Source organism: Flavobacterium sp. ABG (assembly GCF_001027725.1).
Taxonomy (GTDB): Bacteria; Bacteroidota; Bacteroidia; order Flavobacteriales; family Flavobacteriaceae; genus Flavobacterium; species Flavobacterium cupriresistens.
On record NZ_LEKS01000016.1, the window covers coordinates 57672 to 115342 of the forward strand.

42 protein-coding genes and 1 tRNA gene (2 of these 43 cut by a window edge) are annotated in these 57671 nt (G+C 35.2%); 13 read left to right on the forward strand and 30 right to left on the reverse strand.

From position 1 onward, the window contains the following. Positions 1–907, forward strand: partial view of a protein rep gene (locus AB674_RS15900; protein WP_047778193.1) — the 3' portion only. The gene continues 152 nt to the left of window position 1, outside the view; the window shows 907 of its 1059 coding nt (coding positions 153–1059); its start codon lies beyond the left edge, outside the window; its stop codon occupies positions 905–907. Between the two features lie 12 nt (positions 908–919). Here AB674_RS15900 and AB674_RS15905 read toward each other — a convergent pair whose 3' ends face one another. The 26 genes from AB674_RS15905 to AB674_RS16030 all read right to left on the reverse strand — a co-directional run bounded on the left by AB674_RS15905 (position 920) and on the right by AB674_RS16030 (position 33135). Continuing rightward, positions 920–3619, reverse strand: a complete 2700-nt coding sequence (locus AB674_RS15905) for a DEAD/DEAH box helicase family protein (protein WP_047778194.1) — start codon at positions 3617–3619, stop codon at positions 920–922. After that, positions 3616–4410, reverse strand: a complete 795-nt coding sequence (locus AB674_RS15910; RefSeq protein WP_047778196.1) for a hypothetical protein — start codon at positions 4408–4410, stop codon at positions 3616–3618. The genes AB674_RS15905 and AB674_RS15910 overlap by 4 nt, the downstream gene beginning before the upstream one ends. After that, the gene (locus tag AB674_RS15915; protein WP_165579387.1) at positions 4407–6248 is read right to left on the reverse strand and encodes a site-specific DNA-methyltransferase; all 1842 of its coding nucleotides are present in this window, start codon (positions 6246–6248) and stop codon (positions 4407–4409) included. Before AB674_RS15915 ends, AB674_RS15910 begins: the two co-directional genes overlap by 4 nt. 205 nt (positions 6249–6453) lie before the next feature. Continuing rightward, positions 6454–6538: transfer RNA gene (locus tag AB674_RS15920), tRNA-Ser, on the reverse strand. 151 nt (positions 6539–6689) lie between these two features. Continuing rightward, positions 6690–7088: an acyl-CoA thioesterase gene (locus AB674_RS15925; RefSeq protein WP_047778199.1), complete on the reverse strand. Its 399-nt coding sequence runs from the start codon at positions 7086–7088 to the stop codon at positions 6690–6692. 1 nt (position 7089) lies between these two features. Then, on the reverse strand, positions 7090–8223 hold the full coding sequence (gene ribB / locus AB674_RS15930; protein ID WP_047778201.1) for a 3,4-dihydroxy-2-butanone-4-phosphate synthase: 1134 nt from the start codon (positions 8221–8223) through the stop codon (positions 7090–7092). Between the two features lie 2 nt (positions 8224–8225). Next, positions 8226–9680, reverse strand: a complete 1455-nt coding sequence (locus AB674_RS15935; RefSeq protein WP_047778203.1) for an LptF/LptG family permease — start codon at positions 9678–9680, stop codon at positions 8226–8228. An 8-nt stretch (positions 9681–9688) separates the two neighbouring features. Next, positions 9689–10381 carry a LolA family protein gene (locus AB674_RS15940; protein WP_047778305.1) on the reverse strand — a complete coding sequence of 231 codons (693 nt, stop codon included), beginning with the start codon at positions 10379–10381 and terminating at the stop codon, positions 9689–9691. 7 nt (positions 10382–10388) lie between these two features. Beyond that, positions 10389–12833: a DNA translocase FtsK gene (locus AB674_RS15945; protein ID WP_047778205.1), complete on the reverse strand. Its 2445-nt coding sequence runs from the start codon at positions 12831–12833 to the stop codon at positions 10389–10391. 18 nt (positions 12834–12851) lie between these two features. Beyond that, positions 12852–13226 (reverse strand): diacylglycerol kinase family protein, encoded by a 375-nt coding sequence (locus tag AB674_RS15950; protein ID WP_047778207.1) that lies wholly within the window; start codon positions 13224–13226, stop codon positions 12852–12854. Positions 13227–13234: 8 nt separating this feature from the next. Next, complete coding sequence (gene tpx / locus AB674_RS15955; RefSeq protein ID WP_047778209.1) at positions 13235–13732, reverse strand: thiol peroxidase; 498 nt, start codon at positions 13730–13732, stop codon at positions 13235–13237. A gap of 747 nt (positions 13733–14479) precedes the next feature. Further along, entirely contained in the window at positions 14480–14737 is a 258-nt protein-coding gene (locus AB674_RS15960) for a DUF6952 family protein (protein WP_017495510.1), read from the reverse strand. 43 nt (positions 14738–14780) lie between these two features. Then, complete coding sequence (locus tag AB674_RS15965; protein WP_047778212.1) at positions 14781–15089, reverse strand: thioredoxin family protein; 309 nt, start codon at positions 15087–15089, stop codon at positions 14781–14783. A gap of 200 nt (positions 15090–15289) precedes the next feature. Next, on the reverse strand, positions 15290–15928 hold the full coding sequence (locus AB674_RS15970) for a peroxiredoxin (RefSeq protein WP_047778213.1): 639 nt from the start codon (positions 15926–15928) through the stop codon (positions 15290–15292). Between the two features lie 135 nt (positions 15929–16063). After that, positions 16064–17677 carry a glycoside hydrolase family 3 protein gene (locus AB674_RS15975; RefSeq protein WP_047778215.1) on the reverse strand — a complete coding sequence of 538 codons (1614 nt, stop codon included), beginning with the start codon at positions 17675–17677 and terminating at the stop codon, positions 16064–16066. Continuing rightward, positions 17677–18129 (reverse strand): GNAT family N-acetyltransferase, encoded by a 453-nt coding sequence (locus tag AB674_RS15980; RefSeq protein ID WP_047778217.1) that lies wholly within the window; start codon positions 18127–18129, stop codon positions 17677–17679. The genes AB674_RS15975 and AB674_RS15980 overlap by 1 nt, the downstream gene beginning before the upstream one ends. A gap of 25 nt (positions 18130–18154) precedes the next feature. Then, entirely contained in the window at positions 18155–18496 is a 342-nt protein-coding gene (locus AB674_RS15985; RefSeq protein ID WP_047778307.1) for a hypothetical protein, read from the reverse strand. Positions 18497–18518: 22 nt separating this feature from the next. Further along, the gene (locus tag AB674_RS15990; protein WP_047778218.1) at positions 18519–19841 is read right to left on the reverse strand and encodes an MFS transporter; all 1323 of its coding nucleotides are present in this window, start codon (positions 19839–19841) and stop codon (positions 18519–18521) included. Continuing rightward, positions 19828–21399 carry a glycoside hydrolase family 10 protein gene (locus AB674_RS15995; RefSeq protein WP_047778220.1) on the reverse strand — a complete coding sequence of 524 codons (1572 nt, stop codon included), beginning with the start codon at positions 21397–21399 and terminating at the stop codon, positions 19828–19830. The genes AB674_RS15990 and AB674_RS15995 overlap by 14 nt, the downstream gene beginning before the upstream one ends. Positions 21400–21601: 202 nt before the next feature. Then, on the reverse strand, positions 21602–23131 hold the full coding sequence (locus AB674_RS16000; protein WP_047778222.1) for a glycoside hydrolase family 10 protein: 1530 nt from the start codon (positions 23129–23131) through the stop codon (positions 21602–21604). 69 nt (positions 23132–23200) lie between these two features. Then, complete coding sequence (locus AB674_RS16005; RefSeq protein ID WP_047778223.1) at positions 23201–24469, reverse strand: acyltransferase family protein; 1269 nt, start codon at positions 24467–24469, stop codon at positions 23201–23203. A 603-nt stretch (positions 24470–25072) separates the two neighbouring features. Continuing rightward, positions 25073–26281, reverse strand: a complete 1209-nt coding sequence (locus AB674_RS16010) for an anhydro-N-acetylmuramic acid kinase (protein WP_047778309.1) — start codon at positions 26279–26281, stop codon at positions 25073–25075. A 76-nt stretch (positions 26282–26357) separates the two neighbouring features. Next, complete coding sequence (locus AB674_RS16015) at positions 26358–27863, reverse strand: sodium:solute symporter (RefSeq protein ID WP_047778225.1); 1506 nt, start codon at positions 27861–27863, stop codon at positions 26358–26360. 26 nt (positions 27864–27889) lie between these two features. Next, on the reverse strand, positions 27890–28708 hold the full coding sequence (murQ, locus tag AB674_RS16020; protein WP_047778227.1) for an N-acetylmuramic acid 6-phosphate etherase: 819 nt from the start codon (positions 28706–28708) through the stop codon (positions 27890–27892). A 69-nt stretch (positions 28709–28777) separates the two neighbouring features. After that, positions 28778–30055 (reverse strand): RagB/SusD family nutrient uptake outer membrane protein, encoded by a 1278-nt coding sequence (locus AB674_RS16025; protein ID WP_047778228.1) that lies wholly within the window; start codon positions 30053–30055, stop codon positions 28778–28780. A 17-nt stretch (positions 30056–30072) separates the two neighbouring features. Next, positions 30073–33135, reverse strand: coding sequence for a SusC/RagA family TonB-linked outer membrane protein (locus AB674_RS16030; RefSeq protein ID WP_047778230.1), 3063 nt, complete (start codon positions 33133–33135; stop codon positions 30073–30075). A gap of 223 nt (positions 33136–33358) precedes the next feature. Here AB674_RS16030 and AB674_RS16035 point away from each other — a divergent pair, with 223 nt between their 5' ends. From AB674_RS16035 to AB674_RS16045, 3 genes are all read left to right on the forward strand, one after another. Next, entirely contained in the window at positions 33359–34108 is a 750-nt protein-coding gene (locus tag AB674_RS16035) for a DeoR/GlpR family DNA-binding transcription regulator (RefSeq protein ID WP_047778231.1), read from the forward strand. Positions 34109–34281: 173 nt separating this feature from the next. Further along, entirely contained in the window at positions 34282–37188 is a 2907-nt protein-coding gene (locus tag AB674_RS16040) for an FAD-binding and (Fe-S)-binding domain-containing protein (protein ID WP_047778233.1), read from the forward strand. 716 nt (positions 37189–37904) lie between these two features. Then, positions 37905–39842 carry an amino acid permease gene (locus AB674_RS16045; RefSeq protein WP_047778234.1) on the forward strand — a complete coding sequence of 646 codons (1938 nt, stop codon included), beginning with the start codon at positions 37905–37907 and terminating at the stop codon, positions 39840–39842. Positions 39843–40466: 624 nt separating this feature from the next. Here the strand turns inward: AB674_RS16045 and AB674_RS16055 are convergent. After that, on the reverse strand, positions 40467–41669 hold the full coding sequence (locus tag AB674_RS16055) for an aminotransferase class I/II-fold pyridoxal phosphate-dependent enzyme (protein ID WP_047778238.1): 1203 nt from the start codon (positions 41667–41669) through the stop codon (positions 40467–40469). Between the two features lie 248 nt (positions 41670–41917). Between AB674_RS16055 and AB674_RS16060 the strand changes: the two genes are divergently transcribed. The 4 genes from AB674_RS16060 (at position 41918) to lpdA (ending at position 45192) form a co-directional block, all read left to right on the forward strand. Further along, entirely contained in the window at positions 41918–42376 is a 459-nt protein-coding gene (locus tag AB674_RS16060) for an Lrp/AsnC family transcriptional regulator (RefSeq protein WP_047778239.1), read from the forward strand. A 261-nt stretch (positions 42377–42637) separates the two neighbouring features. Next, complete coding sequence (locus AB674_RS16065; protein ID WP_047778243.1) at positions 42638–42991, forward strand: hypothetical protein; 354 nt, start codon at positions 42638–42640, stop codon at positions 42989–42991. A 236-nt stretch (positions 42992–43227) separates the two neighbouring features. Then, positions 43228–43476 (forward strand): hypothetical protein, encoded by a 249-nt coding sequence (locus tag AB674_RS16070; RefSeq protein ID WP_047778245.1) that lies wholly within the window; start codon positions 43228–43230, stop codon positions 43474–43476. Between the two features lie 312 nt (positions 43477–43788). Then, positions 43789–45192: a dihydrolipoyl dehydrogenase gene (gene lpdA / locus AB674_RS16075; protein ID WP_047778247.1), complete on the forward strand. Its 1404-nt coding sequence runs from the start codon at positions 43789–43791 to the stop codon at positions 45190–45192. Positions 45193–45642: 450 nt separating this feature from the next. On the opposite strand, the gene AB674_RS16080 is transcribed toward lpdA, so the two are convergent. Both AB674_RS16080 and AB674_RS16085 read right to left on the reverse strand, forming a co-directional pair. After that, positions 45643–46017, reverse strand: a complete 375-nt coding sequence (locus tag AB674_RS16080) for a DoxX family membrane protein (protein WP_047778248.1) — start codon at positions 46015–46017, stop codon at positions 45643–45645. A 205-nt stretch (positions 46018–46222) separates the two neighbouring features. Further along, positions 46223–47125, reverse strand: a complete 903-nt coding sequence (locus AB674_RS16085; RefSeq protein ID WP_047778250.1) for a DUF4349 domain-containing protein — start codon at positions 47123–47125, stop codon at positions 46223–46225. Between the two features lie 188 nt (positions 47126–47313). Between AB674_RS16085 and AB674_RS16090 the strand changes: the two genes are divergently transcribed. From AB674_RS16090 to AB674_RS16100, 3 genes are all read left to right on the forward strand, one after another. Continuing rightward, positions 47314–48600 (forward strand): anthranilate synthase component I family protein, encoded by a 1287-nt coding sequence (locus AB674_RS16090; protein ID WP_047778251.1) that lies wholly within the window; start codon positions 47314–47316, stop codon positions 48598–48600. Positions 48601–49239: 639 nt separating this feature from the next. After that, positions 49240–50550: a tRNA lysidine(34) synthetase TilS gene (gene tilS / locus AB674_RS16095; protein ID WP_047778253.1), complete on the forward strand. Its 1311-nt coding sequence runs from the start codon at positions 49240–49242 to the stop codon at positions 50548–50550. Next, positions 50550–52643 (forward strand): protein-disulfide reductase DsbD family protein, encoded by a 2094-nt coding sequence (locus AB674_RS16100; protein WP_047778255.1) that lies wholly within the window; start codon positions 50550–50552, stop codon positions 52641–52643. The genes tilS and AB674_RS16100 overlap by 1 nt, the downstream gene beginning before the upstream one ends. A gap of 120 nt (positions 52644–52763) precedes the next feature. Here AB674_RS16100 and AB674_RS16105 read toward each other — a convergent pair whose 3' ends face one another. After that, the gene (locus tag AB674_RS16105; RefSeq protein WP_047778257.1) at positions 52764–54080 is read right to left on the reverse strand and encodes an ammonium transporter; all 1317 of its coding nucleotides are present in this window, start codon (positions 54078–54080) and stop codon (positions 52764–52766) included. 762 nt (positions 54081–54842) lie between these two features. On the opposite strand from AB674_RS16105, the gene AB674_RS16110 reads away from it, so the two are divergent. Together AB674_RS16110 and AB674_RS16115 are read left to right on the forward strand one after the other, a co-directional pair. Then, complete coding sequence (locus AB674_RS16110; RefSeq protein ID WP_047778259.1) at positions 54843–55853, forward strand: YhcG family protein; 1011 nt, start codon at positions 54843–54845, stop codon at positions 55851–55853. A gap of 221 nt (positions 55854–56074) precedes the next feature. Continuing rightward, positions 56075–57671 carry the 5' portion of a DEAD/DEAH box helicase gene (locus tag AB674_RS16115; protein WP_240478099.1) on the forward strand. It continues 1412 nt past the right edge of the window, so the window shows 1597 of its 3009 coding nt (coding positions 1–1597); it begins with the start codon at positions 56075–56077; the stop codon falls past the right edge of the window.

Here is a 57671-nt window from a genome sequence, read left to right on the forward strand (position 1 = left end):
AAGGGCAAAGCGCAAATTTATCACCCAAAATATGATGTTAAACCTTATGGATGTCGCAAAAGAAAAAGGTGATAATGAAAAGCAAAAGGCATATTGGAATACCTACTATTGCCAAAATCGGGTTACAAGTGTTGAAGGACGTTTGTATGGCAACTACTGTAAAAACAGATTTTGTACACTTTGTTGCAGTATAAGGAAAGCTGAAATCATAAATAGATATTATCCGATTATTGAGCAATGGGAAGAACCGTATTTTGTCACATTGACTGTCAAAGCCTGTTCGGCAGGAAGATTAAGAGTAATAGTCAAAAAAGTTATGCAGGGATTCCAAATGATAAAGGAAAGACACAAAAAGAATTATCAAAGAGGAAAAGGAATCAAGCTAATTGGCGTTAAATCACTGGAGTGTAATTTCAATCCGGTAAAAAAGACTTATAACCCCCATTTACACATCATAGTTGCCAATAAGGAAATGGCTGAAATATTGATTAAGGATTGGCTGAAACTGTGGACACCAAAATTTGCACAAAGACAGGCGCAGGATATGAGGGAAATATTCAACGCTGAAACCGGATTGATAGAGATTATAAAATACGGTAGCAAAATTTTTACTGAGCCAGATATGAAGAAAAAAGGAATAAATGCTTCTTACCAAATCTATATTTCCGCTTTGGATAACATCCTGTCAGCTATGAAAGGAATCCGCATTTTTGAACGGTTTGGATTCAATGCAGAGAAAAAAGAAAAAGTCATAATCAAAGAACCTCAACAAGTTTTTAGCTATGAAGAATATGAATTTAATCCGCATCTTTTTGATTGGCAAAATACAGCTTCAGATAAGGTTTTGACCGGATATAAACCAAAACCTCAACTTGCAGCTATTTTAAGTAGTTGTATAGACCTATAAATCTCAGTAGAGCTAATGTAAGTCTTGTGTAGTAACGGCTAATTTATATTCAACGTTTGATTTAGAAAACAAAGCAAAATGTTTTTCACCACATTCAATTTTCATTTTTTCAACATCCCTTAATAATTGTTTATTCAGCGTACCTTTAGTTTCGGCTACAAAATAGATTCTATTATCGTTGTCAAAAACAATTGCCCAATCTGGAACATAATTGCCTATTGGAGTTGGTATTTTAAATTTTTTAGGAAGCTTAAAGAAGAACTTGACATTTTCATCAGCTTCACAATCTCTCGCAAAATCACTTTCAATATTGCTGTCCACAGCTACATAATCAAAGACTGTTTTATTAGTTTGAGAAGCTTTGAAAAGGTTAGAGAGGTAGGTTTCAATTTCTTCAAACTTGAATAAAGTCATTTCATATTTTTGTCCGTTAATTTCTTCATACTTAATCCCCTCAACAAGCAGTGTATTTAAAGTTTGTTGTATGCAATTCAAAATATTATCCAAATACATTTGAGGATTTATTTCTAACTCCGCATATCTATCAGATTGAGTAAGAATTTCATAAATCGTTTTTCTTGTAATATCAACTTTACTTTGAATATATCCATAAACATCAGGAATTTGATAGCGTAATTCTTCAGTTCTTTTTACACTTATGTCAGTTAATTTACTTTCAATGCCATCAGTAGAATAATTCAAATGGGCAGTTTTGCTTTCTAAAATAGGACGCTTTGTAACTGGCATTTTTTGTATTTTTTCAACAGAAAGCCTAATTAATTCATTTGTATTATAGTCAACAGAATAACGAGTTTTTTGAGATATGCGCTCCCAAATCTCAAACAATAAAGGATAGTTTTCAATCGTCAATTCTTTATTCAATTGAATTTGCACTTTATCTCTCGTATTTTTAATACGGTCTTTAAATTCTATACTTGTTTCTTCCTGTATCTCATTTTGCAATGCTTTTGAGAAATCTTCATAAGTTTCGTTTGCGATTACAGTCAGAATATTTATTGTTTTGTCATGGATTCGTTGTCCGTCATTATCGACAGGCAAACGTAAACCACGACCTATTTCTTGCCTTTTTTTAAGCTCCGATTTACTTTCATTAAGCGTACATATTTGAAAGACATTCGGATTGTCCCAACCTTCTCTTAATGCACTATGAGAGAAAATAAATTGTAAAGGTTCATCTATACTCAATAGCCTTTCCTTTTCCCTCATAATTAACGAATAAGTGCCATCGTCTTTTTGAGTGTTTTTTTCTTTGCTATCTATCCAAATTTCTTTTTTGTCTTTCCCTTTACCAGTTTTGTCACTTGAGAAATAACCGTTATGAACTTCATTACATGAAAAAGGAATAATTTCAGGGTTAAGTTTTTGATATTTATTGAAGGCTTCTTCAAACCATATTGCAAACTTTCCATTCGAGGTGTTTCCATCAATATCATATTCTCTATAATTAACTACCTTGTCAATAAAAAATAAAGAAAGAACTTTTAATTTTAAATGTTTAAACTTCTTGACTTTTTCAAAATGCCATTTAACAGTTCTTTCAATTTGAAATTTCATTACCTCATCATTTAAGCCGCCTTGAGTTTCACCTTCTTTTAAAAGTAAGCCATTTGAAAACTCTATATAGCCTTCAGAAGCATTTATACTATTTAAAATAAAGCCGTCTTTGTAGGTTTCTCTTTTATTAGATAAATCGAAAAGGTCTTCGCCAATATTTACACTTATTTCTTTTTGTTTTATACCTCCATTTTCATTTACATAAATGCTTAATTTGGCTTTTAAATTCTTTTTTCCTAACTGTACTCCCTTATAATGTATAAAAGCTGAATTATAGCTGTTATCGCTTGTTATACCATCAACTTCGATTTGTTTGACTAATCCTAAATCATAAGCTTGAACAGGATTAAGAGAATATACTAAATTGTAAAGATTTTTATGCGTTGCACTGTAACGCAAGGTACACATAGGGTTGAGGTTTCCAATTGCTTGTCTTCTAATATCCGTTTCAAAATTTTGTGGTTCATCAATTATTACTATTGGATTAGTATATTGAATATATTCAATCGGCTTCACACCAGTTTCTCTTAGAGTATTAATTACATTGTTGTCTTTTGTGAAGCTATCAATGTTAATTACCAATATTTGAAGTGCATTTGAAGTAGCAAAATTTCTTAATCCAGTCAAATTATTCCTTTCATACATAATAAAGTTAATCGGTGGATTATCATATATGCTTTGGAAGTGGTCGTGAGTAATTTGTAGGTTTTTTAAAGTACCTTCTCTAATTGCAACACTGGGAACAACAATAACAAATTTCTTGAAATTATATACATTGTTAAGTTCATAAATAGTTTTCAAAAATGTATAAGTCTTACCAGTGCCTGTTTCCATCTCAATAGTAAAATTGAGAGGATTGAATAATGTTTTTTGATCATCTGAGAGGGATTCGATTAACCCTTCAGATTCTTCTATATCATTTTCAATTTGAATCTTCTGAACATTTTGTAAAATCTGGTTTTTTTCTAAAAGTAAATTATTTGCAACTCCTTTTTCAGTAAAAGCCAAACTCGCTCCTTCCATAGCAAATGAAAACTCAAAATCACTTTTTGCTAACGGTTGACCTTCAAAAATATTAATTATAGAATTTACGGCTTTTGACTGATAATCTTGTGTGCTATCAAATTGTATTTTCATTTTTCAGAGGTTATCATGTCAAAAATTTTTTTAGTATCTAAAGCCTTGCTAAATGGCACAACTCTATAAGACGTTGCAGTATTAAGCCTACCAATACTTTTTTCGTCATGAGGGATAAAATTCTTAGCTTTTCCAATGTTATCATTAATCATCATTTCCCAAGTAGCGCCGCCTGTTAAAAATGCTTCAAAACCATCAGTTTTCATTTTTACCAAAAGCTTCTCAACAATTGGAATCCTTGTATTTGCATCTTTTTGCCAGTATCTTTCTAATGCTAAATGGAATAATGCTCGGACATAATAGTTTTTTTGAATTTCAGCCGGTTTATAACTATTTGAATACATACCTATTACATCAAATTCGTCAGTGCTGCTACATAGTGAAAAAACAATCCCGTTTCGAGGGAAAGATGATCTTACTTCAATTTTTTTGTTATTTGCAATAACTTCTAAATCTATTTGCGTACTTGCTCCTTCATATTTCGTTTCCCTTACAACTGGTGTATCGCTTTTTGAATTTAAAAAATGTTTCCAAAGATATTCTGATAGAATACCTGCTATGCAATTATTTAGAATTTTCTCATATTCCCTTTTTTGACTTCCGTTATTTGCAGCTCCAGGATTGACTTTGTTCGCTAAAACAGTTCCTTCAGCAATAATTTTATCTAATAGAGCTTTATCTGCTGCATCACTTTGATAATTAAACGTATATTTTGCAATGTGAAAGGGTGTTTTCCTTTTAGTTGCTCTATCATAATCTTTACATTCAATAATGGTTCTTTCTAACTTCATATCAAAATCAGTTTTATTTTATGTTCCTTTAGTTGTAATTGAAAATTAGAGAGTTGCTTATCTTCTGTAAAACATGAATTAAGGAAAATTGCCTTTTGGATGTTAGCAGAAATGATTTCTTCTTTCATTCCTTTTTCAAAAGGCTCAAAACATATCCAAATATTTTCTGTCTTAAAAAAATGCCCTTCTTTTGAATATTTCGCATTAAGACCTAATCCTGTTTTGAGTAAAAGTTCGGTCAACATATTTTCATGCTCACTTTCACCTTTTTCGGATTGCTGAAATACAGTTAGTTGTTCTAAAATTGCATTTTTCCCTTCTAAATCAGATTGCCAAATTTTAAAGTTACTATCAGATAATTTGTAAAATGAAAAGGAAAGTTTTTGATTTGCTTCAAAAGAAAGCTTCTCTTGTCGAACTTTTTTTAGCTTTTTTATAACCTTAGATATTCTCAATTTAGTAATATCAGCAATTGTTTTATGCCCTGCCTTATAAGCATTACTTTTCTCATCCAATAACTCAGGCATTTGCACACAAATAAATCTGCGTTCACCACCAAAAGTTTCATTCAATTCTAAAACAGCTTGAGCGGTTGTCCCGCTTCCTGAGAAGAAATCTAATATCAAGTCATCGTCATCACAGCTCCCAACTATCAAGTTTTTTATGACATCCACGTTTTTTGGAAAATCAAAAAATCCTTCAATTAGTTTTTCGCTTTTTGAAGCAAATAAGTCCGTCCAATTTGTGTTCCTCAAAGCTCCATTTGAAGGAGCAATCCAATGTTCTACACCCTTGTTTCTTCCTTGCCCATTTAGATTTCTTCTTATAAATGACTTCTTTTTATCTGTTTTAATCCAATAGTCTTCCAATGACATTTCGGAAGAATATTTATTTTGATATTCGCTGTAATTATCAACAGCCTCATTTGCTTTTTCTTTACTCCATTTCCATTGTCCACCTTCAGGTGTAAAACCTAAAATGTCAAATCTCATTGTCGGTCTGTCAGCATCATTCCAAAAACCTTTCCAATATCCAAAATTCATTCTGTCTTCATTACCTTCTTTTAATATAGGGTTGAATGAAAACTCATCTGATTTAGCATAACAAAAAATATATTCGTAGCCAACATTGAAGGTCTTTAATCCGTTTTCAATAAATTGTGTATTAAGGTTTTTGTCATATCGTCTAATTGCCAAAGTATTTCTAAAGTTTTCACTTCCAAAAACTTCATCACATAGCAATTTCAGATTTGCAGCCTCATTTTCATCGATTGAAATAAAAATAACACCATCTTCTCTTAGAAGGTTTCGGCTTAAATAAAGACGTGGGTACATCATTGAGAGCCAAACCGAATGAAATTGTCCGTTCTCTTTGATATTTTTATTCCAAGAATTTTGCTTATTCAAAAAGCCTTCTAAATCTTTAGCTCCTGTTCTTTTTTGATATTCCTCTCTTGTTTCTGTATAATCGTCAGGATAAACAAAGCTATCACTTCCGGTATTATATGGCGGGTCTATATAAATCATTTTAACCTTGCCGAAATATGATTTTTGAAGTAATCGCAATACGTCTAAATTTTCACCTTCGATTAAAATATTTTGATGAGAATCAAAATCAATGCTTTCGTCCTTGACTGGTTTGAGAGTTGAAGTTGTTTGACGTTGAATTTCTTTTCGTGCCTGAATTTTTCCAGCCCAAGAAAGTTCGTAATGTTCACCTTCAGAGAAAGCATCATCATCTAAAATTTGTTTTAAACGCTGCAAATCAATTTTGTCTTCAGAGAATATCTCAGGGAATATATTCTTTAGTTGGATAATTTTATAATCAACAAGATTCAAGGATTTGCCGTCCATAATTTAGATTGGTTTAGTTTGATTCAAATATACTAATTCATATATGATATTTATATATTAAGATATTAAGATATAATAATGAATAAGATTAATAGGATAATTTTTGATATGTAAAAAGAGAGGAATTGTCAACTACATTGTCAACTAAAAAACAAAAGCCCCGAATAACGGAGCTTTTTAATTGTTTTTGCGGAGAAAGAGGGATTCGAACCCCCGGACCTGTTACAGTCAACAGTTTTCAAGACTGCCGCATTCGACCGCTCTGCCATTTCTCCAGTATGTCGCTTTCATTAGCTGATTGCGAGTGCAAATATAGTGCGCTTTTTCGATTATAAAAACTTTTGAAGCACTTTTTTTGAACTTTTTTTTGCTGTTATTTTAAGTGTTTAAGTATCAGTATTTACGAAAAGATAATTTTTGCTTTTTTTATGCCAGGTGGTCTAAAATAGCTACCGGTTTCTTGTTTTCATCAACCGCAACAAACGAAAATGTTCCTGAAACAACACTTTCGCGGAGTTCTGAATACATTTGCTCCATGAAAATATCCACGTGAATTTTACAACTTGTTGTTCCAACACTAATTACTTTAGCAACCAATTCGATTAAAGTTCCGGCCGGGATTGCTTTTTTGAAGTCAATTTGGCCTGTAGAGATCGTTACTACTTTTTTTCGGCTGAAACGAGTGGCACAAATAAATGAAACTTCATCCATGAGCTGTAGGGCAGTACCCCCAAATAAAGTATCATAATGATTCGTTGTACTAGGAAAAACGGCTTTAAAAATATGAGTTTCCGATTTTGCAATTCTTTCTTCTAATGTTCCCATATTAATAGCTTACGTATTCAGTGATTTCAAGACCATAGCCGATCATTCCGACACGTTTGGTTTGTTCGGTATTCGATACCAATCTAATTTTAGAAATGTCAATATCATGAAGAATTTGAGCTCCAATTCCGTAATCTTTACTGTCGATAATTACTTTTGGCGCTTTCATTGTTCCTTCAGCCTGTAGTGTTTTAAGCTCTTGAATTCTGTTCAATAAATTTACGGCCTGCATATCCTGATTGATAAAGATAACCGCACCTTTTTCGTTTTCATTGATCACTTTAAACATATCGTCTAACTGTTGTTCCGCATTGTTAGTCAGCGTACCAAGTAAGTCATTGTTTACTTGTGAAGAATTTATTCTGGTCAGAATCGTTTCTCCAAGATTCCAGGTTCCTTTGGTTAAAGCAATATGAATTTGTTTGTTTGTGGTCTGTTCGTAAGCTCTTAATCTAAAAGTTCCGAAGCGAGTCTCAATGTCAAAATCTTCTTTTTTAACGATCAGACTGTCGTGTTGCATTCTGTAGGCGACTAAATCTTCAATCGAAACTAATTTCAAATCGAATTTTTTAGCCACTTTTATTAGTTGAGGTAAACGGGCCATTGTTCCGTCCTCGTTTAAGATTTCGCAGATAACACCGGCAGATTTAAAACCCGCAAGTCTTGCAAAGTCAATTGCAGCTTCCGTATGTCCGGTTCTTCTTAAAACACCACCTTGTTTGGCTACTAATGGAAAAATATGTCCAGGGCGCGCAAGTTCGTGTGGTTTTGTGTTAGGGTCAACCAAAGCCTGAACGGTTTTAGATCGGTCGGCCGCAGAAATTCCTGTGGTAACGCCATTTCCTTTTAAATCGACAGAAACCGTAAAAGCTGTTTCCATATGATCGGTATTGTTGCTAACCATGGCGCGTAAATCAAGTTCTTTGCAACGGCTTTCCGTAAGAGGCGTACAAATTAATCCACGTCCGTGAGTTGCCATAAAATTGATCATTTCCGGAGTTACTTTTTCGGCTGCAGCCAAAAAATCACCTTCGTTCTCACGATCTTCATCATCGACTACAATGATTACTTTACCTTGACGAATATCTTCTATAGCTTCTTCAATGGTATTCAATTGTATTTTAGTTGTTGACATAGTTATTGTTTATTTTGAACAGGGAAAAATCGTTCAGAAATTTTTTGAAATAGTTGTGAAATAGGAGTTGTAATTGCGTCAAAATTGATTAATCCATTGTCGTTTGTCGCACGGTAGGTAAGCAGTACGGCCAACGGCAATAAGATGAATGATGACATCCATGAACCAACAAACGGAGTCATTCCGCCTTCTTGAGACAGTCTTTTTCCAAAGGTGTTGATAAAGTGAAAGGTGATAAAAATCAAAACGGCAAATACAATTGGCAGACCAAGTCCACCTTTTCGGATAATGGCACCTAAAGGAGCGCCAATAAAAAACATTAAGAAGCAGGCAAAAGCAATGACAAACTTTTCATATAAAGCAGTCATGTGTTTGTTGATATCTCTTTGTTTGTCTTTTAAATCTTTCTGAGTCGAGTCGATAGCGTAAATATTACTCGTCACATTACTGGCAGCCATTTTTAGAATGTCTGATTTCTCTTTATTGGTGTATAAAGACAAAAGATTGTTCGGTAATGGTTTTTTCTTTTTCTCCGTTTTTAGCGGTTTAGGTGAAGTTTTGATCCCCACCCTTTGATTGATATTTTCCGAAAAAGAGATGATTTCATTGTTTAGATTCTTGTTCAGGGAGTCTAAAGTATAGCTTAATTCGTTAACGTTCAGCATGCCGTAGGTACTTCCGACGTTTTCCTGATCGTCATCCGTTTTATTCAGTTCGGATAAGTCTATATTGATAATTTGCTTTTTGAATTTTCCCTTAATGAAAGGTAATTTTGCACGGTCTTCGTAATCTTTTGGCGTTACATCCTGATAATAATACCCGTCATTTAAGACCAGTTTTAATATACTTGATTTTTCGTTACTGATTAGTTCACCGTCTTTTGCTTTAATTACAGTTTTGTTCTCACCATAATTATTGGTTTTTTCGTGAATAGTAACTCCGGTCAAGATGTTGCCATTTTCACCGGATTTTTTATTTACTTTAATATTGTACGTTCCAACATCGTTAAACTGACCTTCGGCAATTGCCATGGCCGGTTTGGCCTGAGCGATGTTTTTTCGGAAATTGACAAATTTATATTCCGCATACGGGATCACACTATTGGCGAACCAAAACGCAATAATACTTAGGAAACAGATGAAAATTATCAAAACCCGCATGGCTCTTTGTAAGGATATCCCTGAGGATTTCATAGCAGCAAACTCGTAATTCTCTGCCAGGTTACCAAAAGTCATAATAGATGCCAATAAAACCGATAGCGGTAAAACCAATGGTATTATTCGGGGCATCGAGAAAAGAAGGAATTTCACAACCAATATCAAGTCCAAGTCTTTACCGGCAAGTTCCGAAATAAAGAGCCAAACCGTTTGGAGAATGAATATGAAAAAAAGAATTACAAATACCGTAGTAAATGTAACTAAGAATGTTTTTAGTAAGTATTTGTCTAAAATTTTCAACCTTGTAATTAGTCTAATTTGTTGATGTAGTATTTTGGATATTTGCTCGCTACAAATGTAAATTGATTTTTTGATAAAGGCTGGTTGGTTTTAAAAGAATTAACGGTCAAAGTGGTTTTTGTTCCATTTTTTCCGGTTTCAATTAAATTGTAGATGTGTTTTGTTTGCACATCAATCCCTAAAAGAATCTCTTTTCTTTGATCTTTTGAACTTGTAGGAGCTAATTTTACGTATTGAATTTTTCTGCCTTTAACATTCTGAACAATATCCATGTTGTATTTATAACCTGAATTAAAGAAAGTAAGCATTTTTGACGGTGTAATTGCATTATCGTCTTTTTCGTTTACTTTAGAAATGGTCACTTCTTCGTCTTCCGGAACAATAGTATACGTTTTTTGCCCGTCAAAGATTTTAGTAACACCCATGAAATTTAATACATATTGATTGCCTTTCATGATTACATTTCCTTTACTGTCCTGATTGATGTTTTCTTTTGCGTTGTTCAAAGAATATTTAAAATCAATAGCAATATTGTTGTAGCTTTTTATTTTAGCCGTCACCTGATTCAATAAATCTTTGGCTTTTTTATCCTGAGCCTGCATAGAAGTGAAGCTCAAAAGCAATATAAATGCCATTTGAAAATACTTTTTAGTCGTGCTTTTGATAGAGTTGTTGTGGATTTCCTGAATTTTAGTTTTCATGATGGGGTTAATTTTGTTCATTATTAAAAAATTGATCAAGAGCACTTAAATCTGAGATGTTTACGCTTCGTGCTTTACTGCCTTCAAAAGGTCCAACAATACCGGCTGCTTCCAGCTGGTCGATTAAACGACCCGCCCTGTTGTAACCTAGTTTTAGTTTTCTTTGCAATAAGGAAGCGGAACCTTGCTGAGCATTGACAATAATCTCAGCAGCTTCTCTGAATAAAGTGTCTCTTTCGGAGATATCCATATCAAGATTAATGCCATTTTCTTCCCCAATGAACTCAGGAAGTAAATAAGCAGTGGCATATGCTTTTTGTCCACCGATAAAATCAGTGATTTTTTCAACCTCCGGAGTGTCGATGAAAGCACATTGAACACGTACCACATCATTCCCGTTAGTATACAATAAATCCCCTCGTCCAATTAATTGATCTGCTCCCTGAGTGTCAAGAATTGTTCTCGAGTCAATTTTAGAAGTTACTCTAAAAGCGATTCTCGCAGGGAAGTTGGCTTTAATTAAACCTGTAATTACGTTAACAGATGGTCTTTGTGTGGCGATAATTAAGTGAATACCAATAGCACGTGCCAGCTGTGCCAAACGCGCAATCGGAATTTCGACTTCTTTTCCGGCAGTCATAATCAAATCGGCAAACTCATCCACCACCAAAACGATGTACGGTAAAAAGCGGTGTCCTGCTTCCGGATTTAATTTTCGGGCTTTAAATTTATCGTTGTATTCCTTAATATTACGAACCATCGCATCTTTTAATAACGAATAACGATTGTCCATTTCAACACAAAGAGAGTTTAAAGTGTTGACTACTTTTGCATTGTCAGTGATAATAGCGTCTTCGGTATCAGGAAGTTTGGCTAAATAATGTCTTTCGATTTTATTGAATAAAGTAAGTTCTACTTTTTTCGGATCGACCAAAACAAATTTTACTTCAGCCGGATGTTTTTTGTATAAAAGAGAAGTCAATACCGCATTCAGTCCAACCGATTTCCCTTGTCCTGTAGCTCCTGCCATCAATAAGTGAGGCATTTTAGCTAAATCGACAACAAAAGTTTCGTTAGAAATGGTTTTTCCTAAAGCAATTGGCAGTTCCATTTCAGCTTCCTGAAATTTAGCAGAACCAATTACACTTTTCATTGATACAGTTGTAGGGTTTTTGTTCGGAACCTCAATACCGATAGTTCCTTTTCCTGGAATTGGTGCAATAATACGGATTCCTAATGCAGACAGAGACAAGGCAATATCGTCTTCTAAACTTTTGATTTTAGAGATTCTGATTCCGGCCTCCGGCACAATTTCGTATAAAGTTACCGATGGACCAACCGTTGCTTTGATCTGAGCGATTTCAATTTTGTAGTTACGAAGGGTGTCTACAATTTTGTTTTTATTTTCTTCTAATTCTTCCTGATTAATGGTAATTCCGCCTGTCGAATATTCTTTTAATAAATCGATAGTTGGGAATTTATAATTCGACAAATCTAAAGTAGGGTCAAATAAACCAAAATCAGCTACCAGACGGGAAGCCAGATTTTCTTCGATGATGTCTTCTTCTTCAGGAGTTTCAATAACAAATTCTTCGGCATGTACCGGTGTTTCTGTTGTTGGGTTGATGTTCATTTGAAGCGGTTTCACAACCGGGTTCAAATCAATTTCAGAAGAATTTGAAATGGTTGGTTTTAATGCTTCTTTGTTAATTTCAAATTGAGATTCATTTGTTTTTAAATGAATGTTATCTAACTCTTCATCAGGTTCTTCAACAGCAAATTCCTCCAGATTGTAGGCGTTTTCCGTTTTAGGCTGAGTTTTAAGAGCATTTAATTCAGATTTGATTTCATTTTTTGTAGAATCAAAATAAGACTGAATTTTTTCCGGAGACAGTTTTATTTTGAAAATCAAGTATATGATTAATCCAAAAAGCAAGGCGAGTAAAGTACCTGTTTTTCCGATATAATCTTGTGAAAATAAATTCAACTCATAACCAATAGTTCCGCCCAATTCGGGTGCAGAAGTAGCAAAGAATCCAAATAAAACAGAAACAATAATGATGGCAAACAAATCCCAGAACCAAATGTTTTTTAGTTTTTTGAGAGATAATTCCAAAGCTAAAAACATTCCGGTAAGGAAAAAGAGTCGTACAAAAATAAAAGCGGCTAATCCAAATCCTTTGTAAACGATGATGTCGGATAAAAAGGCTCCAAATTTCCCCAGCCAGTTTTGCACTACCTCAGAGCGGTCGCCGAGTTCACTAACGGCACTTTGGTCCGATTGTCCATTAATATAAAAGGAAATAAATGCAACTAGTAATGCAATAGAAAACAAGACCAGAAGGCAGCCTATAACAAACCGTTGTTGTTTGTTTGGTCTCCAGTGTCTTGAAGTCTCAGCCTTTGGCTCGTTTTTTTTATCTAAAGTTTCTTTTTTTGTTGTTCTTGCCATTCTTGCGTTTCCTGTTGCCTATATGAATTTTGGGATGTAAATGATCAGTCCTATTGCGATCGCTGTCATTGCGGCAAAAAATACCGCTCCGGCAGCAATATCTTTAATAAAACCGATTCTTTCGTGGTAATTTGGGTGAATAAAATCAGCTACTTTTTCTACAGCAGTGTTTAAACCTTCTACGCTTAATACAAGACCAATTGCTAAGGTCTGAAAAAGCCATTCTTCATGAGAAATATGAAAATAAAAACCGGCAATAGTCATTAGTATTCCTAATGAAAATTGTACCATAACACTGTGTTCGGTAGTGATTAATTTTAAGGCGCCTTTAAAAGCGTAAGTTACGCTTTTAAGTCGGCCTTTAACAAATGTATTGTCTTTTTGGAATTCCATTCTGTGATTTATAGTGCTGCTAAAGCGGCTTCGTAATTTGGTTCGTTTGCAATTTCAGCAACCTGTTCTGTATGCGTAATTTTTCCATCAGCATCTACAACGATAATGGCTCTTGAGTGTAAACCGGCTAGTGGTCCGTCAACGATTTCTAAACCATTGCTTTTACCAAAATCACCTGCTTGAAAATCAGATAAGTTAACTACATTTTCTAATCCTTCAGCACCACAAAAACGTTTTTGAGCAAATGGTAAATCTCTTGAAATACACAAAACGGTAGTATTCTCTAAAGTACTGGCGCTTTCGTTGAATTTTCTAACAGAAGTCGCACAAGTTCCTGTATCTACACTAGGAAAAATATTTAAAACCAATTTTTTACCAGCAAAAGTGCTCAAAGAAGCTACTGATAAATCGTTTTGTACTAATTTAAAATCAGCTAGTTGTGAACCAACTGCTGGTAATTCGCCTGAAGTATGAACCGGATTTCCTCCTAATGTTATTGAAGCCATGATTTTTGTTTAAATTAATGAGGTTCAAAAGTAAGGATTAATATTTGAATGTAAAAGTATTTGTTATGGGTTGTGGGAACAATAAAATGAGCCCTTCGACTTCGCTCAGGGGGACAAACGGGAGATTTTAGTTTTTCGGAATGTCAGTCTGAGCGAAGTCGAAGACCTTTTAAGTGATAAAGCCCTTCGACTCCGCTCAGGGGGACAATGATAGTGTTTTAGATTTTTTGGGTGTCAGTCTGAGCGAAGTCGAAGACCTTTTAAGTGATAAAGCCCCTCGACTTCGCTCAGGAGGACAATGATGGTGTTTTAGATTTTTTGTGTGTCAGTCTGAGCGAAGTCGAAGACCTTTTAAGTGATAAAGCCCTTCGACTCCGCTCAGGGGGACAATGATAGTGTTTTAGATTTTTTTGTGTGTCAGTCTGAGCGAAGTCGAAGACCTTTTAAGTGATAAAGCCCTTCGACTCCGCTCAGGGGGACAATGATGGTGTTTTAGATTTTTTGTGTGTCAGTCTGAGCGAAGTCGAAGACCCTTTAAGCGATAAACCCCTTCGACTCCGATTAAGGAGACATCGGTTGTGAATTAATTGCAAAACAATGTTATTAGGTTAAGATTGTAGACGAGGACTAAACTGAGACTGACTACTGAGACTGATTACTAAAAAAAAGTGCATAAAAAAAAAGTGCTCCCTAAATTAAGAAAGCACTTTTAAGTCATGTTTTTTTGTTTTTTTTGAGAGAGGCCGACTATTTGTCGATAGAACCCAGGACACGTTTCATAAACGCGTTTAGAGCTTCTTTTTTATCTGTTCCCTGAACTACCATTTTATGTACTTCTAACGCACCATACATGTTAGAAATTAGTTCACCAATTACATCTAATTCTTCATCTTTTAGAGATGGAATTTCGGTCATGGCCTCAAGAACTTCAATCGTTTCGATGATGTAATCCTGATCATTTTCTTCTATAAACTGCGTTAATTGTTTTATTACGGGTAATTTCATGTTTTGTCTGTTTATTCGTTAAATCGATTGTTTGTTAAATCAATTAAACAATTTCGTTCACTAATTCGATTAAAACTTCTTGTTTGTTGGTTTGTGTTTCGTTTACCAATTTACCGTTTACAAAAGTAGCAAAGGTTGGTAAGTTGCTCACATTAGCCAATTTTCTGGATTCCGGAGAATTCTCAGCATCAACCAAAACAAAAGTGATAGCGTCATTTTCTGTTGCTAATTTTTTGAATTTTGGTTTCATAATACGGCAGTTTCCACACCATGATGCTGAATATTGTACTACTACCTTTTCGTTTTTAGCAACTAAATCTGCTAACGTATCTTCGTTTAAGTCGATTAACATATTGTTTGATTTAAATTCCAATATTTTAAATTCCAAATTCCAAACTTTTTGGTGGGAATTTTGAAATTTTGATTATTGAAATTGTTATTGAATTTTTGTGAAGGGAAATCTGTGGATTTAAAACCCAAATTCCAATTTGCTATAAAACTGATTTATATTCATTGGAATTTGGAATTTAAAAAATTTGGAATTTAGTATTCTTAGTTTGCGCTTAAGTATTCAGCAGTACTAAGTCTGTCAGCACTCATAGCTTCTTTTCCGGCTTCCCAGTTTGCAGGACAAACTTCACCTTTAACTTGAATGTGAGTATAAGCGTCAACCATACGTAAATATTCGTTTACGTTACGTCCTAATGGCATATCGTTAACGCTTTCGTGGAAGATTTTTCCAGTTTCGTCAATTAGGTAAGTAGCTCTGAAAGTTACGTTTGAACCTTCGATGATTACTGAATCAGTTTCTTCGCTGTATTCTGTAGCATCGATATCTAAAATACCTAAAATGTTAGATAAGTTACGGTTTGTATCAGCTAAGATTGGGTAAGTTACACCTTCGATTCCACCGTTGTTTTTTGGAGTGTTTAACCAAGCAAAGTGTACTTCGTTTGTATCACATGAAGCTCCAATTACGATAGTATTTCTTTTTTCAAATTCTGGTAAAGCAGCTTGAAAAGCGTGTAATTCAGTTGGACATACAAAAGTGAAATCTTTTGGGTACCAAAACAAAAGTACTTTTTTGTTGTTGTTTACTGCTTCTTCAAAAATGTTGATTTTTAAATTATCACCCATTTCTGAGATAGCATCTACTGCAATACTTGGGAATTTCTTTCCTACTAAAGACATATTTTTCGTTTTAAATTAAAAATTTATTTCGGTGCAAAAGTAGGGTATAAGTAAGGGTGTTTGCAATAAGATGTAATTATTAATATTTATTAAGTGATAGGTTTTTGTTATTGTTTGTATTGGGTTCTTTGTAAGTTATTGAATGTCAATATTTACAGGTAAGGTTCCATTGCAAGCTCCGTTTTCAAGAATTTGCAATCCTGCGATTTTTTGAAATTCTTCAAAATCCTGATACGCCTGAACAAGTCCTGAAGCTTTCGAAAGATTAGGAATTACAGGCAAAACATACGGATTACCGAAAACGTAAAGAATACATTTTTTGGTTTGAAGCAAATCGGAAAGTAAAACGATTACTTCGTCATTTATTTCGAAATTGTTCATCGGTTTTGCTTTCGGAACAAATAAAGAAATAAGTATGGTTTCAAAACCTTCCAGTTCTTTTTTAATCGAAGCGGTATTAGAATCTTCTGAATTTTCAAAAGCAAATTCGGGAGAAGCTAATTTTGAATTTAGGGTTTTAAAAAAGCTATTTTCTGTATTTTTATACAAACTCAATTTAGCTAATTGGTTGTTTTTATGTGCTTCGAAAGCCTGTTCCGTATTCGAAGTGTCGATGATTTTGGTCAGGCAATTTGCTGCAATTTTGGTATTCAAAACAGCTGCTTTTTCGAAATCTAATTCACCGTGAGCAAATTCTTTTTCAGATAAGATTCCAACCTTCTCTTTGCATTTCAAGATTCGGTTATAACTTTCTTCGATGCGTTCCGGACTAGCTTTTTTTAAGATTTCCTGAATTCCTTCGGGCACATTTTCAGCAAAACACAAAACATCGTTTCCGGCGTTAAAAGCTTCCCATTCCAGTTCGCCTTTTGTTTCGTATAGTTTTGAAACACTGTGCATATTTAAGGCATCCGAAATGACTAATCCGTCGTAACCCAATCGATCGCGCAAAAGCGTTTCGATAATAGGTTTTGATAAAGTGGCTGAAGTATCTTTTCCGTCATTTAAACTCGGAACAGCCAGATGTCCAATCATGATGGAGTCGACATTGTTTTCGATTCCTTTGATGAAAGGGTATAATTCGTTTTCCAGTAATTCTTCTAAACTCTCCTTTAAAACCGGCAATCCTAAATGCGAATCTACATTAGTATTTCCGTGTCCCGGGAAGTGTTTCAGGCAACCTAAAATCCCGACATCCGACATTCCTCTTAAATATTCCAGCGCAAAATGGGCCACTTTTTCTTTGTTTTCACCAAAAGAGCGGTAGCCAATGACCGGATTATTCGGATTGTTGTTGATGTCTGCCAAAGGCGATAAGTTATAATGAATTCCGGCAGCTTTAAGGTCTAACCCAATTTGTCTTCCAACTTCGTAAACCAGCTCTGATTTGTTTTCAGGCAAAGCACCTAACGTAATTGCGTAGGGATATTGTGGTGTTTTTTCGATACGCATGGCCAAACCCCATTCGGCATCAATACTGATTAAAAGTGGAGTAGGAGCGCATTTTTGGTAACGTGCAATTAAGGCTTTAATTTTTTCGTAGCTGTCGTCGTTAAAAACAACTTTTTTCTTGCTTTCATAATTCGTTGCAGCACTGGCACGACTATGAAAAAAAGTCAGTCCTCCAATGTTGTGTTCTTTTATCAAACGTTCTGTTTCCTGAATGTTTTCTTCGGTATCGTTTATAAAAACGGCAGGAAAAAAGAATTGTCCCACTTTTTGTTTTAAGGCTTCAGCTGTCATTTTCATTAGTATAAAGTCTTTTTCATACAAACACTATTATCCATTTCCTCGTAAGGCGGATAATTTGGAGTTGTCGTATATTTTTGTTTTTGATATAAGGCAATTGCTTCAGGTTGATTTTTGCCTGTTTCCAGAATGGTGTACTTGTATTGTACTTCGGCAGCCCAAGTCTCCAATTCTTTTAAAATGATAGAAGCAATACCTTTTTTTCGATGTTCAAAATGCACATACATGCGTTTGATTTCGACGGTATCATTGGTTTTTTCTCTAAAAGCGCCACAAGCTACGGCAATACCATTTTCATAATAAACGATAGCATGTTTTATGGTATCGGTTTTATTAAATTGATTGTAAAAAGCATGGTCTTCTCCATCTCTTATTTTTAAATCCTGATCTAATAAAACGACCAGTTTTAAGAAATCAGCATCATCTGAATTGGTCCTTTTTAAGCTATTCATGATATAAGTACTGTGAAATTTATTCTTACTTTAGCTTGCTTTTCTTTTGTTTGGCAAGCTGCGTTTTGGTATGTACTGCTTTTTCTAATCGGTTTTTAAATCGAAAGAGTTTTGGCAAACCTTCTAATCGGTCTTCGATGGTGATTTCTTCAAAAACAATAATTGCTTTTTCTAAAATCCGAATTTCGTTTTCAATGTCATTTTGGTTTTTGTAGATCGTGGCCAATCGATCGTAAGGATGATTTCCTTTAAAGCCTTCCGTAACATTTTCTTCGTATAACTCAACTGCTTTTTCAAGATTTCCTGTTTTCTCGAACTCAGCTCCTTTTAGGTTGCGTTCGGATTGTAAATTCGCATTGGTTTCCATAGGTAAGATGTTTGATTTGGGATTAAACTTCTTCAGCTTTTTTCCCAAAGTCTTTCGGGAAAATTAAAAAACGTGATAAAATAAGACCTGGAATAGTGGCGATAAAAACCCAAATAAAGAAGTTTTGATAGCCTAAAAATTGTTGTATATAACCGCTTAGCATTCCCGGAAGCATCATTCCTAATGCCATAAAACCGGTCGCAATTGCATAATGTGAAGTTTTAGATTCGCCCTCAGCAACATGAATTAGATACATCATGAAACCGGTGAAACCAAAGCCGTAACCAAATTGTTCCAATACAACTGTAATGCAGGTATAGAGATTTAGAGGGGAGTTTATTTCAAAAAAGTAGGCGTTTATATGCAGGTGAAAAAGTTCTTCGGGTTGAAAATGAGCTAATCCAATAAAACCAAGTATCGGTAAATGCATGGCCAGAAACATCGGAAGCATCCATTTGGTGAGGCCGTGTTTAGAAATGGCAATTCCACCTAAAATTCCACCTATTGTTAAAGCAAGAATTCCTAATGTTCCATAAATAATTCCAACAGATTCGGTATTCAATGCCATTCCGCCTAATTTTTTTTCATCCAATAAAAAAGGACTTAACATTTTGAGGAGCTGCGATTCGCCTAAACGAAATACGAGAATAAAGGTCAATACCAGTCCGATTTGTTTTTTCTTAAAGAAACTGGCAAATACAGAACCGAAGCTTTTTTCGTGCGCTTCTTTAGCCGTTCCTACGGTATTTACTTCACTATTTGGTGTGAAAATAAAATTGTATGCCGTAATAAAAGCCATTAATAAACCTACTGCAATCATGGTATACGACCATGCTTTCGTATTGTCTCCGTATTTATTTTCCAGATGCCCCGCAAATAATACGATTAAACCGTTTCCGGCTAGCATAGAGAGTCTGTAAAAAGTACTTCTGATTCCGAGGAAAAATGACTGTTGTTCTTTTGGTAGCACCAACAAATAGAATCCATCGCTGGCTACATCATTCGAAGCAGAAGCAAAAGCTGCAACCCAGAAAATAGCCAAACTCATCAGAAAGAAGTGATTCAACGGAATGATAAAACCAACCAATAAAAAGGCAAGTGAAATTACAAATTGCATGGCTAAAAACCATTTTCGTTTTGTTCCGTGCAGGTCGATAAAAGGACTCCATAGAGGTTTGATTACCCAAGGCAAGTATAATAAACTAGTATAAAGACCAATATCTTCATTGCTGATCCCTAAGTTTTTGTACATCAGTACCGAAACAGAGATAATTACGGCGTAAGGCAAGCCGGACGCAAAATTAAGAAGTGGAATCCAAAACCAGGGTTTATTATCTGTTTTCATTTGGTTGAGCTGGGGAATAGATTTTAAATGTCTTTTTTAAGTCGATTGTGGTTGGGGTACTTTCGTTTGCAAAATAATCAATAAATGTCACAGCACAAGCTTTATACTGATTCATTTTTTGAGCCAGTACAGAGAATGTAATTTGATTATCAATTTCATGAACCGTTATTTTATCTACAATTTGAGTGGCATCATTCGTATTGATTTTTGAAATATGATCGGCTCCGTAAAGCACCATATAACGGACTTTTGTATTGAGTGGTGATTTGATAGAAAACGTATAAAAAGAGCTGTCTTTTACAAATTCAGTCACAACCGGAATATCGATTACAATTCGTTTTAAATTCGGAACAGCCGGTGGAAGTGCCGGATATTTGTATTGATTTTCTTCTAATAGACGTACGATGTCAAAGTTTTTACTAGTGAACCATTTGGCGCTGAAATAGGCACTTCCGGTTACGTTTTTGTAGCTTCTGGCAAAATTAATCTGAGTTGGAATTTCATTGGCAAAATTCCAGCTTTTATCAGCATCACCTCTGATTTTATAAGAAGCGTGACCAATATAAATCGCTGTATTGTTAGAGTTTTCAGACCACCATTTTACTAATTTTGAGTAAGAAGCTCTCGAGTTATTCATACTCCAATACAATTGCGGCATAATGTAATCGATCCATTTTTGATCCATCCATAAAACAGGATCAGCGTACAAATCATCATAATTAGAGGTTGATTGCGTATCGGAACCTTTTGGATCTTGAGATTTGTTTCGCCAAACGCCAAACGGACTAATTCCGAATTGAACCCACGGTTTGCTTTCTTTAATTGTAGTAGAAATGGTGTGCACAAAATTGCTCACATTGGCACGACGCCAATCGCTAAGACTTAAACCTGCGCCATATTTTTTGTACGATGCGGCATCGTTAAATGTTTTTCCGGGAACGGTGTACGGGTAGAAATAATCATCAAAATGAATGGCATCAATATCATATTTATCAACCACTTCTTTCACGACTTTAGTCAAATGGGACTGCACTTCAGGCAGCGCAGGGTCATAATAGATTTTTCCTGCGTATTCAATCATCCATTCCGGGTGTTTGAACACGTCGTGTGTCGGACTTAAAAGTTTTTTGTTTAAGTCGAAAGTAGCACGATAGGGATTCAGCCAGGCGTGAAATTCAAAACCTCTCTTATGCGCCTCTTCAATCATCCAGGCCAAAGTATCGTAATACGGGCTTGGTGTAACACCTTCTTTACCTGTTAAAAAACGCGACCAAGGAGCCAGTTCTGAAGGATAAAAAGCATCACCAACGCTTCTGATTTGTACAATTACCGCATTGAAATTTAGTTTTTTATAAGTGTCTAAAATTTCAAGATAATCTGCTTTTTCTTTCTCAACATTGTCCGTATTTGTTTTCGGCCAGTCAATGTTTACAACGGTTGCAATCCAGACTCCTCTAAATTCGTTTTTGGGGTGCATTGTTTTTTCTTGAGAATTCATCGTTCCTCCAAAGAACAATAAAAACAAAATAGAGTATATGAAGTGCTGGTTTTTATGCATTTTAATCTTTTTTAAACAGGTACCAAAAATAGTTTTTTTAGGTGAGTATAAGAAATTATAATTAGAGGATATTTATCGAGTGTTTTTTGTTGTTTTTTATACTTTTAATATTCTTTTGCACTTGTCAAAAACAGACAAAATTCAAAATCAAGAATTGAAAGCTGCTTTTATTTGACGGAACAATTAAACGAATTTTTAATTGCTATTTTAAGTTAATTGCGGTTGGAGCACTCTCGTTTGCGGCATAATCGATAAACGTCACAGCACAAGCTTTATATGGTTTCATTTTTTGGGCAGGTATCGAAAATGTGATTTCGTTATTAATTACATGAACCGCTATTTTGTCAATAATTTGGCTGGCATCATTAGTATTGATTTTTGAAAGGTGTTTGGCTCCGTAAACTACCATATAACGAACTTTAGTATCCAACGGCGATTGAATTGAAAACGTATAAGCAGCGCTGTTTTTCGCAAATTTATTTACAGTTGGAACAGCAGTGATGCTTCTCTTTAAATTCGGAACAGCGGCCGGAAGCGCAGGATATTTGTATTGGTTTTCTTCTAACAGACGTACGACATCGTAGTTTTTACCGTTGAATGATTTCGCACTGAAATAAGCGCTACCATTTATATTTTTGAATTCTCTTAAAAAATCAATTTGAGTTGGGATTTCAGTAGCAATATCCCAGCTTTTATCAGCATCGACTTTAATTTTATAAGCCGCATGGCCAATATAAATAGGGGTGTTGTTTGAATTTTCTGCCCACCATTGCACTAGTTTCGAATAAGAAGCTCTCGGATTGTCCATACTCCAATACAGTTGCGGTGCGATATAATCGATCCAATTTTGATTCATCCATAAAACAGGATCGGCATATAAATCATCGTAATTGGTTGAAGTCGTTTGCGTATCAGAACCTTTCGGATCGACTGATTTATTGCGCCAAACCCCAAAAGGACTAATGCCGAATTGCACCCAAGGTTTGCTCGCTTTTATGGTGGTGGAAATCGTGTGTATAAAATCGCTCACATTCTTGCGACGCCAATCATCTAAGGTCAAACCCGATCCATATTTAGTAAAAGAATCGGTATCGTTGAAAACTTTTCCGGGAACGGCGTAAGGGTAGAAATAATCATCAAAATGAATGGCATCAATATCATAGGTATCGACCACTTCTTTTACGATTTTGGTTAAATGCTCCTGAACTTCCGGTAATGCTGGATTGTAGTAGATTTTATCGCCGTATTCAATCATCCATTCGGGATGTTGGAAAACGTCATGAGCAGGACTCAAAATTTCTTTGTTTAAGTCGAAAGTAGCACGATAGGGATTTATCCAGGCGTGAAATTCAAAACCTCTGTTATGCGCTTCTTCAATCATCCAGGCCAATGCATCATAATACGGATCTGGGGGAACACCTTCTTTACCGGTTAAAAAACGTGACCAAGGAGCCAGTGCGGTCGGATATAAAGCATCTCCAACACTTCTGATTTGCACAATTACGGCATTAAAATTTAGTTTTTTATACGTCTCTAAAAGTTCAAGATAATCGGCTTTTTCCTTTTCGACATTGTCGGTGTTGGTTTTGGGCCAGTCAATGTTTACAACGGTTGCGATCCAAACACCTCTAAATTCGTTTTTAGGGTGGCTTGTTTTTTCTTGTGAATTCATTGTTCCTGCGAACAACAACAAAGAGAAAATTGAAAATAGAAGGTGCTGTTTCTTATTCATTTTACTGTTTTTAGGGAGCTACATTAAACTATAGTATTACGGTATTAAAAGTATAATTTTCATTTAGTATTATACTTTTAATATTCTTTTGTTTTTGTAAAAAAGATATAAAATACCGTGCCAGATTAAAACATAAATCAAAGCTCCGGCAAGCGATGCCATCATAGGATTGGAAAAGAACGGTGCGATCCAGAATTCGTACAAGTAACGTTGAAGATTAATTGTTTCGCCTACTAATTTTGGATTTGGAAATTGAATCATAGCCAAGGAGCGCGGAATAATACCTGATGCAAAAAACACCAGCATTGGATTAACGCCCCACATCAGGAAAGGTTTAGTTCCTTTTTGTATTTTTTTGATGTCGATAATGTAGTATAAAATCGTGAGGAACAAAGTAGCGAGACCCGCAGTAAATAAAACATAAGAACTGGTCCATAACGATTTGTTAAGCGGAAAGACAAGAGACCAGAGTAATCCTAAAACGATTAGAATTAAACTGATGAGGCCCATTTTTTTAGCTTTTTCATTTTGAGACACCGAACTGCCTAGGGTTTGTCCAATTACAACACCCAATAAGCCGGTAGCTATGGCTGGAAGGGTACTTAAAATTCCCTCAGGATCCCAGGTTTTAGTAGCGATGTACATGTGGTTTTCGAGAAAAAGAGTATCAATCCAAGTTGCTAAATTGGTTCCAGCGTTCAGATTGGGATGACCCATTCCGGGTATGGGAACGAGTGTCATAAGAGCCCAGTATCCTAAAAGAAGTAGAGCAATAATACTAAACTGTGTTCTCGTTGAAGTTTTCAAATAGAGTAGTGTGGCAAAAAAATATACAATTCCGATACGTTGCAGTACACCGGGAAGTCTTACTTGGGTAAAAGAAGTTATACCGCTATAAGCTAAAATCAAAAAGGAGCTAAAAAGAACCAAAGCGAGAATCAGTTTTACTTTTGCAGAGAAATTGCCCATTAAAGCATAACCAACGACAAAAGTCAGCACTAGTCGGATTACTAACAACGAAATTCCGGTAAGTCCCAAGAATTCGATACTATTGAAAAAATTTAAAAACAATCCCAAACAAATGATTCGTAAGGAACGGGTCAGGATTTTTTCGAACATTTCGCCATCGAATTTCTTGGTCGGAATCGCTAACGGAATCGCTGCTCCCATTATAAAAACAAAAAATGGAAAAACGAGATCGGTCGGTGTACAACCGTTCCATTCGGCGTGCAATAATGGCGGGAAAACAGTAGACCAGCTCCCCGGATTATTGACAATGGTCATCATTAATACAGTGAGTCCTCTTAATACATCAATCGAAATTAGGCGTTCTTTCATTAGAATATTTTTTTACTGCTTATTGTTTACTCACTGGCTGTGATTTTTTTTTAACACATAGATTCATAGTTTGCATAGCTTAAAAAAAGATCGTTTCACTTCAAATAAATCACATAGAACTAATTATAAAAACTATGATTTTCTTAAGCCGTCTTACATAAAAAAAAGCTATGTCTCTATGTGTTAAATCATGTTTATCGATGTTTTATTGTTAACTCACTGGCTGCGATTATTTTTTTTAACACATAGACTCATAGTTTGCATAGCTTAAAAAAAGATCGTTTCACTTCAAATAAATCACATAGGACTATGTATAAAAACTATGATTTTCTTAAGCTGTCTTGCATTAAAAAAAAAGCTATGTCTCTATGTGTTAAATCATGTTTATCGATGTTTTATTGTTAACTCACTGGCTGCGATTATTTTTTTTAACACATAGACTCATAGTTTGCATAGCTTAAAAAAAGATCGTTTCACTTCAAATAAATCACATAGGATTATGTATAAAAACTATGATTTTCTTAAGCTGTCTTGCATTAAAAAAAAATCTATGTTTCTATGTGTTAAAAATTGCAAGCAATAGCGAATCCGCACAAACCATCCCTAATCAGGAAATGAAATTTTCCCCATAGTAACAGAAGGAATTCCTTCCTTAGTCCCAAAATCGAAAGCTTTCCCCGAAACCGTCTCATTAGCCAAAACAGCAAACAAAACCGCCTCTTTAGCATCACTCGGAATTCCTAATTCATCGCTTTTATGAAACTGACAAGGCAATAATTCTTTCAACCATTTCACTAATAACGGATTATTAGCCCCTCCGCCGGAAATATAAATTTTAAAATCCTGAATTTTATGAGTCGTATTTTTTACTGAGATTTCAATAGCTTCAGCAATAGTTTCGGCACTAAAACGAGTTAAAGTCGCTAGTAAATCCGGCACGGTAATCTGATTTTGACCACTTTTCGATAAAGCCGTTTCAACATAATGATAACCAAAAAGTTCAGGGCCAATTGTTTTTGGAAATTCCTGACGGAAGAATTCGTTGTCTTTTAAATGATCTAAAAGGATCTGGTTTACGGTTCCTTGTTGGGCAATTTCGGCATCCTTGTCGTAACTTTTTTCAGGATAGTTGTGTTTTACAAAAAGGTCGATTAAAGTATTTCCGGTTCCGGTATCGGTTACAAAAGCTTCGTCAGCATTTAGAGAGGCGGGCAGGTACGTAAAATTGGCAATGCCGCCCATGTTGAGCATAATACGATTTTTACCCTTTTCCCCAAATAAAAAGTAATCACCATAGACAGCCAATGGCGCACCTTCTCCGCCTGCTGCTATATGTTTTTGTCTAAAGTCAGAAAGTGTTATGATTCCTGTTTTGACAGCTATGTGATCCCCATCGCCAATTTGTAAAGTGGCATTGGTGAATTTTTCTTGTCGGTGCAGGAATTTCGGAGCATGCAAAACCGTCTGTCCGTGTGATGCAATCAAATCGACAGCACTTGAAGCAATGTTCCATTTTTTTAAGAAATCGTTGATCATTTGAGCATGTAAAATGCCGATCCATTCATTTAGTAAAATCAGGTGTTCAAAATCAATTGTTTTTTTAGCAAAGACTTTTCGGATTTCGATTTTTATATCCTCGGTATAATCTACCGTTACAAATTCACGCAACTTAACAACCGTCTCTTTTCCGCTTCCTGAAATTTCGCATAAAGCAATATCGAGCCCGTCCAGAGATGTTCCGGACATTAATCCGATAATGGTACGCGTTTCTTTCTGTGCAATTTGGTAGAGATTACTGATGTTCTTGTTCATTACAATTAAATTTAAGGAAGCTGTTTTGGGTTGAATTTGCAAGGACTAAAATTAGATTATTTTGCTGTTAATTGGTCTAAAAGTATATTTTTTCGCTTGATTTTTTACTGGTGAAATAAAGTCCGACATAAGTGATTAAGGCATTTACGATTATCAATTCATTATCAAAAACATAACCGAAAATGGCTTTAGAGTTTTCACTTAATAAATACGTCAAGATTGGAGCCAGGATACAGAACCAAGGCACTAATTTGTCGTTTACGATTCTGTTTTTTTGCAATAATCCAAAGGCGTACAAACCTAATAACGGGCCGTAAGTATAAGAAGCAGCTTTAAAAACTAAGGCTACAACCGAGCTGTCATTAAAAGAATTCAATACAATAATGACCAAAAAGAACAAAAACGCAAAGGTCAGGTGAACCAAATGTCTGCGTTTTACATTTTTAGGATTTGAAATGTTTTCCGATTTGTCCATTCCTAAAAAGTCAACGCAAAAAGAGGTAGTCAAAGCCGTCAAAGCAGAATCTGTTGTAGCAAACGTGGCTGCAACAATTCCTAATAGAAATACAAAAGCGGGAACTATTGACAGATGATTCAGCGCAATTTCAGGGAAAAGCAGATCCGTTCTGGGTTTGTTTGTTACCAAATCCAGCGGTACTGTAATGCCGTTTTTGTCGGCGTACATATACAATAAGGCTCCCAAACTTAAAAAAAGAAGGCTGATCGTGACAAAGATAACCGTAAAGGTGTACATGTTTTTTTGTGCTTCGCCGATGTTTTTACAGCTGATGTTTTTTTGCATTAAATCCTGATCAAGTCCAACCATAGCAATCATTATAAACAATCCTCCTAAGAATTGTTTGGCAAAATGATACTTGTTTGTCAGGAAATCATCAAAGAAAAATGTTTTGGAATAATTACTGTTTCGAATGGCGGAAATAGATTCAAAGGCTGTTAAATCCAAACTGTTTAAAACAAAATATATGGTAATAAAAACGGAGGAAACCAAGAAGAACGTTTGCAAGGTATCGGTGATAATGATGGTTTTTAAACCGCTTCTGTAGGTGTATAAAAAGACAAAAGCTAAACCTGAAAAAACAGTAACCGGAAACGGAATGTGATAGTGGTCAAAAACATAGCGTTGCAATACAAGGATAACCAAATAAAAACGCAAAGCAGAACCAACGGTACGACTTACCAAAAAAATGGAGGCTGCCGTTTTGTAACTGTTTGGCCCCATTCTTTTTTCGATATAACTGTAAATTGAAGTTAGATTCATTCTATAGTATAACGGAAGCAATACTTTGGCGATAATGATAAGACCAACGGCTTGTCCCATTATAAACTGGAAATATTTGAATTGTTCTCCGTTTGGTGATCCAACTTCACCGGGAACAGAAATAAAAGTAAGTCCCGAGAGCGAAGTCCCGATCATTCCAAAAGCCACTAGGTACCATTTGGAGTTTTTATTCGCTTTAAAAAAAGAGTCATTGTCTTGTCCTTTTTTGCTAATGGTATGCGATATAAAAAACAAAAGACCAAAATAGACTACGATAAAAATTAGAATTGTACCTGATGACATCTTTTAGGGGGGTGTTTGTGAGATTGTTATATTTTGTTGTTTGCTAATAAAACGGCTCGTACACTTTTGTGTTCTTGAAGTAATGTCGCAGCCAAATCATATTCGATGTTTAGCTCCTCCATGATCATTTTGACGGCTCTTTTTACCAGTTTTTCGTTAGACAATTGCATGTCTACCATTTTGTTTCCTTTTACCTTTCCTAATTTAATCATGACCGAAGTCGAGATCATATTAAGAGCTAATTTCTGAGCGGTACCGGCTTTCATTCGGGTGCTGCCCGTAAGGAATTCGGGTCCTGTAACAAGTTCAATCGGATAATCGGCTTCGCGGGCAATAAGTCCCGTGCTGGTGCAGGAAATGCTTCCCGTTTTGACCTTGTTTTCTTTTGCTTTTTTAAGACCGCCCAATACGTAAGGAGTATTTCCCGAAGCAGCAATTCCGATAATAAAGTCCAAACTCGAAATCTGATATTTTTCCAGATCTTTCCAGGCCTGATTTACATCATCTTCCGCATTTTCAACCGCTGTTCGGATAGCGGTATCACCACCGGCAATAATACCAATGATCATGTCGGGTGGAACACCAAAAGTAGGAGGGCACTCAGAAGCATCTAAAACGCCAATTCTACCCGAAGTTCCGGCGCCTATATAAAACAATCTTCCGCCAAGTTGCATTTTTTTGACAATGGCTTTTACCAATTTTTCAATCTTCGGAATTTGTTGTTCTACAATTTGAGGTACTTTCCGATCTTCCGTATTAATGTTCGTAAGCAGTTCCAGAACACTCATTTGATCTAAATCTTGATATAATGATTCTCGTTCTGTTTCAGGGTTTTTATCTTTCATACTAAATGAATTAAATTTAGGGAATAAAAGCCAAGGGAATTCTTTTGAAATGCCTTGGCTTTTTGAGTATTATATTGCCGGATCAGCAGGAGTGTTGGTATTGTTATTTTTTTCCGAATCCGGATAAGGATACCAATTGCGATTTCTTTCGGCTCCGGTAAGACCGGCTCCCGTACGATTAAATCTTCTGCTGTCTTCCAGTTTTAAACTTGACATGTACATTTCGATACAGCGGTTTCTGTAGATTTGTTCCAAAACTGCGTCTTTGGTAACCGCTCCGACATAAGGAGGTAAGTTGGCTCCAATTCCGTAAGCATCTGTTGCGGTAGTTTTTGTCAAAACTTTATTTAATTCGATAATGGCTTGAGGTACATTGTCTTTTCTTGCGTAAGCTTCCGCTTTTAGAAGCATCATTTCTCCGGGTAAATAAACCGGAATCGCTTTTGTATTAGTATCAAAGAATCCTGTAGCCACCGTAGGATTGGAACCCGGTTTGATGTAAAAGTTTAATCTTTCGTCTGAAGCATTAGGGGTCAGACTTGCCGGTAATCCTAATGTTAAATTAACCGGTTGAAAAACATTGTTAGTCGTAATTGAAATAAAAGCAATCGGATTGTTACTGATCACATCAAATCCAAAAACCGATTTTACGTTTAAGTCAACCAATCCGGCATATTTTAAAGCATTGTCATTATCGCCTGTCATCATATACATTCTGGCCAAAAGCGCATAAACGGTATTTTTATAATTGATCGTATTAACTAAACCTGCAAAACCAGTTGCTTTGTCTAAGGAAGGTTCTGTAGCTTTTAAATAGGCAATTGCTGCATTTAAGACTTCGGTTCGGGTGTTGAAAGCCGCATTTTTTTCGGTTCTCAAAGGAACGTTCTGAAAATACTGTACCAAGGTAGAAAGTGCTAAAGCTTTAAAAATAGAAGCATGCACCAAGACACTTGCTCTTTCTGTTTCTGAAGTCAGTACATTCACGTTGTCGAGTATTTTTTGCGATTCAGAGTTTATGATGAGGCATTGGGACCAAAGGTTATTTACAACCGTGTTTTTGGTTGATAAAACTTCGCCACCAATAGAAAGTTCTCCTTCATCAACATTTCCGGCATTTAGTAATCGCAATTCCAATGTAGTGAATCCGTTGCCTGTTACTGTATTGTACACAGGGCTTATTCTGTCAATTGTCCAAAGCTGTTGCAAACCATTTGAGGCGCCAATAATTCCGTCTCGGGTACTTAAAACCATGTTTTGTGATGGTTTTGTCGGGTCTAAATACTCTTCGTTGCAACTCGTAAAAAGCAGGGCAAGACTTACTATAGGGATGAATATCTTTTTCATGATGTTTTCTTTTTTAATTAAAATTGAAATTTCAATGCTACTGAATAACTGCTCGGAATTGGCACCGTACCAAAGTTGTACTTCGCTACAGAAGACTGTCCACCGGAGTTGGTTTCCGGATCAAAACTGGTAAAATTATCCCAGGAAATTAAGTTTCTTCCACTTGCAGTTACCGTCAAATCATCAAAAAAGCTGTTTAATTTTCCAAACGAATAATTAAGCGAAACTTCTCTTAGTTTCAGATAGCTTCCATCAACAACTCTGAATTCTTCAATATTATAAACCGACCAGATATACCCACGAGGCAATTCGCCATTAAGTTCTTGTGCTACAATAGTTCCTGACCCTACACCTTGTCTGGTTCTGTAATCGGCATCAAATACATCACCTCCCTGAACCCCATCAAAAAGAATCGAAAAACCGAATTTTTTGTAGTTTAAATTCGCTCCAAACGAAATGATATAATCCGGATTCGGATCCCCGATTTCTTTGTTTAAAATTGTCCCCTTTGGTTGTCCTGAAGGATCACGCTGTGGTGTTCCGGTATTTACATCTCCTTTTTCGGTTTGTGGATAACCGGTTGGTGTAAGTAATAAACTTCCGTCCGGATTTCTGGCAAAATAAGTGCCGTAGAAAATACCAATTGGTCTGTTCATTTCAACAAAAACAGGCGCTCCGGCAAGGTTGCTGTCCAGTTTAAAACGCTGTTGAGGTAATCCGGTTACCTTGTTGCGGTTCGTGCTATAATTAACGAATACGCCAACAGTCAGATGTTCTTTTTTGATAACATCGTATCTAAGATTTAATTCAAAACCTTTATTGTTCATTTGACCAATGTTCTGAATTGTATTGGTTGCTCCTTGTGAAGCCGCCAGTTGCACCGGTAAAAGCAAATCTTCGATATCGGCATTATAGTAACTAAAAGATAAATTTAGACGATCTTTTAAGAAACCAAAATCCCCGCCGACTTCATAAGTAGCACTTCTTTCCGGTTTCAAATCCAGGTTTCCTTGTTTGAAACCTTCGAGTGTAAAGGTGGTATTACCAAGAAGTGTTCCTGTAGAATAGTTCGTAAAACGCGCATAAGGTCTGATCGCGGTTAAACTTCCCGATTTCCCCCATGAAGCTCTCAAACGGGCAGTACTCAGTACGTTGTCTATGTGCTGCATAAAAGGCTCGTCAGAAAGGACATAACTCAAACTCGCTTTTGGATAAAACTGAGACCTGTTGTCTTTAGAGAAAATAGTCGAAGCATCTTGTCTTCCTGCCAAAGTAAGGTACAGTTTTTCTTTGTATCCAACTGTTTCTTGTAAATAGTACCCCCATAAATTGTATTTGGACTGACTGGCGCTTGGTGAACCTGCGATTAAGGTATTAAAAGCATTAATGGATTCAACAAAAGGTTTTAAGTTGCGACCTTCAATAGCAGCGAAGTTGTCTCTGTAAGTTTGAATGTTGTAACCTCCAAAAGTGGTTGCTTTCCAGTTCGAATTAACGTTCCAAACATATCTTAAGTTCAAATCATTATTAAACTGAACCACTCTGTTAGTAGCTTCCGAAACATAACCATCGTTGTAATAAGCAGGATTGACTACATAAGGATATCTCGGAATGTACACATTTCCTCTTTGATTGTAATTGTCAATACCAAAAATCAAATCGGCATTGAAGTTTTTAAAAGGAACATAGTTCAATTGCAAATCAGAAATAATACGATCTGTATTTTGTTTGATTTTAAAAGTCTCTATAATTGACAAGGGATTAATTCTGTTTGGATCTACAGCCAATAAGTTTCCGTTGTTGTCTCTCTGATTGATATCATAGGTGTTGTTTGTAATATTTATGGAATTTATTGGGCTCCAAAAAACGTTTCCATCCGGTTTTTCATTCGAAGCCGAATTCACATAATTTAAACCCATTGTAGCCGATAGTTTAGAATTAAAGTCATGTTTTAATCTAATCTTGGCGCCACCTCTTTTAAAATCAGTGTTTTTTACGATTCCTTCGTTTGTCAGATAGCCTAACGAAGCAAAGAATTTCGTTTTTTCGTCACCACCCTGAGCAGAGAAATAAGTATCTGTACCAATTCCGGTGGTGAAAATATCATCTTGGTAATCGTAACGTTGTACGTCTATCGTTCTGGTCTCTAAATTTCTGCTCAGTACATTTACGGTAGTTGGACTTGCCGGATTTCCTTGAATCGGGAACAGAGCTGGAGAAGCGTTTACGAATTGTTTGTTAGATAGATTTACATCTACTTTTTTGCGTATGGTATTAGAAGTTAAACTGGTAGAAAAAGTATATCTTGTTTCTCCTGCAACTCCCTTTTTGGTCGTGATAAGAACCACTCCATTTGCCGCTCTTGACCCATAAATGGCTGCCGCAGCACCACCGTTTAAAACTTCAATGCTCTGAATGTCGTTCGGATTAATATCTGCTGATCTGTTTTGACCAATTTGCATGTTCGAGTTACCTGTCGTAACATTTAGATTGGTAACGTTTGTTGTGGCATTGTTTAGTACCACACCATCAATAACATATAAAGGATCTGAAGAGCCTAATATAGAAGACGTTCCTCTCAGTTTGATACTAAATCCTCCTGCAGGATCTCCCGAGTTTTGAGAAACTTGAGCTCCGGCAATTTTACCTTGTAGGGCAGTAGATAAACCTCCGGGTTGTGCCTTTACTAAATCTTCTGCTTTGATACTGGTTACGGCATTTCCAAGTTCTTTTCGGGTTGCACGTACGGTTGATCCTAAAACTACAACTTCAGAAAGTGTGTTGAGTTCCTCTTTCATTTTGATGTTTAACGAAGTAGTGGCTGAGGTAACTTTAATTGTTCTTGAAGCAAAGCCAATAAAACTGAAAATCAAATTGTCATTTTCGTTTGCCGCAATGCTAAATTTTCCGTCTAAATCGGTGATTGCACTTTTGGAAGTTCCTTCAATAAGGATCGTCACGCCGGGTAAAGGAAGGTTGTCGGTTGTACTTATAATAGTACCGGTTACCGTTTTTGTCTGTGCAAAAAGTGGCTGCGCAAACAAAAGAACTCCAAATAAAATAAATAGTAGTTTTTTCATTTTAAGGTTTTTTGGATTGGTTAGAGGATTGAAATGTATAAATTATTTTGGTAAATTGCAAATTTATGCGTGAAATTTTGTTTTTGTGTAAGATAATGCATAATAACGCAAACTGTTTACGATTTTTTTATATCTTTACATTCCCTTTTTGATTTAAAAGAGACTTTTCTTTTAAGAGGATTCTAATAGACTAAGTTTTATATTTGAAAAAAAATCAGAGTACATGTTGAAACGAGAAAGACATCAGTATATCATGGATAAATTTCAGGAGACTGAAAAAATTAATACCATCGACCTTGCCATTGAACTTCATATTTCTGAGGACACCATTCGAAGAGATTTTAATGAACTTCATAATAAAGGATTGATTAATAAGGTGTATGGTGGCGCTTTTCTGGTGAAATGCAACTCCAAAAACGTTTTTGATATTGCCATAATCAACGAAGAAAAGAAAATAGTTGTAGGGCAAAAAGCCTTGGCTTTTTTGAAAGAAGGACAGGTAATCATCATGAGTGGTGGAACTACAAACCTGTCTTTTTGCAAATTAATTCCAATAGATTTTTCGGCTACCATATATACGTATAGTCTCCCAATCGCGATGCAATTGTCGCAGCACCCCAATATTGAACTGATTTTTATAGGTGGAAAACTGCAGAAAAATGCAATGGTGACCATTGGTATCGATGTGGTGCACGTTTTGTCTAAAATCAAAGCTGATATTTGCTTTCTGGGCGTCAGCAGTATTGACGAAAATCAAGGACTTACCGAAATGGGCTATGAAGTATCGGTAGTTAAAAAAGAAATGATCAGAGTTTCCGAAAAAGTGATTGCCATGGCAACCTCCGATAAAATTAACGGAAAAATGATGCACAAAGTCTGCGGCTTAGAACAACTACATGCCGTAATTACAGATTTGAATCCCAAAAGCCCTAAGGTTAAAAACTTTGTTGAGGCCGGGGTTACTGTATTGTAAGTTTTTATGGTGCTGAGGTGTAGAGGGGCAAAGTTTTTTTAACGTAAAATAAAGCAAGTGTACAGCTTGAAAACTTGGTTTTGCGCGTTAAAAATTTGTTTTTAATGAAAAAAACTCAGAACCTCAAAAAGAAGTATTTTTGTAGTTTAGAATAGATAATAAATCAAGATTTTATGTCAATACATAAGGAGTTGCAGCAATTAGCAGAATCATTAGAAGGTACACTTTTATACGATGATCTTCATAAAACGCTTTATTCGACCGATGCTTCGGTCTATCGAATGAGACCAAAAGCGGTGGCATTACCTAAAACCAATGAAGACATAAGTAAGCTGATTCGGTTTGCGGCGCGACATAATGTTTCGATTACGCCCAGAACTGCCGGAACTTCTTTGGCAGGACAAACGGTTGGTGACGGAATTGTGGTTGATGTTTCTAAGAATTTTACCAAGATTCTGGCTTTTGATCCGGTTAAAAAAACGGTTACCGTACAGCCTGGTGTGATTCGGGATGAATTGAATTTATTTCTAAAACCTCACGGTGTATTTTTTGGACCCAATACTTCGACTTCAAACCGATGTATGATTGGCGGAATGGTTGGGAATAATTCGTCCGGAACAACTTCGATTCGATATGGAGTAACCCGTGATAAAATTGTAACCATTAACGCAATTTTGAGTGATGGTTCCGAAGTGGTTTTTAATGAAATTACTTCTGCAGAATTTGTCGAAAAGACCAAAGGTGATACGTTAGAAAATAAAATATACAAAAATATTTTCGTAGAACTCTCCGATAAAGCGGCTCAGCAGGAAATTATAAATGAATTTCCGAAACCTGAAATTCACAGAAGAAATACGGGCTATGCAGTCGATCTTTTGTTGAAGTCGGATTTGTTTGGAGGAACAGAACCTACTATTAATCTGGGAAAACTGCTTTGCGGAAGTGAAGGAACTTTAGCTTTTACCACGCAAGTCACGCTAAAAGTAGATGATTTACCGCCAACGCAGAATATTATGGTGGTGGCGCATTATCACAGCATTCAGGAATCTCTGGAATCTGTTGTAGTGGCAATGAAACACCATTTGTATACTTGCGAAATGATTGACGACATTATTTTAGAATGTACAAAAACAAACAGAGAGCAAGCTAAAAACAGGTTTTTTCTGGTGGGAGAACCAAAAGCAATTATGATGTTTGAGTTGGCTTCTCATAGTATGGAAGATGCAGAACTACAAGCAGAGGCTCTAATTGCCGATCTGGCGAAGAATAATTTTGGGTATGCTTCTGTAAAAATTTACGGAGCAGATATAGATAAAGTTGTTGATTTAAGAAAAGCAGGTCTTGGTCTTCTAGGAAGTATTGTTGGTGATGATAAAGCAGCCGATTCTATTGAAGATACAGCGGTAGAATTGAGCGATTTACCCAATTATATAGCCGATTTTACGGCCATGATGGAGAGATATGGACAAAAAGCAATTTACTATGCACATGCCGGAGCCGGAGAATTGCATTTGCGCCCTGAGCTAAATTTAAAGAAAAAAGAAGACCTCGTTCTTTTTAGAACGATTGCAACCGAGGTAGCTATTTTGGTAAAGAAATATCGCGGTTCCTTGAGTGGTGAGCATGGCGATGGTATGGTGCGAGGAGAGTTTATTCCATTTATGGTGGGAGAAAAAAATTATGAGTTGTTGAAAAGGCTCAAATTGGCTTTCGATCCCAATTCAGTTTTGAATATCGGGAAGATTGTAAACGCTCCTAAAATGGATGAAAATCATCGTGTAATTTCAGGCAGAGTAGAACCGGATATTAAAACGTTTCAGGATTTTTCAGATAGTTTAGGGATTTTACGTGCTGCCGAAAAATGTAATGGTTCCGGAGATTGTCGAAAATTACCATCGGCAGGAGGAGCAATGTGTCCGAGTTATCGCGCCACAAAAAATGAAAAAGAAACCACACGTGCCAGAGCCAATGCACTGAGAGAATATTTGACGTATTCTGAAAAAGAAAACAAATTCGATCAAAAAGAATTATACGAAGTTTTTGAGTTGTGTGTGAGTTGTAAAGCCTGCGCCAGTGAATGTCCAAGTAATGTTGACGTGGCAACCTTGAAAGCAGAATTTTTATACCAATACCAAAAAGCTAACGGATTTTCGACCCGAAATAAGATTTTTGCCCACAATGCAAAATTGAATAAAATGGGAAGTGTCTTTCCGTCGATTACGAATTTTATTTCGAATCAATCTTTGGTCAAAAAAAGCATGGGTATTGCTCCCGAAAGGCAAGTCCCGTTATTAGCAAAAAAAACGTTCAGGAAATGGTACGACAGTCAGAAATCAAAAGGCAATGATTTTCCGAATGGGAAAGTGTATTTGTTTAATGACGAATTTACCAATTATTATGACGTTAATATCGGAATCGATGCTTTTGAACTCTTAACAAAATTAGGGTATGAAGTTCTGGTTGTAGCTCATGAAGAAAGTGGTAGAACCTATCTGTCTAAAGGTTTCCTCGAAGAAGCCAAAAAGATCGCCAATATAAATGTTGGGGTTTTTAAAGAATTAGTTTCAGAGGACACACCGTTAATCGGAATCGAACCTTCTGCAATTTTGACTTTTAGGGATGAATATTTGCGTCTGGCAGATGATAAAGAAAGTGCTGCTAAAGTGTCTCAAAATGCATTTACAATTGAAGAATTCTTTAAAAAAGAAATTCTAAAAGGGAAAATTACAGCCGATTCCTTTTCGGAAGAGAAAAAAGAAATCAAGATTCACGGGCACTGTCATCAAAAATCATTGAGTTCAATCGAGGCAACGTTCGCGATGCTGAATCTGCCGAAGAACAATCTGGTTACGATTTACAATTCGGGTTGTTGCGGTATGGCGGGATCTTTTGGTTATGAAAAAGAGCATTATAAAGTAAGCATGCAAATGGGAGAAGATACCTTATTCCCAAAAGTACGCTCAACCGCCGAAAATGTAAAAATAGCCGCTGCAGGAACAAGTTGTCGCCATCAAATCTACGACGGAACAAGCCGGGAAGCACAACATCCGGTGAGTATTTTGAAGAGTTGTCTGAAGTAAAAAAGTTAGACACGAATTACACGAATTTTCACGAATTGGAATTTTTAGTTTGTGTAATTGATGGTGAAAAAAAAAGTTAGACACGAATTGCACGAATTTACACGAATTAAAATTTTTTAAATTCGTGATGAGAAAATATTTTGCCACAGATTTAAAGGATTAAAAAGATTAAATAATCTGTGTGAATCATTTTAATCTGTGGCAAGAAAAAAGTTAGACACGAATTGCACGAATTTACACGAATTAAAATTTTTTAAATTCGTGATGAGAAAATATTTTACCACAGATGCAAAGGATTAAAAGATTAAATAATCTGTGGGAATCATTTTAACCAGTAGCAAAAAAAATAATTCGTGAAAATTCGTGTAATTCGCGGCAAAAAAATCTGCTAAATCTGCGTGAAAAAATATTTAACCACAGATTAAAAAGATTAAATTATCTGTGGGAATAATTATTAATCAGTGGCAAAAAAATAATTCGTGAAGATTAATACAATTCGTGGCGAGAAAGAATCCTAAATCAGTTCGAATCATTTCAATAAGTGGCAAAAAAAACAATTGGTGGAAATTCGTGCAATTTGTGTTCAAAAAAAGAATCACGAAACCCAAATAAAATAAAATCGTTTTATATATTTGATTTCAGGATAAAATTTGCATTATTTGTAAAATAAAAGCATAAAGTCCGAAATATATTAATTTTTAATCGTAAAACCTTATATGGCATTTTCAAGTTTATTTCGAAAAAAAACAGTACAGGAAATTCTAAAACAAGTTGCAAAAAATGATGCAGACGGTCATAATGCATTAGGCAAACACTTGACTGCTCGTGACTTAACCGCTTTTGGTATAGCTGCAATTGTTGGAGCAGGAATTTTTAGTACAATCGGTAAAGCCAGTGCCGATGGAGGACCAGCAGTAATTTTTCTATTCCTTTTTACAGCAGTTGCCTGTAGCTTTGCCGCTTTTGCTTATGCAGAGTTTGCATCGATGGTACCGGTTTCTGGAAGTGCTTATACGTATTCTTATGTTGCTTTTGGAGAAATTATAGCCTGGATAATTGGCTGGGCGTTAATTATGGAATATTCGGTCGGGAATATAACCGTCGCCATATCGTGGAGTGATTATTTTACAGGACTCCTGGCCAGCGGAGGCATTCATCTCCCGCAATGGGTTCAAATGGATTATTTGACCGCTTCAAACGGCTTTAATAACGCAACAGCTTTAATGCACAGCGGAAAAACATTCGAGAACTTAGAACCGGCTTTACAATCGGCTTATACGGCCTGGAATACCTCTCCGGTTTTATTTGGTTCTTTTCACTTCGTAGCCGATCTTCCGGCTTTGTTGATTATTATTTTAATTACAGCATTGATTTACCGCGGAATGAAAGAATCTCGTAATGCGAGTAACATCATGGTTGTTGTAAAACTTTGTATCGTACTTCTGGTTATTGCAGTGGGTATATTTTATGTAGATACAACCAATTGGCATCCGTTTGCACCAAATGGAGTAAGTGGAGTACTAAAAGGAGTGTCAGCAGTATTTTTTGCTTATATCGGTTTTGATGCCATTTCTACAACTGCGGAAGAATGTAAAGACCCACAAAGAGATTTACCACGCGGAATGATGTGGGCAATTATCATCTGTACATTATTATACATTGCAATTGCTTTGGTTCTGACCGGAATGGTGCGTTATAATGAATTAAATGTTGGTGATCCGTTAGCATTTGTGTTCGAGAAATTAGACTTAAAATGGATGTCAGGAATTATTGCCGTAAGTGCGGTAGTAGCAATGGCGAGTGTTTTATTGGTTTTTCAAATGGGACAACCACGTATCTGGATGAGTATGAGTCGTGACGGATTGTTGCCAAAACGTTTCTCAAAAGTACACCCAAAATTCAAAACACCTTCTTACGCTACTATTGTTACGGGTTTTGTGGTGGCAGTTCCTGCCTTGTTTCTGAATCTTACTATGGTAACAGATTTATGTAGTATTGGAACCTTATTTGCATTCGTTTTGGTTTGTGCCGGAGTTTTGGTTTTGCAAAACAAACCGGAGATCCCAAGAGGGAAATTCAAAACGCCTTATGTCAATTCACAATATATAATGCCGGCTTTTTTAGCGATCGGATTGATTTTTGCTTTTGGATATAATAAAAAAGCAACAATGAGTTTTATTACAAATGAAACTCAAATCAATAGTTCAGCTGATATTATTACGTCACTTGATAAAAATGATTCCGAAAAAGTTTTCAATTATCTGAAAAGTATAGATGTTCAGAATAAAACTTCAGAAACATCCGATTTAGAACATTTATTGAGTCAATACCAAGATGATGAAGTAAAATATGCTGAGGTTGTAAAAGGTTTACCAATCAATGATTCCTTAAAATACGAAAGTGGATTAAGTTTATTCAAACACAAAATTCCAATGTGGATTTTCTTATTGGTTTTAGGCGGATTAACAGTATGGGCATTCAGACAAAAATTATCATTGATCCCACTTTTAGGTTTAATCTGTTGTTTGTATATGATGGCCGAATTGAGTGTTTGGAACTGGATTTATTTCACTGTTTGGTTGCTTATTGGTCTTTGTATTTACTTTGGCTTTAGTAGAAAAAACAGTAAATTGAATTTGGTAGAAAAAGTGTAATAAATCATTAATTCTAATATAAATGAAGGCCGTTCTGATTGTTCAGAACGGCTTTTTTTTGTTGCCACGAATGGCGCGAATTTGCATGAATTAATTTTTGCCACAGATTAAAAAGATTGGCGCAGATTATTTTATCACTAAGTTTTAAATTAAATCTGCTTAAATCTGCCAGATCAGCGTGCGTTAAAAGACATTTGATTGCTAAATTTGTGACTAATTTTTCAGCCACAGATTAAACTGATTAAACAGATTAGCACGGATTATTTTTATATTAAACGTGTTTAAATATGCTGGATCTGCTTACGGTAAAGATCATTTTAGCTCTCTAGTTTAGGGTTTTTTTAGCCACAGATTAAAATGATTCGTACAGATTATTTTATCATTAAGTTGAAAAAATAAATCTGCTCAATCAGCGAGCAATAAAAAATCGTTTTAATTCTTTAAAACTGTGGCAAAATATTTTCAAGCAGATTCATTTCCAAAGCAAACAGCAAGAATTTATTAAATTTTAATTCGTGCAAATTCGTGGCAACAAAAAAAATCCGCTAAAAGAAGAATCTCCAGCGGATTTAAACAAACTAAAAAAAAATCTTGCAAATTTATTTATAAAGAATTGTTTTGCTTTTATAAGATACCAAGCTCGACCATGCAAGCTTTCATCATTTCGTAAGTTCTCTGAATATCGTTATCTAAACCAATTGAAAAACGAATTAACCCATCCGTTAATCCCATTTCCGCTTGCTCTTCTAACGGAATTTCACTGGAAGTTGAAGTTCCCGGTGCACTGAAAAGTGTTTTGTAAAAACCTAAACTTACTGCCAGGTATCCTAAATTTCTGGTTTGCATCAATTCCATCAGTTCATTGGCTTTTTCTAAAGTTCCGACATCAATGGTCATCATACCTCCAAAACCATATTCCGGATTGATCATTGTTTTGTATAGCGTATGACTCGGATGACTTTTTAGTCCCGGATAAACCGTTTTTAGTCCGTCTTTTTCAAACTGATCCGCTAAAAAATGAGCGTTATGACTGTGTTGTTTGATACGAATATGAAGCGTTCTAAGATTTTTCATTACACTGGCAGAGCGTAAGCTGTCCATTGTTGGTCCCAAAAGCATGCTGGCTCCACTGTTTACATTTTTCAAAGCGTTAATAAACTCTTTAGAAGCACAAGTGACACCACCAACAGTATCGCTACTTCCGTTAATGTATTTTGTTAAACTATGAATTACAATATCAGCACCCAATTTTGCAGGTGAAACAGATAGTGGTGAGAATGTATTGTCAACAACTAATTTTAAATTGTGCTTTTTAGCAATTTTTGCCAAACCAGCAATATCAGCCACTTCAAGTAATGGATTGCTCACGGTCTCACAATACAAGACTTTTGTATTTGAGGTGATGGCAGCTTCTACAACATCTAATTTTGTGATGTCTACAAAACTCGTTTCAATGCCAAAACGAGGTGTGAAGTTTTTAAGGAAAGCATAGGTTCCGCCATAGATGGTACGGCTGGAAACAATATGGTCTCCCGCACCACATAATTGCAGTAGAGTAGGTGTAATGGCGCCCATTCCCGAAGCTGAGACATTTGCTGTTTCTGTGCCTTCCATAGCAGCCAAAGCCTGGTCCAGATACAAATTACTTGGCGACGAATGACGTGAATATAAATAACAGCCTTCCATGTTGCCTTCAAAAGTATCAAACATGGTTTTAGCGGAAAGAAAAGTATAGGTAGAAGAATCTGAAATGGACGGATTGACACCACCAAATTCGCCAAAATATTGTAAATCCTGAATTTTGTCTGCCGGATTAAAATCGTTCATTAGAGTTATTTTTAAGTTAGTTTTATTTTTTTCAAATTGATATCTGTCATTGACATTGATCTTTGAAATTGATTCCTACGATTGGAATTCTTTTTCAAAATAAATCTATATTAGAAAATAAGTCAATGCTTGTTGTTGTAATTAGATTTTAAAACTATAATTATGGTTATTTGTAGATTATTTGTTTAAATTTGGTTAATAAATGAAGTTGCAATAGATTTTCTTTCATTCCTAAATACCTACAAAAAATGACTTTAGACGCTACAGACAAAAAGCTATTGGTTTTGTTACAAACCGATAGTAAAAAGACAACCAAAGAATTGTCCTTAAAGCTCAATCTTTCGGTAACTGCGGTTTATGAACGCATCAAGAAGTTAGAGCGCGAAGGGATTATTAAAAATTATGTGGCTTTGGTCGATAAATCAAGAATCGAAAAAGGGTTTGTCGTTTTTTGTCATTTGAAACTCATTCAACACACCAAAGAGTTTTTAACCAAATTCGAAAGTGAAGTTATTCAGCTCAACGAAGTTTTAGAATGCCATCACGTAAGCGGTGATTATGATTACATCTTGAAAGTACTCGTAAAAGACATGGAGGCCTACCGGGAGTTTTTGGTAACTAAACTGACTTCACTACAGCACATTGGAAGTACGCAGAGTATGTTTATGATTAGTGAGGTGAAGAATTCTACGGTGATTTCTTTTTGAAAGTTGCTCAGGTTCTGAGTTGCTGAGGTTCTAAGGTTTAGGGGTAAAGAGTAAGAGGTTAAAGGTTCTTTAAGTTGCTAAGATTTCGAGTTGTTGATATCGCAGAGCTTTATTTATGAATTGCCTCCAGCTTTAGCTGGAGATTTAAATTAGGACATGGAAAAGGCTTTAGCCAAATTTTGTTTCTGTGTTAAAAGTAAATACCTATGAATTTTTTAGATTGGTATAGACAGTATTTATCAAGATAATAATATACAGATTATGGAAGAGTGGGAGCCAATATCATTTAATGAACTTAGTGATGAAATTCAAAAATCAGAACCTGATTTGAGTGAAGAGTTATCGAATTTTTGGCAATCAATTAAAATTGATCCAATAAAATGGTCTGAGAAAGATTATGGTGATGAAGGAGGAGGTTTTTGGGTAGTAGCCCTCTGTGGGGATAAAATTATTTGGTATAACGATATTGAAGAGGGATTTAATATCTCAAATTATAATAAACTGGGTGAAATCAAGGATTACTGTTGTAATCAAGATGAACTTAGTTGGGCAGTGGAAAAATTATTTAATTTTATAAAATTTGGAGAATCTTTGATTCAGCGCACTAGAACCTAAAAATCTTGATATAATTGTTCTTAACTTAGAATAGTTTTAAATGAACTAAAAGCAAAGTAAAACGAAAGAATTATATTTGATAGCTAAATAGAGTTTTTTAAACAAAGATATATATGGTACAAAGGTTTTGTGTTTCAGTTTCTTTGTTTCAAATCGGGGGTTTGCGTTGCTGTTAAATTCAATAGATTAACACAATCCAAAACTAAAAAGATTTATTTGAATTAAATTCAACGGATATGGAAACTAAAGAATTAAGACGTAAGCTTATAAATGATTTTGGAAAATTTATTCAAGACGATTCGAAATTAGAAATTTTAGAAAGCGTTTTTGATGCCATAAACCTTGATGAAAAAAAATCTATTGTTTCGGATTCACACTATGATTTAGTTTCAGAAGAAAGAGAAAAATATCTTTCGGGAGAAAGTCAGGCAAGTTCTTGGGAAGAAGTAGAAAAACGCATGAATGCCAAGTATGGTTTTCTTTAAAGTCTCTGAGTTGCTGAGGTTCTAAGTTTTTAGGAGCAAAGGTTCAAAGAGGCAAAGTTTTTTAAGATTCTGAGGTTTTAGGCTTTTATTGTAAAACACAAAGTTTAAAAACCTGAAGCATGAAACTTGAAACTTGAAACCTGAAACCTGAAACCTGAAACAAAAAAAACACACCACCCCTCCACATAACTCCTAACGCCCCTTGTAGTTAATCATCCCTCAAATTTCACACAAAAAACATTGTAATTTAAACTTCAGACAAAACTTAATTCCTTAATTTTGTAACCGCTAAAAAAATTTAAATCAAATACTATGAGTTCATTTGACGTAGTCATTATAGGTTCAGGTCCCGGAGGATATGTTTCAGCAATTCGTTGCGCACAATTAGGTTTCAAAACAGCAATCGTAGAAAAGTATACTTCTTTAGGAGGAACTTGCCTTAACGTGGGTTGTATTCCATCAAAAGCATTATTGTCTTCTTCGCATCATTATGCAGAGATTGCTCATTTTGCAGATCACGGGATTGAAGTTTCGGGAGATGTAAAAGTTAATTTAGAAAAAATGATCGCTCGTAAACAAGGAGTTGTAGATCAAACCGTAGGTGGAATCAACTACCTAATGGATAAAAATAAAATCACTGTTTTTAATGGTTTAGGTTCATTCGTTGATGCAACACATATTGCAGTTGCTAAAGCTGATGGAACTTCTGAAACTATTGAAGCAAAATATACTGTTATTGCAACAGGTTCTAAACCGTCTTCTTTGCCATTCATCAAAATTGATAAAGAAAGAATCATCACTTCTACTGAAGCTTTGGCTTTAAAAGAAGTTCCAAAACACTTAGTGATTATTGGTGGTGGAGTTATCGGTATCGAATTAGGACAAGTTTATTTACGTTTAGGAGCGCAGGTTTCTGTAGTAGAATTCATGGACAGAATTATTCCGGGTATGGATGGTGCTTTGTCTAAAGAATTGACTAAAGTATTGAAAAAACAAGGAATGAAATTCTACGTTTCTCACAAAGTAAAATCAGTAGAAAGAAACGGCGATGCTGTTGTGGTTCAGGCTGAAAATGCAAAAGGAGAGACTATTACACTTGAAGGAGATTATTCATTAGTTTCTGTTGGTCGTCGTCCGTACACAGATGGATTAAACGCAGACAAAGCCGGAGTAAAAATTTCAGACAGAGGGCAAGTTGAAGTAAACGATCATTTACAAACAAATGTTCCAAATATTTATGCAATTGGTGATGTTGTTCGTGGAGCGATGTTGGCGCATAAAGCAGAAGAAGAAGGTGTTATGGTTGCTGAAATCTTAGCAGGTCAAAAACCGCATATTGATTATAACTTAATTCCTGGTGTTGTTTATACTTGGCCGGAAGTTGCTGCTGTTGGACAAACAGAAGAGCAAGTTAAAGCTTCAGGAACAGCATATAAAGTGGGAAGTTTTCCATTTAAAGCTTTAGGACGCGCAAGAGCAAGTGGAGATTTGGACGGTTTCGTAAAAATCATTGCTGATGCCAAAACGGATGAAGTTTTAGGAGTTCACATGATTGGAGCCCGTACAGCTGATTTAATTGCTGAAGCAGTTACTGCAATGGAATTTAAAGCATCTGCTGAAGATATTTCAAGAATGAGTCACGCACACCCAACTTTTGCTGAGGCAATCAAAGAAGCAGCATTAGCGGCTACAGATAACAGAGCATTACACGTATAATTTAGTACGAAATTATATTTGACCGTCAGAATTTACATTCTGGCGGTTTTTTTTGTTTTTTTAAATATTGATTCGTAACTTTATAAGAGAAAATTATTCTTTTTGCTTGGTACAATCTTTATTCAAATAAGGATTTTGGAAACTTCAATAGAGCGAAATTATATATCCGGAAAATAACCAGATTTCTTGGATTTGATTTTAGACAGAGAAAAAATAAAACTATTATAACTGCAGAATTCGTTACAGCATATACAATAAAAGAAGATAACAGGGACTATGATGTCAAAAAAGACAAGTGGGAACAAAGTATCGGGAAAGCCAAATTTGTCAAAAAAGACGATGTTGGGGTGCTAAGAGTCTCATTTTTTGGTCCTTTTTACTAAGGTAGTAAAAAATAAACCCGACAGGTTTTTAAAATCTGTCGGGTTTATTTTTTAGTTTGGTAATAAATTAAGGAGTAAAAACAGTTTTGTAATTATCCCAATATCTGTAGATCAAAAATAAATTGGCTAAGAATAATAGTCCTGCTATCGGCAAACCTTCCGGAGCCATGAAATAATTAATAAACAAAATATTGATTGTAATTGGCAAGATTAGAATATTAGCCAATGTTACAAAACGACCCGTTAAAAAAGCAATTCCACAAAGCAACTCTACTGATTTTGCCAATGGCAATAAATAAGTTGAGGCCACTAAGCCCATATTAAAAGCTTTAAAATTTCCTGTAACTTCCGGTTCAGGAGCCAGCTTAAAGAAAAAACTGATTGAAGCAAAGAGCAACAAAAGGCCAATCAAAACTCGAATAATAATAGTAGCAATTTTCATAATACTTAGGATTTTTAAGAGGTTGAAAAAAATAATTATGTGCTTGATATAATTTGAATTCTCGTATAAAATGAAAATCAATTTTAAACCTTATTTTACTGAGGATTTTACAATCAAAACAATCTATTTTAAGATTAATAGAATGCTATATCAAATATAACGAATTTTTTCTTATAAAATTGTTACTTAATTAACAGTTTTTAGCTTATTTCTTTACGTATTTTTTATAGAGGAAGAAGCCACCAAAACCCATCAGAATAAAAGGCCATAGATTAAGAATAAAGACAAATATGGCTTCAAGAATGTACCAGCCATTTTTTAAAGAATCAATGATCTGAATGCCTAAGTTTGGCTTGTAAGCGTTACTGTCTTTATCGCTGGCTGTAATTTCCTGTTTTGTCGTTTCCTTTTGATAAAGCTGTAGCGTAATGGTGCTAAAGTTGATTTGATCTTCCATCGACAGTTGGTCAATTATAGTATTGTCTTTTGCTTCTTTTTGGGTGGCTAAAGCATTTTCGGCCTGCATGATATCGGTCATTTTTTTGCCTTTGGTATCAATTGCTTTTGCGACTCTTTTTTCGGTAACCACATTTCTTTTCTGTGCCAGTTGATTGGATAACAATTTTAAAGAAACATCATCCGCTTTAATGACTCTCGAGTCCAGAAAATCAATTTGTCTGGCAATGGTCTTGATTACGGTGTCCAGTTGCGTATTTGGTACACGAATCGTAACATTGTTTTCAACCGTATATTTTGTAGTTTCTAAAGTGCTGTCCTGACTAATTTTGGTTTTAATCTGTTCCTGAATATTACTTTGTAAGTTGGTATAGGTGACAAAACCTCCAAATTTCTGAACTGTATTTTCAATTGCATAAGTTGATTTAGCAACATTTTTGACTTTAAATTTAATATCGGCGGTTCTGATGAACTTTTGCTTACTGTCTTTTTTCTCTACTGCGGCAGAAGAAGAGACTGTGGCGCTGTCTGCAACTGCAGTTGCATAATCTGCGGTCTGATCGTTGAGTGATGCATCATCTGCTTTTTTGCAGGAATATAGCAATGTAACGGTTGCCAGTGTAGTTAAACTTACTTTTGTAATTGTTTTCATAAAGGATTAAAAGATTAAAAGAGGATTAGTTATGGATTTACACGATGTAAACCGTTTTTATTGTTAGAAACAGCTTTAAGGATTGGTATTAATCTCGTATACTAAAAAGCATGCCAATATTTTTTCCGGTATTATTTTATTGAAGGATTTTTTTTATCGTAATTTTGAAGTCTAAAATTATACCACTTTTGAGAGTTACAATTCATAAACCTATTGCCAATCCGGAGCAACTTAAACAACAGCTTTTAATTTGGTCGCAACAATTCCGTGAGGTTATTTTTTTGGACAGTAATTCCTATCCACAAGAATATTCAAGCTTTGATTGCCTGCTTGCTGTAGATGCTTTTACTTCTGTGAAAACAGATTTTCATAACGCTTTCGATGATTTGAAACAATATCAATCGACCACGAAAGATTGGCTTTTTGGATATTTAGCTTACGATTTAAAAAATAATATTGAGAGATTAAAGTCGTCCAATTTTGATGGATTGAATTTTCCGGATTTGTTTTTTTTTCAACCAAAAAAAATATTTTTATTAAAAGGAAATGAACTTGAAATTCAATACCTCTTTCTTTGTGATGATGAGGTTGAAGTTGATTTTGAGGAAATTACGAACAGTCATTCTCAATCATTTGTGACACTGGGTGCAATCGAAGTACAGCAACGAATTTCAAAAGAATCTTATGTCGAAAAAGTGACAAAAATGCTGGAGCACATTCACGTAGGTGATATGTACGAAGCTAATTTTTGCATGGAGTTTTTTGCTGAGGACGCTATTATAAATCCTATAGAGAAATTTCAAAAGTTAAATGAGATTTCGCAAGCGCCTTTTTCAGTTTTCTTTAAAAACGATAAGCAGTTTTTACTTTCCGCATCACCCGAACGGTATCTGAAAAAGGTTGGAGATACGTTACTATCTCAGCCCATAAAAGGAACTTCAAGACGCTTTTCAGATTTTACAGAAGACGAAAAATCAAAGGAGTATCTTAGAAAAGATGCAAAAGAGCGTGCCGAAAATATCATGATTACCGATTTGGTTCGAAATGATTTGTCGCATACTGCCCAGAAAGGTTCCGTTGAAGTTACAGAGCTTTGCGCTATTTATTCGTTTTTACAAGTGCATCAGATGATTTCGACTATAACGTCAAAACTAGATGCCCAATATACCCCAATTGATGTCTTAAAAACCACTTTTCCAATGGGAAGTATGACAGGAGCGCCGAAGATTTCTGTAATGAAAATTATTGAAAATCTGGAAGAAACCAAACGTGGTTTGTACAGTGGTGCCGTTGGATATTTTACACCTTCCGGTGATTTTGATTTTAATGTCGTTATTAGAAGTATTTTGTACAATCAGGAAAATAAGTATGTTTCGTTTTCTGTTGGTAGTGCTATTACGTCACAATCCGTTCCAGAGAAAGAATATGAGGAATGTTTGCTGAAAGCTAAGGCGATGCATGAGGTTTTGCAATAAAAATGAGTGGCCACGAATTACACTAATTTTCACTAATTAATGTTTTGTTGTTTGCTAATTTTAAAAAAGATTAAATCAAAAAAAAGCGAAGATTCGTATCAAAAAAAATATAGTCACAAATTAAGAGGATTAAAAAGATTAAAAATCAGTGTGAATCTTTTTAATCAGTGGCAAAAAAAATAATTCGTGCCAATTCGTGAAATTCGTGTCAAAAAATATAGCCACAGATTAAGAGGATTAAAAAGATTAAAAATCAGTGTGAATTTTTTTAATCAGTGGCAAAAAAATGATTCGTACCAATTCGTGGAATTCGTTGCTAGAAAAATATAGCCACAGATTAAAGGATTAGGAGATTAAAAATCAGTGTGAATCTCTTTAATCAGTGGCAGAAAAAATAATTCGTGCCAATTCGTGAAATTCGTGTCAAAAAATATAGCCACAGATTAGGAAGATTAAAACGATTAAAATCAGTGTAAATCTATTTAATCTGTGGCAAAAAAAACTAATCTGTGTAAAAAGTAATTCTTATAGCTTGCTTCACCTGTTTTTTTATCTGTCGTTTGAACGGAAGTAAATATTTTTATCGCGCTTAACATTTCATTTGAAAATTAATAAAATTTTAATCTTTATCTTTATCGAATGCTTTCAAAGTTTCAAAATCATGTCGCTTCCAGATTTTCTTTTTTAGAAAATAAAAAGCTCTTTCTTGCCGTTAGTGGAGGTTTAGACAGTATGGTTTTACTGCATTTGCTCAAACAATTACCATATGAAATTGCGGTTTTGCATTGTAATTTCCAACTTCGTGGCTTAGAAAGTTTTGGTGATCAGAATTTCATCCAGGAGTATTGCGACACAAATAAAATCCCTGTTTTTATAACACAGTTTGATACGGAGGCTTTTGCGAAAGACTATAAGCTTTCGACTCAGGTTGCGGCTCGTGAGTTGCGCTACAGTTGGTTTTATGAGCTTTTGGAAACCGAAAATTTCGATTATATTCTAACAGCACACCATGCCGATGATAATTTGGAGACTTTTATTATCAACTTAGCAAGAGGTACGGGATTGGATGGATTAACGGGAATACCGGAAGAAAATGATAAAATTATTCGTCCGCTTTTGCCTTTTTCAAGAGAGGAAATCTTGAAGTATGCTCAGGAAAATAATATCCAATGGAGAGAAGACAGCAGTAATGCCTCTAATAAATACCTCAGAAATAAAATTCGCCATGATTTAGTTCCGATTTTAAAAGAAATCAATCCTAACTTTCTGAATGCTTTTCAAAAGACACAATCTTTTTTGCAGGAAGCACAGGTGATGGTTGAAGACGCTTCGATTATGATTTACCAACAGGTGGCAAAAGAAATGGAGGATGATATTCATTTTGATTTAGTTCAGCTTAAAAAATTACCCAATTATAAATCGTATCTGTACCAATGGCTGAATGAATTTGGATTTGTTGCCTGGAATGATATTTATGACTTAGTGGATGGACAATCCGGAAAGCAAGTTTTTGCAGCGGAATTTCGCTTGTTGAAAAACAGAAACACATTGATTTTATCCCCGATTTTAGAAGAGGATGAAAATGAGGAATATATAATTAATGAAACAGATACAGACGTTAATTTTCCCTTAAAATTAAGGCTTTGTCAGGTAGATGACATTACTATAGATTCAAATAAGGCTATATTTGTTGCTGTCGAAAAAATCCGGTTTCCTTTGATTTTACGTAAATGGAATGAGGGAGATCTTTTCTATCCTTTTGGAATGCAGGGTAAATCTAAGAAAGTGAGCAAGCTCTTTAAAGATGAAAAATTGTCTCTGATTGAAAAAGAAAAAACATGGATTTTGTGTTCTGACAACCAGATTGTTTGGGTGGTTGGAATACGCCAGGACGAACGATTTAAAATTGAAAATACAACTACTAAAATACTTAAAATAGAATTACAATAATGAATTCAAATCAATCTTATCAGACGATTATCTCAAAAAATGGTTGGCATAAAACCATTGTATTTTTGTTATTTTTCATTTTTGCTTTTGCAAAAGGCAATGCTCAAATTTTAGAACCGGTAAAATGGACGGCTAAAATTGAAAAGAAATCAGGAAGTAATGCGGTTTTGATTTTTGATGGTGTGATAGAAAAAGAGTGGCATATGTATTCGCAATTTACGCCAGATGGAGGTCCGCTTCCGTTGGAAATTGCGTTTAAAAATCAAAAAGGGAATTATACTTTAGTTGGCAAAGCCAAAGAGGGTAAAACCAAAACGGCTTTTAATGATATTTTTGGTGTGAATGAAACTTTCTTTGAAGGGAAGGCACATATCGAACAGGAAATCACAATTACAAACCCGGATTTAAAGACCGTTGATGTTGACTTTGACTTTCAGGTTTGTAAAGAAGTTTGTATCAATTCCAGTAAAAAGTTTTCAATTGTAATTCCGGCATCCTTTAAAATGGAGGCAGTTGCGACAGTATCAGAATCAAAATTAGATGAAACTAAAAACGCGGGATTGGCTGTTGATACCTTAACAAAAGAGGTAGTGGCACCTGCAACAGAAAACGTAAAAACGGAAGTTACTTCAACAACAGAAAAAGCAGAAATGCCGGCTCCGGCTTCGAAAAGAAGTTTGTGGTCTATCTTTTTCATCGCATTTTTATCAGGTTTCGCAGCATTGTTAACGCCTTGTGTTTTTCCAATGATTCCGATGACAGTGAGTTTCTTTACAAAACAGAGTAAAAGTAGAGCAAAAGGGATTCGAAATGCTATTATTTACGGTGTTTCAATTATTGCTATTTATGTTATTTTGGGACTAATTGTGACTAAAATATTTGGAGCTGATGCATTAAATGCGTTGTCTACAGATGTTTGGTTTAATTTGATATTCTTCGTTATCCTTATTGTATTTGCTACTTCTTTCTTAGGGGCTTTTGAAATTATGTTGCCAAATTCATGGGCAAATAAAGCCGATCAGCAAGCCGATAGAGGAGGATTAATAGGGATATTGTTTATGGCTTTAGCTTTAGCAATTGTTTCTTTTTCTTGCACAGGACCAATTGTAGGAACCTTATTAGTAGAAGCAGCTTCAAATGGAGGAATTGCTCCAATTGTCGGGATGTTAGGATTTTCGTTAGCTTTAGCGTTACCTTTTATGCTTTTTGCGATGTTCCCGGGTTGGTTAAATTCATTGCCAAAATCGGGTGGATGGTTGAATACGGTAAAAGTGGTTTTAGGATTTTTAGAATTGGCTTTGGCTTTTAAGTTTTTATCAAATGCCGATTTAGTTTTACAGCTGCATTTCTTAGAAAGAGAAGTTTTTATCGCAATCTGGATCGCCATTTTTGGAGCGTTGACTTTGTATTTGTTTGGAAAAATTACTTTACCTCACGATAGTCCATTACAGCATATTTCAGTAGGAAGATTGTATTTAGGATTGCTTACCTTGGTATTTACATTTTATTTAATTCCGGGTCTTTGGGGTGCGCCTTTAAAATTAATTAGTGCGTTTCCACCACCTCCACAGTATAGTGAAAGTCCATTTGGTGTTGGAGGATCAGCAGGTTCTAATGCAGGATCGGAAGAAGGATTACCAGAAGGAGCCGAATTGGGACCTCATGGCATCATGGTTTTTCACGATTACGAGGATGGATTGGCGTTTGCAAAATCGGTTAACAAACCTATAATGCTTGATTTCACCGGTTATGCTTGTGTAAATTGCCGAAAAATGGAAAACAATGTTTGGTCTGATGAAAGAATTTTGCCAATCTTAAAAAATGATGTCGTTCTGATCTCTCTTTATGTTGATGATAAAAGAGAATTACCGAAAGAAGAACAGTTTACAACGGCTTCAGGTGATGAAATCATTACAGTTGGTGATAAATGGACCGATTTTATGATCTCAAAGTATAAAACCAATACACAGCCATTATACATTATTACAGATTTAAATGGTAAAAATTTACATAATGATAAACCAACTATTAGTTATGTGGGGGCTGATGAGTATTTGAATTGGTTAAAAGAAGGAATAGCTAATTTTAAATAAGAGATTGTTTGTTCTGAGAACAGGAAAATATAGCATTAGGTTGAATTAATTCAAAATAAAAATCCCTCTGGTTTAAAACCTAGAGGGATTTTTTGTTTAGGAAAATGAAGGGATTAATTATTATAAAAATTCTCCGTGTTGAGAGATGTCCAAACCTAGTTCTTCTTTTTCTTCTGTAACTCTTAGCGGAGTGATTTTATTTACAACGAAAAATAGTATATATGAACCTACAAAAGCAAAAAGCGAAACTACTATTAAAGCAGTTAATTGGTTTATGAACAAGGTAGGTGAACCGAAAATTAGGCCCTGATTATCTCCAACAGCGGGGTTGATGGCTTTAGAAGCGAAAACTCCGGTTAACAACATTCCTACCATACCACCTACACCGTGGCACGCAAAAACATCCAGTGCATCATCGATTTTACCTTTAGGAAATTTGCTGACAACAAGGTTACTCACAATAGCAGCAAAAAGACCAATAAAGATAGCATGCGGAATGCTTACAAAACCGGCAGCAGGTGTAATAGCAACAAGTCCTACCACAGCTCCGATACAAGCTCCCAAAGCAGATAATTTATGACCTAGAATTTTGTCAAGGAAAACCCAAGCCATTGCGGCAGCGGCAGCGGCGACAGTTGTGGTTCCTAAAGCTTGTACTGCTAATCCGTTTGCACCTAAGGCAGAACCGGCATTAAAACCAAACCATCCGAACCACAATAAACCAGTTCCTAATAATACATAGGTAATTCTTGCAGGATTTACTTTTTGAATTTTTCTTTTGCCTAAAAAGATAGCTCCGGCCAATGCAGCCCAACCGGCACTCATATGTACAACTGTTCCTCCGGCGAAGTCTAATACGCCCATCTTAAAGAAAATACCTTCCGGGTGCCAAGTCATGTGGCACAATGGGGCATATATAAGTAATATGAATAAAACCATGAATAATAAGTAAGCCCAGAAACGTACGCGTTCTGCAAAAGCACCTGTAATTAAAGCAGGGGTTATGATGGCAAACTTAGCCTGAAATAATGCGAATAACATAAAAGGAATCGTAGGAGCAAGACTCCATGCGGTATTAGTACCAACCCCCTGAAAGAATAAATTAGGCATTGGATCACCGATAATTCCTCCAATAGTTGGGCCAAATGCCAGTCCAAAAGCAACGAATACCCATAGGAGGGTAACAATAACCATGGCCATAAAACTTTGTAGCATGGTGCTGATTACGTTTTTCTTACCGACCATACCTCCGTAGAAGAATCCTAATCCCGGTGTCATAAGCAATACAAAGGCAGTTGCTACAATCATCCAGGCTGTATCTCCTGTGTCAAACTTTACAGCTTCAGCAGGAATTGGGTTATCTGATAGAATAAAATTCGAGACAAAGGTTAGTACTAAAATAGTGATAAGAATCACACTTAAAATAATTTTTCGCATAGTTAATTCGTTTTAAATTTTTTATAAAAATATAAAATGATTCAATACCCGTATGAAAAATAGGGTCATGCTCTTTATTTTTGCTAATTTTTTATTTTGACCCCCTGTTTTTTAGTGTATAATCTTTATGAGGTGGCGAAATTTTCAATTTGTTAATTTGAAAGCTGCGAAATGAGGTATATTGAGGTGATCTTAACATAAAAAAAGAGAAATAATCTGACTTTAAATCTTTTTGCGTAGAAATCTTTAATAGTTTTTCTGCAAAAAATGATTTTTTTTAAATAAAGTATTAGATAAAACACATCAAAGATATATAACAGGTAAAACAGTTGCAAATAAAGAATTTACAATTGTTTTTCGTTTTTTGGTATTGCAGTTAAAAGCAGGAAGAAGCAAGGGATTAGAAAAGTTAGGCTACTAAATCGTTACTTTTAAAAACCCTTGAACTATTTACAATTTGCTGTTTTTAAGATTATTGTGTTGTTTTTCGTATTGTTTCCCAGCTCGATAAATTTTAATTCTAATATTAAGAAATTGTGAGTTATGGAAGCGACATAAAGATCAACATTTAAGATACTATTCTACCTTAAAAAGTATGCACAGAGAGCTGGGGAATATTTATATTGTTACTTTATGGAAAGTATATTAACAAGTATAATTAACACGATAATTTTGTATTTCTAATCGATTTCAAAAGAATAAATATTGCCTTAATTTGTATATTTACTGTTTTGTGAAAAATAGTTTTCTCATACTAAACAAATGCTTGTAAACCAATCTATAATATCAGATATAAAAACCATTGTTGCCCAGTCAAAAGATAAGGCAATCCGTTCCGTTGACCATCATCGAACGCTGATGTATTGGGATATTGGTAAACGTATTTTTGAAGAAGAACAAGAAGGAAAAGATCGTGCAGATTATGGTAAATACCTCACCGAATATATCGCAAATGAATTAGAACCCGAATATGGCAGTGGTTTTTCAAAAAGACAGATAGAACTGTTTCGGCAGTTCTATCGCAATTTCCCAATTACGAATACACTGTATTCGCAATTGAGTTGGAGCCAATATAAATTACTCATAAGAATTGATAATCAAGATAAAATAGCTTTTTATATTGCCGAAACGGTAAAGAATAATTGGACAGTAAGGCAGTTGGAAAGGCAAATTTATAGCAGTTTGTATGAGCGTCTTTTATTGAGTAATGATAAAGAAAATGTATTGGCAGTAGCCCAAAATGAAAAACAACCTTCCGATGCTAAAGAAATTATTAAAGACCCTATGTATTTGGAGTTTTTGGGGTTAAAAAGAGAAGCGTCATACTACGAAAAGGACTTGGAAAGTGCCATTATCACACATTTGCAAGACTTTTTATTGGAATTGGGTAACGGGTTTTCTTTTGTAGCAAGGCAGAAAAGAATACATATTGATGGCGATGAGTTTTTTGTAGACTTGGTATTTTACAATCGTCTTTTGCAATGTTTTGTAATTATTGAAATCAAAACACATAAACTAACGCATCAAGATATTGGTCAATTGCAGATGTATGTGAATTATTATGACCGCATAGAAATATTACCTCACGAAAACCCAACCATTGGTATTTTGCTCTGTGCAAATAAAAATGATGCGGTAGTAAAATTCACGCTACCAGAAGAGCAAAAACAAATTATTACCAGCCAGTATACACTTTACCTGCCAACTGAAAAACAGCTTTTGGATGAGGTAAATAAAGAGCTGGAGAGTTTTGAAGAGAAGGATAGCGATTAAAATGAATTAAAAAGACATTTAAATATATTAATACTCACGACCCATCAGAATATTTCAGAGGGATTTAGCAAATATTGGTAATAAAACGGACATTGAAGAAATTGTAAAAATCATTAACGAAGTAATCTTAAAACAACATTACGGCTTGACGAATCTTGATAAATAAGGGAAATAGAGTTAGCTCACAGCATTTGGAGAAAACTGTCGAGATCCAACCAAGATTGAGAAGAGTAGTAGATAAACCACAAAGAAGAAAATTAGTAATGATGAATGAGTTTACTCCCAACGACATCAATCAGTTCCGTTCCTTATTCAAAGGTCGTGAAGACGTATTTGCCATTCGTTGGGAAAAATCAGGAAAATCAGGTTATATGCCTGCCTATCAATACGACCCATATCATTATCGGGTACATAAAATGAATGGCGGAACTTTTCAAAATTATCCACATAAAACTTATTTGCCACTTAGTGACAATGAGATCCGAAAACATTTAAAAGGTATTCAGCAAATTGGTGTATATCCTTTGTTGCAAGACAATACTTCTGGGTTTTTAGTAGCTGATTTTGATAAACAAAACTGGAATGAAGAATCGGTAGACTTCTTAAACACCTGTAAAGAGAAAAATATCCCTGCTTATTTAGAACGCTCCCGTTCTGGAAATGGTGGACACGTTTGGATTTTTTTTGGGAACCTTTATCCTGCAATCCGAAGCCGAAAAATTTTCATTTCTATTTTGGAACAATCAGGAGCATTCTCAATGTTTGATAAAGGTTCCAGTTTTGACCGACTGTTTCCTAATCAGGATTTTCTTTCGGGTAAAGGTTTAGGCAATTTAATTGCTCTGCCATTTTTCAAGCCAGCAATGGAAAATGGAAATAGTTGCTTTGTCAATCCAGAAACTTTCGAACCTTATTCAAATCAATGGCAATTTTTGAATGAAATTGAAAGAGTTTCGATTGACGTATTGGATCAATTGTATCAAGAAATTTCAACAACCCATAATTTACCTATTCGCAAAAATACCAATGGTAAATTATCAATTACACTCCAACAAAATATTCGTGTTAAAAGAAGCGGGCTGGTTACTCCATTAATCAATTTCCTGAAAGAAGAATTGAATTTTGCGAATTCAGAATTCTTTATCAAGAAGAAATTAGGTAAAAATACTTTTGGAACAGAACGGTATTTTAAACTCGTTGAAGAAACAGAAAATGAAATTATCATTCCAAGAGGCTTTATCGGGAAATTACTTCGGTTTTGCAAAGAACAAAAATTGGATTTTGATTTTCAAGACCAGCGAAAATTGAAAGAGGAAATCACTATTACATTCAATGCTGTTCTACGAATTCATCAAGAAAAGATTATTGAAGCTGTTTCAAAAAAGGATTTTGGAGTTATCGTTGCTCCGCCTGGTTCGGGCAAAACAATTATGGGATTGAAAATTATTGCAGAGAAAAAACAAGCAGCTTTAATCGTTGTCCACCGCAAACAACTACTGGAACAATGGCAAGAACGAGTTCAAGCATTTCTTGGAATTCCTAAACACGAAATCGGGATTATCGGTCAAGGGAAGGCTAAAATTGGAAAGCAAGTCACAATCGCTACCATTCAAAGTTTACCAAAACAAATTGAGCAAATCAAAAACCAATTCGGAACAATTCTAGTGGATGAATGTCATCATATCCCTACGGAAACATTTCGTAATACGATTGAAAAGCTGAAAACGTTTCATTTGTATGGTTTGACAGCAACACCATTCAGAAAATACAATGACGATAAGCTTATTTTTGCTTATTTGGGCGATGTGATTTCAGAAG

Excerpts from the sequence above, each read along its gene's own strand:
- AB674_RS16040 (WP_047778233.1), top strand. The coding sequence starts at position 34,282 with ATGTCAATACATAAGGAGTTGCAGCAATTAGCAGAATCATTAGAAGGT.
- AB674_RS15985 (WP_047778307.1), bottom strand. The coding sequence starts at position 18,496 with ATGGAAACCAATGCGAATTTACAATCCGAACGCAACCTAAAAGGAGCT.
- AB674_RS16005 (WP_047778223.1), bottom strand. The coding sequence starts at position 24,469 with ATGAAAGAACGCCTAATTTCGATTGATGTATTAAGAGGACTCACTGTA.
- AB674_RS16060 (WP_047778239.1), top strand. The coding sequence starts at position 41,918 with ATGACTTTAGACGCTACAGACAAAAAGCTATTGGTTTTGTTACAAACC.
- ribB (WP_047778201.1), bottom strand. The coding sequence starts at position 8,223 with ATGTCAACAACTAAAATACAATTGAATACCATTGAAGAAGCTATAGAA.
- AB674_RS15975 (WP_047778215.1), bottom strand. The coding sequence starts at position 17,677 with ATGAAAATGACAGCTGAAGCCTTAAAACAAAAAGTGGGACAATTCTTT.
- AB674_RS15970 (WP_047778213.1), bottom strand. The coding sequence starts at position 15,928 with ATGTCTTTAGTAGGAAAGAAATTCCCAAGTATTGCAGTAGATGCTATC.
- AB674_RS15910 (WP_047778196.1), bottom strand. The coding sequence starts at position 4,410 with ATGAAGTTAGAAAGAACCATTATTGAATGTAAAGATTATGATAGAGCA.
- AB674_RS16085 (WP_047778250.1), bottom strand. The coding sequence starts at position 47,125 with ATGAAAACAATTACAAAAGTAAGTTTAACTACACTGGCAACCGTTACA.
- AB674_RS16110 (WP_047778259.1), top strand. The coding sequence starts at position 54,843 with ATGCTTGTAAACCAATCTATAATATCAGATATAAAAACCATTGTTGCC.
- AB674_RS15980 (WP_047778217.1), bottom strand. The coding sequence starts at position 18,129 with ATGAATAGCTTAAAAAGGACCAATTCAGATGATGCTGATTTCTTAAAA.
- AB674_RS16065 (WP_047778243.1), top strand. The coding sequence starts at position 42,638 with ATGGAAGAGTGGGAGCCAATATCATTTAATGAACTTAGTGATGAAATT.
- AB674_RS16010 (WP_047778309.1), bottom strand. The coding sequence starts at position 26,281 with ATGAACAAGAACATCAGTAATCTCTACCAAATTGCACAGAAAGAAACG.
- tilS (WP_047778253.1), top strand. The coding sequence starts at position 49,240 with ATGCTTTCAAAGTTTCAAAATCATGTCGCTTCCAGATTTTCTTTTTTA.
- AB674_RS15945 (WP_047778205.1), bottom strand. The coding sequence starts at position 12,833 with ATGGCAAGAACAACAAAAAAAGAAACTTTAGATAAAAAAAACGAGCCA.
- AB674_RS15960 (WP_017495510.1), bottom strand. The coding sequence starts at position 14,737 with ATGAAATTACCCGTAATAAAACAATTAACGCAGTTTATAGAAGAAAAT.
- AB674_RS15950 (WP_047778207.1), bottom strand. The coding sequence starts at position 13,226 with ATGGAATTCCAAAAAGACAATACATTTGTTAAAGGCCGACTTAAAAGC.
- AB674_RS16070 (WP_047778245.1), top strand. The coding sequence starts at position 43,228 with ATGGAAACTAAAGAATTAAGACGTAAGCTTATAAATGATTTTGGAAAA.
- AB674_RS15990 (WP_047778218.1), bottom strand. The coding sequence starts at position 19,841 with ATGAAAACAGATAATAAACCCTGGTTTTGGATTCCACTTCTTAATTTT.
- AB674_RS15965 (WP_047778212.1), bottom strand. The coding sequence starts at position 15,089 with ATGTTAATCGACTTAAACGAAGATACGTTAGCAGATTTAGTTGCTAAA.
- AB674_RS16025 (WP_047778228.1), bottom strand. The coding sequence starts at position 30,055 with ATGAAAAAGATATTCATCCCTATAGTAAGTCTTGCCCTGCTTTTTACG.
- AB674_RS16055 (WP_047778238.1), bottom strand. The coding sequence starts at position 41,669 with ATGAACGATTTTAATCCGGCAGACAAAATTCAGGATTTACAATATTTT.
- AB674_RS15925 (WP_047778199.1), bottom strand. The coding sequence starts at position 7,088 with ATGGGAACATTAGAAGAAAGAATTGCAAAATCGGAAACTCATATTTTT.
- AB674_RS16030 (WP_047778230.1), bottom strand. The coding sequence starts at position 33,135 with ATGAAAAAACTACTATTTATTTTATTTGGAGTTCTTTTGTTTGCGCAG.
- AB674_RS16015 (WP_047778225.1), bottom strand. The coding sequence starts at position 27,863 with ATGTCATCAGGTACAATTCTAATTTTTATCGTAGTCTATTTTGGTCTT.
- AB674_RS15905 (WP_047778194.1), bottom strand. The coding sequence starts at position 3,619 with ATGAAAATACAATTTGATAGCACACAAGATTATCAGTCAAAAGCCGTA.
- AB674_RS16105 (WP_047778257.1), bottom strand. The coding sequence starts at position 54,080 with ATGCGAAAAATTATTTTAAGTGTGATTCTTATCACTATTTTAGTACTA.
- murQ (WP_047778227.1), bottom strand. The coding sequence starts at position 28,708 with ATGAAAGATAAAAACCCTGAAACAGAACGAGAATCATTATATCAAGAT.
- AB674_RS16035 (WP_047778231.1), top strand. The coding sequence starts at position 33,359 with ATGTTGAAACGAGAAAGACATCAGTATATCATGGATAAATTTCAGGAG.
- AB674_RS16000 (WP_047778222.1), bottom strand. The coding sequence starts at position 23,131 with ATGAATAAGAAACAGCACCTTCTATTTTCAATTTTCTCTTTGTTGTTG.
- AB674_RS16045 (WP_047778234.1), top strand. The coding sequence starts at position 37,905 with ATGGCATTTTCAAGTTTATTTCGAAAAAAAACAGTACAGGAAATTCTA.
- lpdA (WP_047778247.1), top strand. The coding sequence starts at position 43,789 with ATGAGTTCATTTGACGTAGTCATTATAGGTTCAGGTCCCGGAGGATAT.
- AB674_RS16100 (WP_047778255.1), top strand. The coding sequence starts at position 50,550 with ATGAATTCAAATCAATCTTATCAGACGATTATCTCAAAAAATGGTTGG.
- AB674_RS16080 (WP_047778248.1), bottom strand. The coding sequence starts at position 46,017 with ATGAAAATTGCTACTATTATTATTCGAGTTTTGATTGGCCTTTTGTTG.
- tpx (WP_047778209.1), bottom strand. The coding sequence starts at position 13,732 with ATGGCTTCAATAACATTAGGAGGAAATCCGGTTCATACTTCAGGCGAA.
- AB674_RS15940 (WP_047778305.1), bottom strand. The coding sequence starts at position 10,381 with ATGAAAACTAAAATTCAGGAAATCCACAACAACTCTATCAAAAGCACG.
- AB674_RS15995 (WP_047778220.1), bottom strand. The coding sequence starts at position 21,399 with ATGCATAAAAACCAGCACTTCATATACTCTATTTTGTTTTTATTGTTC.